General features: G+C 69.3%; 55 protein-coding genes (1 of these 55 only partly in view). 34 read left to right on the forward strand and 21 right to left on the reverse strand.

Annotation, left to right across the window (positions count from 1 at the left end):
- The 3 genes in view from astD to WAE60_RS13250 are tightly spaced (at most 2 nt apart) and all read left to right on the forward strand, a layout consistent with a single transcriptional unit that may run on beyond the window.
- A protein-coding gene (gene astD / locus WAE60_RS13240; RefSeq protein ID WP_337686952.1) for a succinylglutamate-semialdehyde dehydrogenase crosses the window boundary here: on the forward strand, window positions 1–817 show its 3' portion. The gene continues 635 nt to the left of window position 1, outside the view; 817 of the gene's 1,452 nt are visible here — the last part of the coding sequence; its start codon lies off the left edge, out of view; its stop codon occupies window positions 815–817.
- On the forward strand, window positions 814–2,157 hold the full coding sequence (gene astB, locus WAE60_RS13245) for an N-succinylarginine dihydrolase (protein ID WP_337686953.1): 1,344 nt from the start codon (window positions 814–816) through the stop codon (window positions 2,155–2,157). The genes astD and astB overlap by 4 nt, the downstream gene beginning before the upstream one ends.
- Before the next feature lie 2 nt (window positions 2,158–2,159).
- A complete protein-coding gene (locus WAE60_RS13250; protein ID WP_337686954.1) occupies window positions 2,160–2,672 on the forward strand; it encodes a GNAT family N-acetyltransferase in 513 nt (170 codons plus the stop codon).
- Here the strand turns inward: WAE60_RS13250 and WAE60_RS13255 are convergent.
- Window positions 2,669–3,472, reverse strand: a complete 804-nt coding sequence (locus WAE60_RS13255) for a LytTR family DNA-binding domain-containing protein (protein WP_337686955.1) — start codon at window positions 3,470–3,472, stop codon at window positions 2,669–2,671. The genes WAE60_RS13250 and WAE60_RS13255 overlap by 4 nt on opposite strands.
- 183 nt (window positions 3,473–3,655) lie before the next feature.
- On the opposite strand from WAE60_RS13255, the gene WAE60_RS13260 reads away from it, so the two are divergent.
- A complete protein-coding gene (locus WAE60_RS13260; RefSeq protein ID WP_337686957.1) occupies window positions 3,656–4,846 on the forward strand; it encodes an acyltransferase family protein in 1,191 nt (396 codons plus the stop codon).
- Here WAE60_RS13260 and phhA read toward each other — a convergent pair.
- Window positions 4,804–5,685, reverse strand: a complete 882-nt coding sequence (gene phhA / locus WAE60_RS13265; protein WP_337686958.1) for a phenylalanine 4-monooxygenase — start codon at window positions 5,683–5,685, stop codon at window positions 4,804–4,806. The two genes, WAE60_RS13260 and phhA, sit on opposite strands and share 43 nt — an antisense overlap.
- A 183-nt stretch (window positions 5,686–5,868) precedes the next feature.
- Between phhA and WAE60_RS13270 the strand changes: the two genes are divergently transcribed.
- Entirely contained in the window at window positions 5,869–7,794 is a 1,926-nt protein-coding gene (locus WAE60_RS13270; RefSeq protein WP_337686960.1) for a DUF3422 family protein, read from the forward strand.
- Between the two features lie 6 nt (window positions 7,795–7,800).
- Here WAE60_RS13270 and hspQ read toward each other — a convergent pair whose 3' ends face one another.
- Window positions 7,801–8,130 (reverse strand): heat shock protein HspQ, encoded by a 330-nt coding sequence (gene hspQ / locus WAE60_RS13275; RefSeq protein WP_029914740.1) that lies wholly within the window; start codon window positions 8,128–8,130, stop codon window positions 7,801–7,803.
- A gap of 160 nt (window positions 8,131–8,290) precedes the next feature.
- On the opposite strand from hspQ, the gene WAE60_RS13280 reads away from it, so the two are divergent.
- The 7 genes from WAE60_RS13280 (at window position 8,291) to guaA (ending at window position 15,312) form a co-directional block, all read left to right on the forward strand.
- Window positions 8,291–9,418: a Ppx/GppA phosphatase family protein gene (locus WAE60_RS13280; protein ID WP_337686962.1), complete on the forward strand. Its 1,128-nt coding sequence runs from the start codon at window positions 8,291–8,293 to the stop codon at window positions 9,416–9,418.
- A complete protein-coding gene (locus tag WAE60_RS13285; protein WP_029914734.1) occupies window positions 9,415–10,122 on the forward strand; it encodes an RlmE family RNA methyltransferase in 708 nt (235 codons plus the stop codon). Before WAE60_RS13280 ends, WAE60_RS13285 begins: the two co-directional genes overlap by 4 nt.
- A 100-nt stretch (window positions 10,123–10,222) precedes the next feature.
- Window positions 10,223–10,435 carry a hypothetical protein gene (locus tag WAE60_RS13290; RefSeq protein WP_029914733.1) on the forward strand — a complete coding sequence of 71 codons (213 nt, stop codon included), beginning with the start codon at window positions 10,223–10,225 and terminating at the stop codon, window positions 10,433–10,435.
- 100 nt (window positions 10,436–10,535) lie between these two features.
- Window positions 10,536–11,999 (forward strand): IMP dehydrogenase, encoded by a 1,464-nt coding sequence (gene guaB, locus WAE60_RS13295; RefSeq protein WP_029914732.1) that lies wholly within the window; start codon window positions 10,536–10,538, stop codon window positions 11,997–11,999.
- Window positions 12,000–12,002: 3 nt separating this feature from the next.
- Window positions 12,003–12,398 (forward strand): MAPEG family protein, encoded by a 396-nt coding sequence (locus tag WAE60_RS13300; protein ID WP_337686964.1) that lies wholly within the window; start codon window positions 12,003–12,005, stop codon window positions 12,396–12,398.
- A gap of 8 nt (window positions 12,399–12,406) precedes the next feature.
- Window positions 12,407–13,687 carry an RsmB/NOP family class I SAM-dependent RNA methyltransferase gene (locus WAE60_RS13305; RefSeq protein ID WP_337686965.1) on the forward strand — a complete coding sequence of 427 codons (1,281 nt, stop codon included), beginning with the start codon at window positions 12,407–12,409 and terminating at the stop codon, window positions 13,685–13,687.
- 62 nt (window positions 13,688–13,749) lie between these two features.
- Window positions 13,750–15,312 (forward strand): glutamine-hydrolyzing GMP synthase, encoded by a 1,563-nt coding sequence (gene guaA / locus WAE60_RS13310; protein WP_337686967.1) that lies wholly within the window; start codon window positions 13,750–13,752, stop codon window positions 15,310–15,312.
- Between the two features lie 60 nt (window positions 15,313–15,372).
- On the opposite strand, the gene WAE60_RS13315 is transcribed toward guaA, so the two are convergent.
- The 3 genes from WAE60_RS13315 to WAE60_RS13325 form a co-directional block, all read right to left on the reverse strand.
- Window positions 15,373–16,266 (reverse strand): sensor histidine kinase, encoded by an 894-nt coding sequence (locus WAE60_RS13315; protein ID WP_231499501.1) that lies wholly within the window; start codon window positions 16,264–16,266, stop codon window positions 15,373–15,375.
- Between the two features lie 420 nt (window positions 16,267–16,686).
- Complete coding sequence (locus WAE60_RS13320; RefSeq protein WP_337686968.1) at window positions 16,687–17,124, reverse strand: D-Ala-D-Ala carboxypeptidase family metallohydrolase; 438 nt, start codon at window positions 17,122–17,124, stop codon at window positions 16,687–16,689.
- A gap of 74 nt (window positions 17,125–17,198) precedes the next feature.
- The gene (locus WAE60_RS13325) at window positions 17,199–17,789 is read right to left on the reverse strand and encodes a hypothetical protein (RefSeq protein WP_337686970.1); all 591 of its coding nucleotides are present in this window, start codon (window positions 17,787–17,789) and stop codon (window positions 17,199–17,201) included.
- Between the two features lie 98 nt (window positions 17,790–17,887).
- Here WAE60_RS13325 and WAE60_RS13330 point away from each other — a divergent pair, with 98 nt between their 5' ends.
- On the forward strand, window positions 17,888–18,457 hold the full coding sequence (locus WAE60_RS13330) for a 2'-5' RNA ligase family protein (RefSeq protein WP_337686971.1): 570 nt from the start codon (window positions 17,888–17,890) through the stop codon (window positions 18,455–18,457).
- Between the two features lie 119 nt (window positions 18,458–18,576).
- Here WAE60_RS13330 and WAE60_RS13335 read toward each other — a convergent pair whose 3' ends face one another.
- On the reverse strand, window positions 18,577–19,947 hold the full coding sequence (locus WAE60_RS13335; RefSeq protein ID WP_337686973.1) for a PLP-dependent aminotransferase family protein: 1,371 nt from the start codon (window positions 19,945–19,947) through the stop codon (window positions 18,577–18,579).
- Window positions 19,948–20,012: 65 nt separating this feature from the next.
- Here WAE60_RS13335 and WAE60_RS13340 point away from each other — a divergent pair, with 65 nt between their 5' ends.
- Window positions 20,013–20,408 carry a DUF983 domain-containing protein gene (locus WAE60_RS13340; RefSeq protein ID WP_029914720.1) on the forward strand — a complete coding sequence of 132 codons (396 nt, stop codon included), beginning with the start codon at window positions 20,013–20,015 and terminating at the stop codon, window positions 20,406–20,408.
- 112 nt (window positions 20,409–20,520) lie between these two features.
- Here WAE60_RS13340 and manD read toward each other — a convergent pair whose 3' ends face one another.
- Window positions 20,521–21,732: a D-mannonate dehydratase ManD gene (gene manD / locus WAE60_RS13345; RefSeq protein ID WP_029914718.1), complete on the reverse strand. Its 1,212-nt coding sequence runs from the start codon at window positions 21,730–21,732 to the stop codon at window positions 20,521–20,523.
- A gap of 366 nt (window positions 21,733–22,098) precedes the next feature.
- On the opposite strand from manD, the gene WAE60_RS13350 reads away from it, so the two are divergent.
- The 3 genes from WAE60_RS13350 (at window position 22,099) to WAE60_RS13360 (ending at window position 27,176) form a co-directional block, all read left to right on the forward strand.
- Window positions 22,099–24,321: a TonB-dependent receptor gene (locus WAE60_RS13350; protein ID WP_337686975.1), complete on the forward strand. Its 2,223-nt coding sequence runs from the start codon at window positions 22,099–22,101 to the stop codon at window positions 24,319–24,321.
- Window positions 24,322–24,463: 142 nt separating this feature from the next.
- Complete coding sequence (gene uidA / locus WAE60_RS13355) at window positions 24,464–26,410, forward strand: beta-glucuronidase (protein ID WP_337686976.1); 1,947 nt, start codon at window positions 24,464–24,466, stop codon at window positions 26,408–26,410.
- Between the two features lie 7 nt (window positions 26,411–26,417).
- Complete coding sequence (locus WAE60_RS13360; RefSeq protein WP_337686978.1) at window positions 26,418–27,176, forward strand: FadR/GntR family transcriptional regulator; 759 nt, start codon at window positions 26,418–26,420, stop codon at window positions 27,174–27,176.
- Here the strand turns inward: WAE60_RS13360 and WAE60_RS13365 are convergent.
- Both WAE60_RS13365 and WAE60_RS13370 read right to left on the reverse strand, forming a co-directional pair.
- Window positions 27,173–27,412 (reverse strand): hypothetical protein, encoded by a 240-nt coding sequence (locus WAE60_RS13365; RefSeq protein ID WP_337686980.1) that lies wholly within the window; start codon window positions 27,410–27,412, stop codon window positions 27,173–27,175. The two genes, WAE60_RS13360 and WAE60_RS13365, sit on opposite strands and share 4 nt — an antisense overlap.
- Before the next feature lie 9 nt (window positions 27,413–27,421).
- A complete protein-coding gene (locus WAE60_RS13370) occupies window positions 27,422–28,162 on the reverse strand; it encodes a thioredoxin family protein (RefSeq protein ID WP_337686981.1) in 741 nt (246 codons plus the stop codon).
- Between the two features lie 75 nt (window positions 28,163–28,237).
- Here WAE60_RS13370 and WAE60_RS13375 point away from each other — a divergent pair, with 75 nt between their 5' ends.
- From WAE60_RS13375 to der, 14 genes are all read left to right on the forward strand, one after another.
- On the forward strand, window positions 28,238–28,681 hold the full coding sequence (locus tag WAE60_RS13375; protein WP_029914706.1) for a MarR family winged helix-turn-helix transcriptional regulator: 444 nt from the start codon (window positions 28,238–28,240) through the stop codon (window positions 28,679–28,681).
- Between the two features lie 112 nt (window positions 28,682–28,793).
- Window positions 28,794–29,150, forward strand: a complete 357-nt coding sequence (locus tag WAE60_RS13380; RefSeq protein WP_337686983.1) for an ArsC family reductase — start codon at window positions 28,794–28,796, stop codon at window positions 29,148–29,150.
- Entirely contained in the window at window positions 29,151–29,810 is a 660-nt protein-coding gene (locus WAE60_RS13385; protein WP_029914702.1) for an HAD hydrolase-like protein, read from the forward strand.
- A gap of 47 nt (window positions 29,811–29,857) precedes the next feature.
- Complete coding sequence (locus WAE60_RS13390; RefSeq protein ID WP_029914700.1) at window positions 29,858–30,049, forward strand: hypothetical protein; 192 nt, start codon at window positions 29,858–29,860, stop codon at window positions 30,047–30,049.
- Window positions 30,050–30,085: 36 nt separating this feature from the next.
- Window positions 30,086–30,532: a hypothetical protein gene (locus WAE60_RS13395; protein ID WP_337686985.1), complete on the forward strand. Its 447-nt coding sequence runs from the start codon at window positions 30,086–30,088 to the stop codon at window positions 30,530–30,532.
- A complete protein-coding gene (locus WAE60_RS13400; RefSeq protein WP_337686987.1) occupies window positions 30,532–31,047 on the forward strand; it encodes an RNA polymerase sigma factor in 516 nt (171 codons plus the stop codon). Before WAE60_RS13395 ends, WAE60_RS13400 begins: the two co-directional genes overlap by 1 nt.
- The gene (locus tag WAE60_RS13405; protein ID WP_337686988.1) at window positions 31,044–31,361 is read left to right on the forward strand and encodes a hypothetical protein; all 318 of its coding nucleotides are present in this window, start codon (window positions 31,044–31,046) and stop codon (window positions 31,359–31,361) included. The genes WAE60_RS13400 and WAE60_RS13405 overlap by 4 nt, the downstream gene beginning before the upstream one ends.
- Window positions 31,362–31,518: 157 nt before the next feature.
- The gene (locus WAE60_RS13410; protein ID WP_337686989.1) at window positions 31,519–31,914 is read left to right on the forward strand and encodes a DUF6249 domain-containing protein; all 396 of its coding nucleotides are present in this window, start codon (window positions 31,519–31,521) and stop codon (window positions 31,912–31,914) included.
- A 28-nt stretch (window positions 31,915–31,942) separates the two neighbouring features.
- On the forward strand, window positions 31,943–32,530 hold the full coding sequence (locus WAE60_RS13415; protein WP_337686992.1) for an RNA polymerase sigma factor: 588 nt from the start codon (window positions 31,943–31,945) through the stop codon (window positions 32,528–32,530).
- Window positions 32,523–32,888: a hypothetical protein gene (locus tag WAE60_RS13420; protein WP_029914687.1), complete on the forward strand. Its 366-nt coding sequence runs from the start codon at window positions 32,523–32,525 to the stop codon at window positions 32,886–32,888. Before WAE60_RS13415 ends, WAE60_RS13420 begins: the two co-directional genes overlap by 8 nt.
- 103 nt (window positions 32,889–32,991) lie before the next feature.
- Window positions 32,992–33,819, forward strand: a complete 828-nt coding sequence (gene panB, locus WAE60_RS13425; protein ID WP_029914686.1) for a 3-methyl-2-oxobutanoate hydroxymethyltransferase — start codon at window positions 32,992–32,994, stop codon at window positions 33,817–33,819.
- Window positions 33,820–33,985: 166 nt separating this feature from the next.
- A complete protein-coding gene (locus WAE60_RS13430; protein WP_029914684.1) occupies window positions 33,986–34,738 on the forward strand; it encodes a tetratricopeptide repeat protein in 753 nt (250 codons plus the stop codon).
- On the forward strand, window positions 34,735–36,165 hold the full coding sequence (locus WAE60_RS13435; RefSeq protein WP_035018642.1) for a PQQ-like beta-propeller repeat protein: 1,431 nt from the start codon (window positions 34,735–34,737) through the stop codon (window positions 36,163–36,165). The genes WAE60_RS13430 and WAE60_RS13435 overlap by 4 nt, the downstream gene beginning before the upstream one ends.
- A 109-nt stretch (window positions 36,166–36,274) precedes the next feature.
- Window positions 36,275–38,044, forward strand: coding sequence for a ribosome biogenesis GTPase Der (gene der / locus WAE60_RS13440; RefSeq protein WP_029914680.1), 1,770 nt, complete (start codon window positions 36,275–36,277; stop codon window positions 38,042–38,044).
- Here the strand turns inward: der and WAE60_RS13445 are convergent.
- Complete coding sequence (locus tag WAE60_RS13445) at window positions 38,041–38,943, reverse strand: NAD(P)/FAD-dependent oxidoreductase (protein WP_337686995.1); 903 nt, start codon at window positions 38,941–38,943, stop codon at window positions 38,041–38,043. The two genes, der and WAE60_RS13445, sit on opposite strands and share 4 nt — an antisense overlap.
- A gap of 94 nt (window positions 38,944–39,037) precedes the next feature.
- Here WAE60_RS13445 and WAE60_RS13450 point away from each other — a divergent pair, with 94 nt between their 5' ends.
- On the forward strand, window positions 39,038–39,610 hold the full coding sequence (locus tag WAE60_RS13450) for an alpha-ketoglutarate-dependent dioxygenase AlkB (protein ID WP_337686996.1): 573 nt from the start codon (window positions 39,038–39,040) through the stop codon (window positions 39,608–39,610).
- Here WAE60_RS13450 and WAE60_RS13455 read toward each other — a convergent pair.
- The 6 genes from WAE60_RS13455 to radA all read right to left on the reverse strand — a co-directional run bounded on the left by WAE60_RS13455 (window position 39,607) and on the right by radA (window position 46,796).
- The gene (locus tag WAE60_RS13455) at window positions 39,607–41,100 is read right to left on the reverse strand and encodes a methyl-accepting chemotaxis protein (protein ID WP_029914674.1); all 1,494 of its coding nucleotides are present in this window, start codon (window positions 41,098–41,100) and stop codon (window positions 39,607–39,609) included. The genes WAE60_RS13450 and WAE60_RS13455 overlap by 4 nt on opposite strands.
- Window positions 41,101–41,384: 284 nt before the next feature.
- A complete protein-coding gene (locus WAE60_RS13460) occupies window positions 41,385–42,137 on the reverse strand; it encodes an SDR family NAD(P)-dependent oxidoreductase (RefSeq protein ID WP_337686999.1) in 753 nt (250 codons plus the stop codon).
- Window positions 42,138–42,203: 66 nt separating this feature from the next.
- Window positions 42,204–43,187 carry a bile acid:sodium symporter family protein gene (locus WAE60_RS13465; protein WP_337687000.1) on the reverse strand — a complete coding sequence of 328 codons (984 nt, stop codon included), beginning with the start codon at window positions 43,185–43,187 and terminating at the stop codon, window positions 42,204–42,206.
- A gap of 110 nt (window positions 43,188–43,297) precedes the next feature.
- The gene (gene purF, locus WAE60_RS13470; protein WP_029914668.1) at window positions 43,298–44,797 is read right to left on the reverse strand and encodes an amidophosphoribosyltransferase; all 1,500 of its coding nucleotides are present in this window, start codon (window positions 44,795–44,797) and stop codon (window positions 43,298–43,300) included.
- Window positions 44,794–45,417: a CvpA family protein gene (locus tag WAE60_RS13475; protein ID WP_029914666.1), complete on the reverse strand. Its 624-nt coding sequence runs from the start codon at window positions 45,415–45,417 to the stop codon at window positions 44,794–44,796. Before WAE60_RS13475 ends, purF begins: the two co-directional genes overlap by 4 nt.
- Window positions 45,414–46,796, reverse strand: a complete 1,383-nt coding sequence (radA, locus tag WAE60_RS13480) for a DNA repair protein RadA (RefSeq protein WP_029914664.1) — start codon at window positions 46,794–46,796, stop codon at window positions 45,414–45,416. Before radA ends, WAE60_RS13475 begins: the two co-directional genes overlap by 4 nt.
- 172 nt (window positions 46,797–46,968) lie before the next feature.
- Here radA and WAE60_RS13485 point away from each other — a divergent pair, with 172 nt between their 5' ends.
- The gene (locus WAE60_RS13485; RefSeq protein ID WP_337687002.1) at window positions 46,969–48,156 is read left to right on the forward strand and encodes a Yip1 family protein; all 1,188 of its coding nucleotides are present in this window, start codon (window positions 46,969–46,971) and stop codon (window positions 48,154–48,156) included.
- A gap of 9 nt (window positions 48,157–48,165) precedes the next feature.
- On the opposite strand, the gene alr is transcribed toward WAE60_RS13485, so the two are convergent.
- A complete protein-coding gene (alr, locus tag WAE60_RS13490) occupies window positions 48,166–49,260 on the reverse strand; it encodes an alanine racemase (RefSeq protein WP_337687004.1) in 1,095 nt (364 codons plus the stop codon).
- A gap of 131 nt (window positions 49,261–49,391) precedes the next feature.
- Here alr and WAE60_RS13495 point away from each other — a divergent pair, with 131 nt between their 5' ends.
- Window positions 49,392–50,111, forward strand: coding sequence for a hypothetical protein (locus WAE60_RS13495; protein WP_337687005.1), 720 nt, complete (start codon window positions 49,392–49,394; stop codon window positions 50,109–50,111).
- Between the two features lie 4 nt (window positions 50,112–50,115).
- On the opposite strand, the gene WAE60_RS13500 is transcribed toward WAE60_RS13495, so the two are convergent.
- The 3 genes from WAE60_RS13500 to WAE60_RS13510 all read right to left on the reverse strand — a co-directional run bounded on the left by WAE60_RS13500 (window position 50,116) and on the right by WAE60_RS13510 (window position 54,981).
- The gene (locus WAE60_RS13500; protein WP_029914655.1) at window positions 50,116–50,799 is read right to left on the reverse strand and encodes a MarC family protein; all 684 of its coding nucleotides are present in this window, start codon (window positions 50,797–50,799) and stop codon (window positions 50,116–50,118) included.
- Between the two features lie 73 nt (window positions 50,800–50,872).
- Window positions 50,873–52,396, reverse strand: a complete 1,524-nt coding sequence (locus tag WAE60_RS13505) for a replicative DNA helicase (protein ID WP_029914653.1) — start codon at window positions 52,394–52,396, stop codon at window positions 50,873–50,875.
- A 170-nt stretch (window positions 52,397–52,566) separates the two neighbouring features.
- The gene (locus tag WAE60_RS13510) at window positions 52,567–54,981 is read right to left on the reverse strand and encodes a TonB-dependent receptor (protein ID WP_337687007.1); all 2,415 of its coding nucleotides are present in this window, start codon (window positions 54,979–54,981) and stop codon (window positions 52,567–52,569) included.
- Window positions 54,982–55,006 lie beyond the last annotated feature (25 nt).

The following is a 55,006-nucleotide window of genomic DNA, read 5'->3' on the forward strand; positions in this document are numbered from 1 at the left end:
GATCGACGGCCTGTTGTTCACCGGCTCGGCCGCCGCTGGGGCCTTCTTCCGCCGCCACTTCGCCGACCGTCCGGACGTGATCCTCGCGCTCGAGCTGGGCGGCAACAACCCGCTGGTGGTCTGGGACGCGGGCGACGCCGAGGCCGTGGCGGCCCTGGTGGTGCAGTCGGCCTACATCACCACGGGCCAACGCTGCTCGTGCGCCCGCCGGCTGATCGTGCCGGACGACGCGACGGGCCGGGCGGTGATCGACGCCGTGGCCGCCCTGTCGGAGCGGCTGACGGTCGGCCCCTGGAACGGTCGCGAGGAGCCGTTCATGGGGCCGCTGATCTCGGACCGCGCCGCCGCCATGGCCCTGGCCGGCGCGAAGGCCATGCCCGGGCAAACCGTGCGCCCCATGACCGCCGTCGAAGGGTTGAGCGGGGCGTTCGTCTCGCCGGGCCTGCTCGATGTGACGGGCCAGACCGTGCCGGACGAGGAGCTGTTCGCGCCGCTGCTGCAGGTGCGCCGGGTGGGCTCGTTCGACGAGGCGATCGCCGCCGCCAACGCCACGCGCTATGGGCTGTCGGCCGGGCTTGTCTCCAACGAAACAGGACGTTGGAACCACTTCCTCAAGCGCATCCGGGCTGGCGTGGTCAATTGGAACCGGCCGACCACGGGCGCCGCAGGTACCATGCCGTTCGGCGGCCTGGGCAGCTCGGGCAATCACCGGCCCAGCGCCTACTACGCCGCCGACTACTGCGCCTATCCGGTGGCCAGTTTCGAGGCGCAAGCGGTGGCCAATACCCTGGGCGACATCAAGGGCCTGCGCGAATGAGCGCGCGGGCGGTCGAGGCCAATTGCGACGGGCTGGTCGGGCCCACCCACTCGTATGTCGGCCTGTCGCCCGGCAACATCGCCAGCCAGATCAACGCCGGCGAGGTCTCCAACCCGCGCGCCGCGGTGCTGGAGGGCCTGACCAAGATGCGCAAGCTGGCCGACTGGGGCGTGCCGCAGTTCGTGCTGCCGCCGCACGAGCGGCCGGACCTGGCGCTGCTGCGGGCCATCGGCTTCGCCGGAACCGACGCCGAGGTGCTGGGTAAGGCCTGGAAGGATGCGCCGGCCCTGGCCGCCGCCGCCTGTTCCGCCTCACCGATGTGGGCCGCCAACGCCGCCACGGTCACGCCCAGCGCCGACACCGCCGACGGCCGCGTGCATTTCACCCCGGCCAACCTGCTGACCAACCTGCACCGCAGCCTGGAGGGGCCGCAGACCGCCCGCGCCCTGCGCCGGCTGTTCCCGGACATGGCCCGGTTCGCCGTGCACGACCCGCTGTCGGCCCAGTCCCATTTCGCCGACGAGGGCGCGGCCAACCATGTGCGGCTGTGCGCCGACCACGGCGATCCGGGCGTGAACCTGTTCGTCTGGGGCCGCGAGGCGTTCGAGCGCTGGGAAGGCCGCTATCCGGCCCGCCAGACCCTGGAGGCGTTCCAGGCCATCGAGCGCCGCCATGGCGCGGCGCGCGGCGTCTTCGCCCGCCAGGGCCGGGCGGCCATCGACGGCGGGGCGTTCCACAACGACGTGGTCTGCGTCGGCACGCGCGAGTGCCTGCTGTTCCACGAGCGGGCCTTCGAGGACGGCGCGGCGATGCAGGACGGGATCCGCCGCGCGGCCGACGGCCTGTTCGAGCCGGTCTTCGTCGTAGTCTCCGAGGCCGACCTGCCGATGGACGACCTGGTGAAGAGCTATCTCTTCAACTCCCAGCTCCTGGTCCTGCCGGGCGAGGACCGGCTGGTGCTGCTGGCGCCGGGCGAGACGCGGGACAACCCGCGCGCCCATGCGGTCGCCCAAGGTCTGGCCAGCTCGAACGGCCCGATCGAACGGGTCGAGTATGTCGACGTCCGCCAGAGCATGCGCAACGGCGGCGGCCCGGCCTGCCTGCGCCTGCGGGTGGTGCTGACCGACGCCGAGCTGGCGGCGACGAACCCGCGGCAGCGCTTCGACGCGGGCCTGCACGACCGCCTGAACGCCTGGGCCGGGCGCCGCTACCGCAACCGCCTGGCGCCCGCCGACCTGGCCGATCCGGCGCTGATCGTCGAAAGCCGCGAGGCGCTGGACGAACTGACCGCGATCCTCGACCTTGGCGGCGACTTCTATCCGTTCCAGCGAGCCGCCTGACCATGAGCGACTTCACCGTCCGGCCCGCGCGGCCCGAGGACGCGCCGGCCATCCTGGCCCTGCACCGCAAGGTCGCGGCCCAGCCGGGCGGCCTGGCGCGCCGGCCGGACGAGGTGACCGCCGACTATGTCGCCCACGCCATGGCGACGGCCGCCGACGGCGGGGGCAATCTGGTGGCGGTCGACGCCGGCGGCGGGGTTTGCGGCGAACTGCATGTCGAGCGGATGAAGGTGGGCATCTTCACCCATGTGCTGACCGACCTGACCGTGGCCGTCGATCCGGACTGGCAGGGCAGGGGCGTCGGCTCGGCCCTGTTCCGCGTCCTGATCGAGACGGCCCGGACCCTGACCCCGCCGGTCGGCCGCATCGAGCTGTGGACCGGCGCGAGCAATCTCGGCGCCCAGAGGCTGTACGAGCGCCTCGGCTTCAGGATCGAAGGCCGGATGATCGGGCGCGGCCGCTACCCCGACGGCCATGTCGAGGACGACATCGTCATGGGCCTGATGCTGGATTAACGGCGCAGGGCGGCCAGGGCCTGGGGGAAGCGGCGCGACAGCGGCGCCTCCACCGCGCCCAGCTCGATCGCGAAGTCGCCCGAGCCCTCGGGCCGGAGGCCCGTCACGCGGGCCGGATTGACCAGCCACGAACGATGGGTCCGCAGGAAGCCGTGCCGGGCCATGTCGGCCTCGAGCGCGCTCAGCGAGGACCGCATCAGCGGCCGCCGATCGTCGGCGAGCACGAACTCGGCGTAGTTCCCCGCCGAACGCACCGCCAGGATCTCGGACACCGGCACCCGCACCAGCCGGGCGCCGTCGCGGATGTCGAAGGTCGGCGCGGGCGCCGCCGTCTGCGCGTGGTCGGCGGCCTCGCGGGCGCTACGCCTGAGCGACAGGGAATAGATGATCGAGGCCAGGCCGTAGGCCATCAGGTCCTTGCGGAACTCGTAGGGGAACTCGGTCGACAGCGGCCCGAACTGGTAGGGACCGCCCATGAAGGCCAGGTAGGCCAGCTTGCGCAGGGCCACGAAGCCGCTGACGTGGAGGACCGAGTAGAGCACGACCGCCGCCAGGTGGACCGGCGCGGCGCGCCACCAGCGCGGCTTCTTGCGGAACGTCCAGACCGCGACCCCGGCGGGGATCGCGAAGATCAGCATGGTGACGAAGGCGCTGCTGCCCTCCCAGATCGCCGGCCCCAGGATTCCCAGGCGCGGCGCGTCGTGGCGGAGGGTCAGGACGTTGACCACGGCGATGCAGGCGATGAGGCCCACGCCCAGCAGCCAGGCCTGGGCGACGCCCTGGCGCTCTTCGCCGCTCATCCCGAAAAGCGCGCCGCTGGTCCCCGTGGGTTTTCCGTTCGTCCCTGCCGGCGGCCGCCCGTCCCCGGGCCCTTGGCTGCCGGCGGCCGCCCGGGTCACGACGTTCGCATCGTTTTTCAAGCCGGACGCCTCGTCATGCCTTCGCCCGTCATGTCTTCGCCAGTCATGTCTTCGACTGTCTCAATGCCCGATCGCCGCTACGACCTCGACTGGATTCGGGTCGGCGCGTTCTTCCTGCTGATCCTCTACCACGTCGGCATGTTCTATGTGCCCTGGGATTGGCACGTGAAGTCGCCGCATCCGGTGGAAGCGCTGGAACTGGCCATGTTCCTGACCAATCCCTGGCGGCTGACGCTGCTGTTCCTGGTCTCGGGCGCGGCCACCCGGTTCATGGCCGACAAGGTCTCGGTCGGCAAGCTGACCGGGGCGCGGGTGGCGCGCCTGCTGCCGCCGCTGCTGTTCGCCATGGCCGTGATCGTGCCGCCGCAGTCCTACTACCAAGTCGTCGAGTACATCGCGGCCCATCCGGGGACGTCGCTGACCGTCGACCACTTCTGGGTCCGCTACATAACCGCCTCGGGCCACTGGTGCAGCCCGGACGGCTGCCTGATCACCCCGACCTGGAACCACATGTGGTTCGTCGCCTACCTGCTGTTCTACACCCTGGTGCTGGCCGGGCTGCTGCTGGTCTGGCGCCGGCTGGGGGCGCACATCCAGGCGGCGGCCGAGACGGTGCTGCGGGGACCCGGCCTGATCCTGTGGCCGGTGCTCTTCCTGGGCCTGCTGCGCGCCACCCTCTATCCGCGTTTCGGCGAGACCCACGCCCTGGTCGGCGACCACTATGTCCACGCCGTGTCGGGCTCGGCCTTCCTGCTGGGCTTCGGCTTGGCCAAGTCGGACCTGCTGCGCCGGAGGGTGATCGCCGCGCGCTGGCCGGCCCTGGCCCTGGCGGTCGCGGCCTATCTGGGCTGGGCCAGCTACGCCTACGTCTACCGCAACGACACGCCGATCCCGCCCGAGGGCCTGCGGATGGCGATGCGCCTGGTCCATCCGCTCGACGCCTGGTGCTCGATCGTCGCCATCCTGGGCTTCGGCGCCAAGCACCTGAACCGCGGCGGACCGGCCCTGCGCTACCTGACCCTCGGCGTGTTCCCGTTCTACCTGGTCCACCAGACCCTGATCGTGGTGATGGCCCACAACCTGGCCAAGCTGGGCCTGCCCCAGCCGCTGGAGGCCGCGATACTGATCGTCCTGACCTTCGCCGGCTGCTTCGCCACCTACGAGATCGTCCGCCGGGTTCCCGGGGTGAGGATCCTGTTCGGCCTGAAAGGTCAGCCGGCCGCCGAGGCCAGCCGCCCGCCGGCCTTCGCATAGGCCTGGGTGCCGGCGGTGATCACCCGATCGCGGCCGGCGATCTCGGCGATGCCCAGGTCGCTGGCCCCGGCCAGGCGCCCGTAGAGGGCCCCGAAGTCTTGCAGGGTCACCTCCTGCAGGGTCTGGATCGAGGGGATGACGAAATAGACCTGCTGGAAATCATCGATCCGGTAGGGTGTGCGCATCACCCGCTCCAGGTCGAAGCCGATGCGGTTGGGGGAGGGATCGTCGAGGGCGAAGATCGACTCCGTGCGCGAGGAGACGATGCCCGCGCCGTAGATCCGCAGCCCGGCCTTCGTCTCCATCAGGCCGAACTCGACCGTGTACCAGTAGAGCCGCGCCAGGTTGGTCAGCCGTCCCAGCCCCAAGGCCCGCTGGCCGCCCTGGCCGTAGGCCTGCATGTAGTCGGCGAAGGTGGGGTCGGTAAGCATCGGCACGTGGCCGAACACGTCGTGGAAGACGTCGGGCTCCTGCAGGTAGTCCAACTCGTGCGGCTTGCGGATGAACTGGCCGGCCGGGAAGCGTCGGTTGGCCAGGTGGTCGAAGAACACGTCGTCGGGCACCAGGCCCGGCACGGCCACCACGCTCCAGCCGGTGAGGCGCTGGAGTTCCTCGTTGATCCGCTTGAAGTCCGGGATGCCTGAGCGATGCAGGTCCAGGGCGTCCAGGCCGCGCAGGAACTCGTCGCAGGCCCTGCCGGGCAGCAGGGCGGTCTGGCGCTCGTAGAGGGTGATCCAGACGTCGTGCTCGGCCTGGGAATAGGCCTCCCATCCCTGATCGATGGTCCAGCCGGCGGCCGCGCCGGGCGGGGGTTCGGGCAGGATGTGCAGAGCGTCCATGACGACAGTCTAGGCCGCGCCGGAGAGTAAAACCTTCCGACCATGCCTCTTCAGAACGGTGTTTCGAGAAGGGTTTTGCGCGGCCGGCGACGCTGGAAGACGAAAGATGTCGCCTAAGGCGTTGCGCGCGGAGGTAGAGCTGACTAACGTCACCGTAGCACGCAACCTTGGGGGAGGAGCGCGATGCCATACGAGAGTCCGCTGGTCGAGGCGGCGAGGCAGTCCCACCGGCGAGCGCCCAGGCCCTGCGGCGCGCCGGCCGTCACCGCGCACATCGGCTTCTGGCACCGCCTGCCGGCCAGTTCGGGCGAGACGGCGGCCGAGCACATCCGCAACGGCGAAGCCGCCCTGGGCACCGCCTATGCAGACATCACCGAGGCTATCCATCGCTTTCAGCGCCTGCTGGGGATCCCGCCGGAACGCCACAAGCGCTTCGCCGACGGAGAGGGCATCGATCCTCTGGAGCCCTTCATCCCGATCGAATTCGAGTTCGGCGGCCTGATCGGCAGGGCGGTGTTCTCGCGCAACAACGAGACGGTCAGCGCCACCTTCATCGTCGATCTGTCGAAGGCGCCGGGCGACGAGCTGTACGCCTTGCCCGGAGGCTGGGTGAAGCCGGCCGCTGATCGGCTGAAGGCCGCTTTCGCCGACCTGAAGGCCATGCTGCCCGATCCGGACAACCTCGATCTTCTGCGCGGGCATGCCGACTATCTGTACGACGGCTTCTGGAACGAGTTCCTGAGGCACCTGCAAGTCGACGAGACCATCGCCCGCACCGAGGGCGGCTGGCAGAGGTTCGTCGATGTTCGCGGCGTGGTGCTGAACATCGGCGACGAGGACAACCTGCACTGCCTGAAGGACGTGGACCCGCTGCCCTACGACTTCCTCAACGTCGTGCCGCGCTTCGACGGCGCCGAACCGGCCGAGGCGCTGCACCGCGCCTGGCCGTTCGTCAAAGCCTCGCACGCCGAGGCCAGCGACGTCGAATTCGTGATGAGCAAGCTGATCCGCGGACGGGCGATCTTCGTGTCGGCCTTCGGGGACCTCGGCGTCGGCATCGCGCGCCGACGGGCGCCGCCGTCCCGCGCGCCGTCGGGTGTGGTCCGGTATCTGCTGATGACCAACGGACTGGGGGCCACCCGTCTTCGTCCCGGCAGTCGTGTCGACGTGCCGTTCAATCGCTGGCAGATCGGCCGACTGGTCTTCCGGATCCACGACTTGGCGTCGATGCGCATGACCGCGCTGAGGGACCTCCGGCTCATCAAGCAGGCCGGCGATCGGGCGCGGACCCTGGGCGGGCGATTGGACGAGATCTACCGCCACCAGACCCAGGGCGTGAGGGTCACGCGCGAGCAGATCAACGACCTGTTCCAGGCCTTGAACAGCCTGGGATCGGACGCTTCCGGCGGCCTTAGCTATCGGATCAACCGGGCCCGCCTCATGGCGCAGAGCTACAAGCAGGCGCTGACGGACCTGCAGATCGAAGAGATCGAGGGCTGCCAGTCGTACGACGAGTTCGTGCGGCGCCGCGTATTCCGCGAGTTCGATTCCATCGACAGGGTTGGGATCAGGGTCGAGCGCCTGTCGGCCCGGGCGACGACCCTGCTGTCGCTGGTCGACACCACCAACGAGCTGGAGAACGGTCGGAAGATCGCCGAACTGACGGCCGAGGTCGCCAAGGGGCAGGCGGTGATGGTCGACAGTCAGAGGTCGATGCTCGACAGCCAGAACCTGATCGCCGAGAGCGAGCGGAAGATCGAGCATCTTCAGGGCTCAGCCGAAATCTTGGTCTATATCGGCGCCGTCTACTACCTCGGCAGCATCTTCGTGAAGGTCAACGCCTTCGAGTTCTTCGCCACCTACAAGCCCGCCGTATTCGCCTGGATCAGCAGTCTGGCGCTCCTGAAGAACTGGAGCATCGTCGCGGTGCTTAGCCGAAAGGAGAGCGGGGTTTCCGTCTACGACGAGATTGTCAGCTACGCGTTCGCGGGCGTGTGGGTGGCCGGGCTCCTCATGGTGGTCAAGACCCTCCAATGGCTGAAGATGGTCTTGCCGGAGAAGCTGGCTCGGCGAGGACGGGGGCGACGGTCCGCCGCGATCTCCCGCTAGGCGCGCCTAGTGCGAGATCCGCGGCCGCAGCTTGTACGCCCCGTGGTCGAAGCTCTCGAAGATCACCGCCGTCTGGGGGTGGCCCACGGGCTCGCCGGTGTCGTCCGCCAGCAGGTTCTGCTCGGAGACGTAGGCGACGTAGGTGTTGTCGTCGTTCTCGGCCAGCAGGTGGTAGAACGGCTGGTCCTTGGTCGGCCGGATGTCCTCGGGAATGGAGTTCCACCATTCCTCGGTGTTGGCGAACACCGGGTCGACATCGAACACCACGCCCCGGAAGGGGAAGATGCGATGTTTGACCACCTGGCCGATCGCGAATTTGGCGAGTCTCGGGTTCATGTCGCGCAGTTTACACGAGTCTCCTGACTAGAACCTGAACGTAGAGTTCCGTGGCCGGATAACAAGGCGAGGCCTTCCGGTGGGGGAATCCGGCCGCTATGCTCGCTCCCGAAGTGAGGCGGTTCGGCTCGAATCGCCTGCGAGACAAGGTGGAACGACCATGTCGGAGGCGCCGCGAGCGCCCGGCGCGCCTCAGCCTTCGGGCTCGGGCCGGCGCCGGCCGCCAGGCGAGCAGTCGTGCTATGCGGCGCTCGACCTGGGTACGAACAACTGCCGCCTGCTGGTGGCCACGCCTTCGCCGCGCGGCTTCCGCGTCGTCGAGGCCTACTCCCGGATCGTCCGGCTGGGCGAGGGACTTTCCCAGACAGGACAGTTGTCCGACGAGGCCATGGACCGCTCGATGGCGGCCCTGAAGGTCTGCGCCGAGAAGATCCGCCGCCGCAAGGTGGTGCGGGTCAAGGCCGTGGCCACCCAGGCCTGCCGGGGCGCGGCCAATGGTCCTGATTTCGTGCGCCGGGTCGCCGAGGAGACGGGCCTGCGGCTGCAGATCATCACGCCCAAGGAAGAAGCCCAGCTGTCGGTGGCGGGCTGCATGAGCCTGTTCGACCGTGACGCCGAGGCCGCCCTGGTGGTCGATGTCGGGGGCGGCTCGACCGAGCTGTCCTGGGTGGACCTCAAGGGCGAGGGGCTGGACAGCAAACCCCGCCAGTTCGCGACCTGGAAGCTGCCGATCAAGGCCTGGCTGTCGATCCCGATCGGCGTGGTCACCCTGGCCGAGCGCTTCCCCGAGGGCGAGCGGGCGGAGGAGGGCTGGTTCCGGGCCATGGTCGACGCGGTCAAGGCGCGGATCGAAGCCTTCCCGCACGCGGAGCCGATGCGACGGCTTTTCGAGAGCGGCCGGGCCCACATGGTCGGCACCTCGGGCGCCATCACCAGCCTGGCCGGCCTGCACCTGGGCCTGCCGCGCTACGACCGCAACATCGTCGACGGCCTGTGGATGCAGCGCCAGGAATGCGAGGCCGCGGTCGACCGGCTGCTGGCCCTGACCGCGCGGGAGCGGGCCCTCGAGCCCTGCATCGGGGCCGATCGCGCCGACCTGGTGCTGGCCGGCGCGGCGATATTGCAGGCCGTCCAGGAGCTTTGGCCGTGTTCGCGCGTGCGTGTCGCCGACAGGGGGCTTAGAGAGGGGCTCCTGATGTCCTTGATGTCCGATCAGCAGAAGAAGCCGCGCCGGCGTCGGCGAGGCGGCGCCGGTCGGTCGTCCCGCCCCTCGACGGTGAACGCATGAACGACGAACCTCCCCGCAAGCGCATGGTCAAGCCGCCGGCCGGCGGCAACGAAAGCGGCCGCGCCAAGCCGGCGCGCCTGAAGACCGCCTTCGGCCGCACGCCCAGCCAGCAGGCCTGGCTGGAGCGCCAGATCAACGACCCGTTCTCGGCCAAGGCCCGCGCCCTGGGCTATCGCAGCCGCGCGGCGTTCAAGATCAGCGAGATCGACGACAAGTTCCATTTCTTCCGCAAGAACGCGCGGGTGATCGACCTGGGCTGCGCGCCCGGCGGCTGGCTGCAGATCGCCGTCGAGCGCGGCGTGACCCAGCTGGTCGGCGTCGACCTGCTGCCTGTCGACCCGGTGGCCCCGGCCCACATCCTGGAGATGGACTTCACCGACCCGTCCTGTCCGCCCAAGCTGATCGAGCTGCTGGGCGGCGCGCCCGACCTGGTGATGTCGGACATGGCCCCCAACACCGTCGGCCATCGCGAGACCGACCACCTGCGGATCGTCGGCCTGATCGAGATCGGCGCCGAGTTCGCCATCGAGGTGCTCAAGCCCGGCGGCGCCTTCGTGGCCAAGGCCTTCCAGGGCGGCGAGACGGCCGAGGTGATCGCCCGCCTGAAGAAGCACTTCGACAAGGTCGTGCACTTCAAGCCCAAGGCCAGTCGCAGCGACAGCTCCGAGGTCTTCCTGGTCGCGACCGGGTTCAAGGGCCGGTAAGCCCTCCAGGCCCGGCTAGGGTGTTCGACCGATTGCCGGGCGGCGCCGGCGGGCCTGTTCTCTGCGGCGCGCAGTCACGCGCAGTCGTGAGAGTAGCCCGATGTCCAAGTCTTTCAGCCTCGCCGTCGCCCTGGCCTTCGCCCTGTCGGCTTTCGGCTCGTCCGCCCTGGCCGACAAGCAGTGCCGCGACTCCAAGGGCAAGTTCATCAAATGCCCGGCGGCCGCTTCCGCGCCGGCCAAGCCCAAGCAGTGCAAGGACGCCAAGGGCAAGTTCGTCAAATGCGGCTCGCCCGGCGCCAAGCCGGTGAAGTAGGGCGCCTGGCGCTCGCGAACTTTCGTCCCATTTCTGCGGTCGGGCGGGTCGACAGGTCGTCGTCCCGACGCTATACCCGCGCCGCAAAATGGAGACTCCAATGGAGATTCGCGAAGGGCTCACCTTCGACGACGTTTTGCTCGAACCCGGTCCGTCAGACGTCATGCCCACCCAGGTGACGACCGAGACCAAGTTCACGCGTGAAATCAGTCTGAACATCCCGCTCGTGTCCGCCGCCATGGACACGGTCACCGAAAGCCGGCTCGCCATCGCCATGGCCCAGGCCGGCGGCATGGGCATCCTGCACCGCAACCTGACGGTGGAAGAGCAAGCCGACCACGTGCGCGAAGTGAAGCGCTACGAAAGCGGCATGGTCATCAACCCGCTGACCATCAATCCCGAAACCACCCTGGCAGAGATCCGCGAGATCAAGGCCCGGCGCAAGATCTCGGGCTTCCCCGTGGTCGAGGCCAAGAGCGGCAAGCTGGTCGGCATCCTGACCAACCGCGACATGCGGTTCGAGGGCGACGACAAGGTCCCGGCCTCGGCCCTGATGACCCGCGAGAACCTGATCACGGTCTCCGAAGGCATCGATCATCGCGAGGCGCGCGAGCTGCTGCGCAAGCACAAGATCGAGCGCCTGATCGTCGTCGACGACGCCTACCGCGCCGTCGGCTTGATCACCGTCAAGGACATCGAGAAGGCCCAGGCTCACCCCCTGGCCGCCAAGGACGACAAGGGCCGGTTGCTGGTCGGCGCAGCCTCGACCGTCGGCGACGCCGGCTTCGAGCGCTCGATGGGCTTGGTGGAGGCCGGCGTGGACGTCGTCGTCATCGACACCGCCCACGGCCACTCCAGCCAGGTCGCCCAGGCGGTCGCCCGCCTGAAGCGCGAAGCCAACCGCGTGCAGATCGTGGCGGGCAACATCGCCACCTACGACGCCGCCCGCGCCCTGATCGACGCCGGCGCCGACGCGGTGAAGGTCGGCATCGGTCCGGGCAGCATCTGCACCACCCGCATCGTCGCCGGTGTGGGCGTGCCCCAGCTGACCGCCATCGCCGAAGCCGTCCGCGCGGCCCGCGACAGCGGCACGCCGGTGATCGCCGACGGCGGCATCAAGTACTCGGGCGACCTGGCCAAGGCCATCGCGGCCGGGGCCTCGACCGCCATGATGGGCTCGATGTTCGCCGGCACCGAAGAGGCGCCCGGCGAGGTGTTCCTGTACCAGGGCCGCTCGTACAAGAGCTATCGCGGCATGGGTTCGGTGGGCGCCATGGCCCGCGGCTCGGCCGACCGCTACTTCCAGAAGGACATCACCGACAGCTTCAAGCTGGTGCCGGAAGGCATTGAAGGGCAAACGCCTTTCAAGGGCCCGATCGCCCCGGTGCTGCACCAGCTGGTCGGCGGCCTGCGAGCCGCCATGGGCTATGTCGGCGCGCCCGACATCCTCGAATTCCAGCGTCGAGCCCGCTTCGTGCGGATCACCGGCGCCGGCCTGCGTGAGAGCCACGTCCACGACGTGATGATCACCCGGGAAGCGCCGAACTATCCGAGCGCGGTCTAGGCCGTGCGGATGGCCCTCGAACTTCAGATGCTGGGCTGGGCCGTCGTGATCGGCCTGGTCCACCTGCTCTGGGCGGCCGCGGCCGCCCAGCCGCAGCGCGGCCTGAAGTGGAACGTGGGCCCCCGCGACACGCCGGTGGTGCTGACGGGAATGGCGGGGCGCCTGGAACGCGCCTTCGCCAATTTCCGCGAGACCTTCCCGTTCTTCGCCGCCGCCGTGCTGGTCGCCTATCTGGGCGGACGCCTCGGCATGCTCTCGGCCCATGGAGCGGTGCTCTATGTCGGGGCGCGGGCGGTCTACATCTTCCTCTACGCCTTCGGCGTGCCGGTCGTCCGGTCGCTGGTTTGGCTGGCTTCCCTGATCGGCATCGGCCTGATCCTGGCGGCCTTGGTGATCTGAAAGCAAAAATGCGCGACGGCGGCAGACTAGCAGCGGCGATCGAGGTCCTTACCGAGATCGAGACGCGTCATTTCCCCGTACGGATGGCGCTGAAGCGCTGGGGCGAGAGCGCCCGGTACGCCGGCTCCAAGGACCGCGCCTTCGTGTCGGGCCTGGCGCTGGACGCCCTGCGCCGCAAGCGCTCGCTGGGCTGGATGATGGGCGACGACAGCCCGCGCGGCGTGGTGCTGGGCGTGCTGGCCCACGACTGGAAATGGCCGGTCGACCGCATCGCCGAGGCGGCCGGCGAGGAGCACGGCCCCGGCGCCCTGACCGACGCCGAGCGCGAACGCGTCGCCTCGCCGCGCGCGCTGGACGACGCGCCGCCCGCCGTGGCCGGCGACTATTCCGACTGGATGGACGCCTCGCTGGCGCGGGGCCTGGGCGAGAACCGGGCCGCCGAGATGGCCGCCCTGTCGGAGCGCGCCCCGGTCGACCTGCGCATCAACCTGCTGAAGACCGACGTCGAGCGCGGCGCCAAGGCCGTGGCCCTGATCGGCGCCGAACCGGCCGGGGTGCTGGACACCGCCTTCCGCATCCCCGCGCCCCAGGCCGCCGACCGCACGCCGTCGGTCGAGGCCGTGCCGGCCTTCTCCAAGGGCTGGTTCGAGGTCCAGGACCTGGGCTCGCAGATCGCCGCCGCCGTGGCGGGCGACGTCAAGGGCAAGCAGGTGCTGGACTTCTGCGCCGGGGGCGGGGGCAAGACCCTGGCCCTGGCCGCCGCCATGGACAATCGCGGCCAGATCTACGCCCACGACAGCGACGCCCGCCGCCTGGCCGACACCATCCGTCGCGGCCAGAGGGCAGGGGTCCGCAACCTGCAGATCCGTTCGCCGATCGAGGGCGCGCCGCTGAAGGGCCTGGAAGGCAAGCTGGACCTGGTGTTCGTCGACGCGCCCTGCACCGGCTCGGGCACCTGGCGCCGCCACCCCGACGCCAAGTGGCGCCTGTCGCCCGACCAGCTGGCCAAGCGCCAGATCGAGCAGGACGCCGTGCTGGCCGACGCCTCGGACTTCGTGAAGCCCGGCGGCCGCCTGATCTATGTCACCTGCTCGCTGCTGGCCGAGGAGAACGAGGACCGCGTGGCGGCCTTCGTCGAGCGCCATCCGGGCTTCTCGGTGAAGCCCATCACCCTGGCCGGCGTCGAGCAGCACCTGACGCCGGAAGGCTATCTGCGCCTGAGCCCGCATCGCGCCGGCACGGACGGCTTCTTCGCCGCCGTGATCGAGCGCGGGTCCTACGCGCCCTGAACCTGGATTGCTCCCGCAGGGGAGACCGAACCGAAACGACGAACGCTGGAGAGCCTGACCCTATGACCGCCGAACCCCATCACCAGCGCGTCCTGATCGTCGACTTCGGCAGCCAGGTGACCCAGCTGATCGCGCGCCGGGTGCGCGAGGCCGGCGTCTATTGCGAAATCCATCCGTTCGACAAGGCCGAGGCCCTGGTCGACGACTACAAGCCCTCGGCGATCATCCTGTCGGGCGGCCCCGCCAGCGTGCTGGAGGCCGACAGCCCGCGCATCGGGACCAAGCTGTTCGACCTGGGCGTGCCGATGCTGTGCGTCTGCTACGGCGAGCAGCTGCTGTGCGACGTGCTGGGCGGCAAGGTCGAGGGCGGTCACGCCGGCGAATTCGGCCGCGCCGAGCTGACCATCGGCAAGCAAAGCCCGCTGTTCCAGGGCCTGGCCGAGGTCGGCGGACTGGAAACCGTGTGGATGAGCCACGGCGACCGCGTCACCGCCATCCCGGAAGGCTTCGAGGTGATCGCCACCTCGACGGGCGCGCCCTTCGCCGCCATCGCCAAAGACGCCCGCAAGATCTACGGCGTACAGTTCCACCCCGAGGTGGTCCACACCGTCAACGGCGCCAAGATCTACAAGAACTTCCTGTTCAACATCGCCGGCCTGAAGGGCGATTGGACCATGGCGGCCTTCCGCCAGGAGATGGTCCAGAAGATCCGCGACCAGGTCGGCGACGGCAAGGTGATCTGCGGCCTGTCGGGCGGCGTCGACAGCTCGGTGGCCGCCGTCCTGATCCACGAGGCGATCGGCGCCCAGCTGACCTGCGTCTTCGTCGACACCGGCCTGCTGCGCAAGAACGAAGCCGAGCAGGTCGTCACCCTGTTCCGCGACCACTACAACATCCCGCTGATCCACGTGGACGCCGGCGACCTGTTCCTGGGCGAACTGGCGGGCGTCTCCGACCCCGAGACCAAGCGCAAGACGATCGGCAAGCTGTTCATCGACGTCTTCGACAAGGAAGCCGCCAAGATCGAGGGCGCGGCGTTCCTGGCCCAGGGCACGCTCTATCCGGACGTGGTCGAGAGCGTCTCGGCGCGCGGCGGCCCCTCGGCGGTGATCAAGAGCCATCACAATGTCGGCGGCCTGCCGGACTACATGAAGCTGAAGCTGGTCGAGCCGCTGCGCGAGCTGTTCAAGGACGAGGTCCGCGCCCTGGGCGTCGAGCTGGGCCTGGCCCCGGCCTTCGTCGGCCGCCACCCGTTCCCCGGCCCGGGCCTGGCCATCCGCATTCCCGGCGACATCACGCCCGAGAAGGTCAAGGTCCTGCAGGACGCCGACGCCATCTATCTGGAAGAGATCCGCAACGCCGGCCTCTACGACAAGATCTGGCAGGCCTTCGCCGTACTCCTTCCCGTGAAGACGGTCGGGGTGATGGGCGACGCCCGTACCTACGAGAACGTCCTGGCCCTGCGCGCGGTCACCTCGACCGACGGCATGACCGCCGACTTCTTCGAATTCCCGTGGGACGTGCTGGGCAAGACCGCCACCCGGATCATCAACGAGGTCCGCGGCGTCAACCGCGTGGTCTACGACGTGACCTCCAAGCCGCCCGGCACGATCGAGTGGGAGTAGGCTTCCGGCCTTGACGCGCTTTCTTCACGCGAACCGGTTCCCACTTCGCTCGAAAGCGCTCTAGCCGGCCGCCTTCGGCTGGAACGGCGCCCAGGCCTCCACCAGCAGGCCTGGGACCGCGTTGTTCAGCGAGATGTGGCCGTTCACGAACTCCAGCCTCAGGCGCATGCCGGCCAGGCCGACGCCGGCCGTCGCCTGGGTGTTTTCGGGCAGGCCGACGCCGTAGTCGCGGATCGACAGCAGCACCATCTCGCCCGCCTGGCGCAGGCCGATGGTCGCGCGGGGGCTGCCGGCGTGGCGATGCACGTTGGCCAGGGCTTCCTGGGCGACGCGATAGAGCGCCACCTCGATCGACCGGGCCATCTTGGGGAAGTCGTCGGCGATATCGATCTGCAGGGCCAGGCCGGTGCGGCGGGCGAAGCCTTCCGCCATCTGCCGGATGGCCGGCCCCAACCCCATCTCCTCCAGGCCCGGGGGATGCAGCACGTAGGACAGGCTGCGGATCTCCTCCAGCGCGTTGGCGAGCAGGGCTTCGACCTCGACGCGGGTCTTCTCGGCGCGGCCTTCGGCCTTCATCGCGCCCAACATGAGCTTGGCGCCGGTCAGGTATTGGGCCGTGCCGTCGTGGAGTTCGCGCGCGATCCGCCGGCGCTCGTCGTCCTCGGCGTGGAGCAGGGCGGCGGTGGCGCGTCCCAGCGCGGCCTGGGTGTGGCGTTGGACCGTGATGTCCTCGTGCGCCAGGACGATCAGGGTCCGATCGTCGCGGGAAATCCGCGTCGCGGTCAGCCGAGTCCACAGCGGGCCGTTGTCCAGGAAGATCTGGTATTCAAAACGCAGGGGACCAGGCTCGCCGGCAAGCAGATCGCGCAGACCCTGTCTGGCTTCCGCTGCGTCAGGCGCGTCGAGGCTCTCGCAGAACGAGATATAGTCGAGGCCTAGTCCATAGTTTTCCACAGGCAATTCGTGAAACTCGGCGAACTGCATCCAGGCGTCATTAACCGCGATGATTTCGCCCTGGTCGTTCAGGATCGCAACATTCGCGGCAACGGCGTCGAGTATGGATTCGTGCAAGCTAAACGCGGACCATTCGCTCATCTCGTGAGCCGTATGCATTTCGGTATTTAGCCCTGTGTTTTGATTGTTCGTCTCACGCAAGCCACTGTGCAGGATTCGCGCGACGAGGCACGCGAAGAGAACGCATATATTTCATCGCCGCGCATCCGGAGTTTCGGATTTATATTTCAACCGGCGCGATCAGACGTGTGCGGAACACCCGTCGCGAAATGCGGGCGAAAGCCATCGGTTCCTGAAACGCCCGGAAGCGAAGGTTCGCCCCGCCGCGTACGGGAAATACCGGCGCGTGAGATCGGAAGCCTAGGGTTCCAGGCCGTTATAGACCGTCGAGCCGGGACCGCCGGGCTGGCGCAACACCTGCTGGCGCAGCCTGGGATCGAAGCTGATGTGCACGCAGCGGCTCTTCTCGTAGATCAGCTGGTCGAACTTCAGCCCGCTGTCGCGGATGGTCTTGGCGGCTTCCAGGTCGGTGAGGCCGTCGACATGGAAGTCGGCGGCGTGGCCCAGGGCGTGTGCCGAGTTGGGCACGCCCCCGACCGCGGCGTTCACCTGGGGATTGCGATAGGCGCTGGTGATCTCGATCGGCCGGTTGAACAGCGCCCGGACCCCCTCCATCCGCTCGGCCAGCCGCTTGAGGTTCTCCAGATGCGCGGGCGTCGGGTCGTTCTTCACGCCCATCGACAGGGCCTTGCTGGAGATCGTGAATTCCTCGAGCGAGAAATGCGCGCTGAGTTTCATGAGCGCCCCTCCTGGTGCCGTCAGAGGTTAGCGTTTACGCGACACAATCCAAGCGGGAATTTCTGAAGGGGCGCCTACTGAATGTGGCCGTAGTGGCGGGCGACATAGATCACGAAATAGATCAGGGCGCCGCCGGCGAAGAGCGTGTGGAAGCGCAGGTTGCGGATGAAGCAGCCGGCCAGGCTGAGCCCGACCATCAGGGCGATGCGGATCGGATATTCCGGGCTGAGACTCAGGAAGTGCGCCACGCCCTTCAGCAGGGTGTCCAGGACGTCCATCAACAGGCTGGCGATCAGCAGGCCGAAGAACCAGGCCCGCCGCGACATGAAGTAGTCGCCGTAGCCGTCGTACTCGCTGATCTCGGTGGGGAAGATCACGCTGCACAGCAGGAAGATCATCGCCGCTTCCGAGATCAGGAAGAGATAGGTCTCGAAGGTGAGGGCCCGCAGTTCGGTCAGCTGGAACTGCCACCACCAGAAGGCGGTGATCGAGACCATCATGTAGAGCACCCAGCACAGGTGGGGCCACCACAGGTGCTCCTTCTTGGGGTGCTGGATCAGGCCGGCGACGCCGTTCAGCAGCCGCGCCAGGCTGAGGCCCATGATGATGCTGATCATCGTGCGGGCGTGGACCAGGAGATCGTGGGTGGGCGGGGCGACCTGCATGCCGCAAGATGACCACTCGGCGCGGTTGTGCGCTAGCCCCTGGTTTCGCGTGTTGGGAGGTCGTGGCGCCGGTCCCGGAATCCGGGCAGGGTGCGGGGGTGTCCGACCAGTTCTCCCTCTTCGACGCGCCGCCGGCCACCGACCGGCTGTTCTTCGCGATCTTTCCCGACCCGGCGACGGCGGCCGACATCGCCCGGCGGGCCGATGCGCTGCGCGCGGCGCACCGGCTGAGCGGCCGGCCGCTGGCGGCCGAGCGCTTCCACATCACGCTGCACCATCTGGGCGACCATGCCGGCGTGCGACGCGACATCGTGGCCATGGCCGGCGAGGCGGCCCAGGCGATCGCGACCTCGCCCTTCGAGGTGACCTTCCACCGCGCCGCCAGCTTCCACAACGGCGGCAACAATCCCTTCGTCCTGCAGGGCGGCGACGGGCTGGAGGCGCTGAAGGCCTTCCAGCGCGACCTGGGCGTGGCGATGGCGAGAGCCGGCGGCGGCAAGTGGGTGGACAAGACCTTCACCCCGCACGTGACGATGCTCTACGACCGGCAGCTGATCGGCGAGCAGGCGATCGAGCCCGTCAGATGGACCGTGGGCGGCTTCACCCTGATCCACAGCCTGCTGGGGCGGACCGAGCACATTCCGCTGGCGCGGTGGGCGCTGGGCTGAGCCCGCGAAGGAAATTCGCGCCCAAGCTGAACCAATCGCCGTTTCGCGCATTGTCCAGCTGTATCCCCCCTTGATTTGAACTGACCCCGGCGCCGTCAGGCTCCGGGGTTTTTGTTGGTTCAGACGATCGCGGTCGGCTTCAGCAGGGCCGCGACATTGCCCAAGGCCTCGCGCAGCTGCGCCGCTTTGGCCGGACCGCCCAGCGAAATGCGCAGGCCGCCGGGGGCGTCGGGCGTCGCGGCGAAGGCGTCGGCCGTGACCAGGGCCAGGCCGCGCGCCGCCGCCAGGGCGCGAAGCCCGGCCGGGTCGACGCCGGCGGGCAGGTCCAGCCAGACGTGGAGGCTCTCGGCGTCGCCGCGCGCCGCGGGCAGGACCTCGGCGGCGATGGCGCGGCGGGCGCGGGCCTCCAGCCGCACGCCCGCCAGGATGCGGTCGGCGAGACCGTCGCGGATCCAGCGGACGGCGACGGCCGTGGTCAGGGGCGAGCCCATCAGGGCGGTGGCGTGCAGCGCCTCGGCGACCCGCGCGGCCATCGGGCCGGGCGGCGCCGCCAGGAACGCGGTCCGCAGGCCGGGCGTCAGGGTCTTCGACAGGGTGGCGATGTGCAGGGTGTGTTCGGGCGCCAGGGCGGCCAGGGCGGGCAGAGGGCTATCGAACAGCCGGCTGTAGGGATCGTCCTCGATCAGCCAGGCGTCGCTGGCCCCGACGATGGCCGCGATCGCCCGGCGCCGCGCCAGGCCCATGGTCGTGGCGACCGGATTGCGGGTGGTCGGGACCAGATAGATGGCGGCCGGCCGCTCCTCGGCGCAGAGCCGCTCCAGCGCCTCGGGCAGGAATCCTTCGTCGTCGACCGGGCAGGGGACGAGCTTCACGCCCAGGCGCTCGGCCAGGGCGATGATCCCGGGATAGGTCAGGGGCTCGACAACGATGCGGTCGCCGGGCTTGGCGAGGGTGGTCAGGACGGCGGTCAAGGCCGACTGGGCGCCGGGGCAGACCACGATCCGCTCGGGGCCGATCTCGCCCAGCACCGGCGCCAGCCAGGCCGCGCCGGCGGCCCGCTGGCCCGGCGCGCCGGCCCCGGCGTGATAGGCCATCAGGGTCGCGACGTCGGTGCGCTCGAGGACCGCGGCGGTCGTCTCCTTGAGCAGGGCGGCCAGCGACACCCCCTGGGGCGGGGGCGGCAGGTTCATGCTCAGGTCGACCAGGCCGGCCTCGTCGTCCACGGCGCGGCGACGCACGAAGGTGCCACGCCCTACCGCGCCCTCGACCAGTCCGCGCGCCCGGGCGGCGCCGTAGGCGCGGGTCACCGTGGTGAAATCGACGCCCAGCTGGTCGGCCACGGCGCGCTGGGGCGGCAACTGGTCGCCGGGCTGCAGCTCGCCCTCGCGGACGGCGGTTTCCAGGGCCTCGACCAGGGCCAGGTAGATCGGTCGGCCGCCGCCCGTGGCGACGTGCCTCAGCCAGCCAGCCGTGGGCCGGTCGCGGGTCATGGTTGCTTTTCCATGGCGCGATACATACATTCTATTGGTAATGTATGCAACAAGGCGCGCATTGTATGGACCGGCCCCTTCTCACCCACTATGACAACCCCACCAGCCTGCAGGCGGGGCTGACGTGCCGCTGCCCCCGCTGCGGCGAAGGCAAGCTGTTCGCGGGCTTCCTGCGGCTGGCCAAGCGTTGTGACCGCTGCGGCCAGGACTTCAGCTTTGCCGATCCGGCCGACGGCCCGGCCTTCTTCGTCATGACCGGCGTCGGCATCGTGGTGATCGCGATCTGGGCCTGGGCGGTCGTCGCCTGGAACCCGCCGCTGTGGGTGCAGTTCGCGACCGTGTTCCCGGCCCTGCTGGCCGGCTGCCTGGGCACGCTGCGCCCCGTGAAGGCCTGGCTGGTGGCCGAGCAGTACATCCACAAGGCCAGCGAGGGCGGCGCCTCCAGCGTCGAGCAACGCTAGGAACGGCAAGGGGAGGGGACGCCCGCGGCGGGGGCGGTGCGGACATCCCCTCGGTCGCGCCGCGCGAAGGCGGCGCGCGATCCCGTCCGGCAGGCGGACGGGACATGCGGGATCACCAGTTGAACAGGGTGCCGTCCTCGAGACGGTTCACCGGCAGGCTGGCGGGGCGGTAGGGGAACTGAGCGGCCAGGTCCTCGTCGATGTCCACGCCATGGCCGGGCGCTTCGCCGGGGTGCAGCTCGCCGTCCTTGAAGGTGTAGGCGTGCGGGAATACCCGGTCGGTATCGGCGGTGTGGCGCATGTATTCCTGGATGCCGAAGTTCGGGACCCACAGGTCGAAGTGCAGGGCCGCGCCCATGCACACCGGCGACAGGTCCGTGGCGCCGTGGAAGCCGGTGCGCACATTGTTGATCTCGGCCAGGCCGGCGATGCGCTTCAGGTGCGAGATCCCGCCGGCGTGGACAATCGTCGTGCGGATGTAGTCGATCAGCTGCTCGTCGATCAACTGCTTGCAATCCCAGATCGAGCTGAACACCTCGCCCACAGCCAGGGGCGTGGTGGTGTGCTGGCGGATCAGGCGGAAGCTGGCCTGGTTCTCGGCCGGGGTGACGTCCTCCAGCCAGAACGGACGATAGGGCTCCAGGTCCTTGCCCAGGCGGCCGGCCTCGATGGGCGTGAGGCGGTGATGGCTGTCGTGCAGCAGGTGCACTTCCTCGCCAAGCGCCTTGCGCGCCGCCTCGAACAGCTTGGGCACGGTGGGCAGGTACTTGCTGGTCGACCAGACGTTCTCGGTGGGCAGGGCCGCGTCGGCCGGCTCGTAGAACAGCTTGTCGCCCGAGACGCCGTAGGTGCTGGCCAGGCCCGGCACGCCGGTCTGCAGGCGGATCGCCTTGTAGCCCATGGCCTTGTAGTTCAGCGCCTCGTTGATCGTGTCCTCGATCGTCGCGCCGTTGGCGTGGCCGTAGACCATCACGCCGGTGCGGCTGGCGCCGCCCAGCAGCTGGTACAGCGGCAGGCCCGCGACCTTGGCCTTGATGTCCCACAGCGCCACGTCGACGGCGGCGACGGCCGACATCGTCACCGGCCCGCGCCGCCAGTAGGCGCCGCGATACAGGAACTGCCAGATGTCCTCGATCTGGTGAGCGTCGCGGCCGATCAGGCAGGGGATGACATGGTCGGTCAGATAGCTGGCCACGGCCAGTTCGCGCCCGTTCAGGGTGGCGTCGCCGATGCCGTACACGCCGTCGGAGGTCGTGATCTTCAGGGTGACGAAGTTGCGTCCCGGGCAGGTGACGATGACCTTGGCGTCGATGATCTTCAGCATGCGGGCCTTCCGTAAATCCTGACTGGCGCGCGCTGCGTGCAGGGCCGCGCCGCGCTCCCGCGAGCCCCCGAGGATTCGCGAAAGAGTTCAAAAGTGGCCTGGCCAATTGCGTCGTTTCCACCCCTGGTGTCAAGCGAGCGCCGCCCGACGCGTCTTGAATCCCCGCACCTCTCGAACACTTTCCTCCGCGAAATCATCAAATATAACGGTCACATGGCCGGAATCGCGAAAATTTCGGAAACCGGTGTCATCGAATTTGGAGGAGAGGCCAGGGGAATATCTTGAAAGTGTCCTGGCCACTTGTTAGGTTCCCGACCATCGACACGGCGAACAAGCCACCAAACGAGTCGAGAAGAGGGGAAATCCATGAAGCGGCTGCTCTGCTGCGCGTCCACGCCCGCGCTCCTGCTGGCCATGTCCACCACGGCCTTCGCCCAGGCCGCGCCCGACGCCATCGCGCTGGACGAGGTGGTCGTCACCGCCCAGAAGCGCGCCGAGAACGTCCAGAACGTGCCCTTGGCCGTTTCGGTCGTCACCGCCCGTCAGCTGGAAAGCGCCGGCGTCAAGGAATTCACCGACGTCTCGCGTGTCGCCCCGTCCCTGACCATCCGCCAGGCCGACCAGCCGATCAACGCCTCGGTGGCGCTGCGCGGCATCGGCACCTTCGCCTACGGCATCGGCGTCGAGCCCAGCGTCGCGGTCCAGCTGGACGACGTGCCGGTCTCGTTCCAGGCCCGGGCCTTCTCCGACCTGACCGACGTCGAGCGCGTGGAAGTGCTGCGCGGCCCGCAGAGCACCCTCTACGGCAAGAGCGCCTCGGCCGGCCTGATCAACATCACCACCCGCGACCCGACCCCGCAGTTCAGCGTCCTGGCCAACGCCCTGGCCACCGACGACCACGAATATCGCGGCGCGGTCAGCCTGTCGGGCCCGATCGGCGAGACCCTGGGCTTCCGCCTGAGCGCCAGCCGCAGCGAATACGACGGCAACGTCAAGAACCTGTACGACGGCAAGAAGGTCAACGGCCGCGACGAGACCTCGGTCCGCGGCAAGCTGGTCTGGCGGCCCATCGAGGACCTGAAGGTCACGCTGGGCGCCAGCTATATCGATGGCGTCGCCACCTCGAACGCGACGATGCGGGTCTATACGCCGGGCGCCACCCTGCGCGGCACGCCGGGCCTGACCGCGAACGTGACCATGCCTGGCGTCGTGCCAGGCGAGGAGAACCTGACGGTCAGCAACGACACGCCGCCCTATGCGAAGAGCGAGGGCCTCGGCCAGTCGCTGAAGGTCGAGTACGACCTGCCCCAGGACTTCACCCTGGTCTCGATCACCTCGCACGACCAGTTCCGCCTGGACGACCAGCTGGACTCCGACCGGACGTCCTATGCCGGGATCAAGAACTCCCAGGGCGGTTACTTCAAGGCCAAGGCCAACACCCAGGAGTTCCGCCTGCTGTCGCCGGGCGACGGGCCGTTCCGCTACACCCTGGGCCTGTTCTACGGCGACAACGACCTGCGCCGCAGCTTCAAGCGGGGCCCGGTCTTCTCGCTGGCCCAGTGGTACGCCATGGCCACTTCGGAGAACAAGGCGGCGTTCGGCCAGGCTGAATGGACCTTCCTGCCCAAGACCACGGCGATCGTCGGCCTGCGCTACCAGAAGGAAGACATCGGCTACTATTTCAACGACATCCAGAACGGCAACGCCAAGTTCTCGGGCGGCGACAGCGACAAGTCGGCGACCTATCGCCTGGGCCTGCGCCACCAGCTGACCGACGACGTCATGCTGTTCGGTTCGTACGCCACGGGCCATAAGGGCCAGACCTACGACCTGACGACCGGCTTCAACCAGGCCCGCGCCGACGTCGGTCCGATCGCGCCCGAGGAGTCCAAGTCGTTCGAGATCGGGCTGAAGAGCCAGCTGCTCGATCACCGGGTGATGCTGAACGCCACCGCCTTCCACGTGAAGTACGACGACTACCAGGCCCAGGGCATCGACACGATCGGCGGCACCCAGAACTTCCGTCTGACCAACGTCGGCAAGGTGCTGACCAAGGGCGTGGAGGTCGAGGCGACGGCGATCGTCACCCGCGAGCTGCGATTCAACGCCTCGGCCGCCTATGTCGACGCCAAGATCACCTCGTTCCCGAAGGCGGCCTGCTGGCCGGGCCAGACCGCGGCCCAGGGCTGCGTCGCCGGCTCGCCCTCGTTCCAGGACCTGAAGGGCGCGACCCTGCCCAACGCGCCCAAGTGGAAGCTGAACGCCGGCATGGACTTCACCCAGCCGCTCGGCAGCTACGAAATGCTGTTCTCGGCGGCCTACGCTTATCAGACCAAGGTCAACTTCTCGCTGAACACCGACCCGGGCACGGTCCAGAAGGCCTACGGCGTGGTCAACGTCTCGGGCGGCTTCCGCAAGCCGGACGACGGCTGGCAGGTCGTGGCTTTCGTCAACAACGTGTTCGACAAGAGCTACGGCGTGAACGGCGCCAACCAGTACGGCAACTTCGGCAGCCAGACGGTCACCGAACTGCAGCCGGCGCGCGACTTCCACCGCTATGCGGGCGTGCGCCTTTCTCTGAATTACTAGGGGCGCTGAACTACTAGGACTTTCTCCCGGGGTCCTCGAGCGGCGGGCTTCGGCCCGCCGCCTTTCTTCTTTCTGGTCCTGGCGGCGGGATTCGCCGCTAGGTTCGACTTCAAAAGACGTTTCAACAGGCGAGGGCGTACGGATGGCTGACAATTCGGGCAAAGACGGCGGCGAGGCCCCGCGGGGTCAGGTCACCCGCAGGAGCATGGTCGGCGTGTCGGGCGGCATGGTGCTGGCCGGCGTGGCGGCCGGCGCCACCCAGGCCCAGGCGCGGGCGGCCAAGCCGGGTCCGGCCGTGGGCGCCCCCGGCATCCTCTATCCCCACGAAAGCGCCACGCGCTCGACCAAGAGCCTGGCGGCCACCTGGCGCTTCCGCACCGATCCCAAGGACGTCGGCGAGGCCGAGGGTTGGCAGAAGGGGCTGAAGGACTTCCGCCTGATCCCGGTCCCGGCCAGTTGGAACGACATCTTCGACGACGTGCGCAACTATGTCGGCTCGGCCTGGTACGAGACCAACTTCCGCGTCGACAAGGGCTGGGCCGGCCAGCGCATCCACCTACGCTTCGGCTCCGTGAACTACACCGCCAAGGTCTGGCTGAACGGCAAGCCGCTGGGCGGCCACGTCGGCGGCCACCTGCCGTTCGCCTTCGACATCACGGACGCGGTGTCGCTGGACGGCGAGAACGTGCTGACCGTGCTGGTCGAGAACAAGATCCAGCTGGATCGCGTGCCCGCCACGCCCGACCGCGCGCGCTGGCACATGCACACTGTCCACTTCCCGCAGACGGCCTACGACTTCTTCCCCTATTCGGGCATCCACCGTCCGGTGCTGCTGTTCACGACGCCCGACGTCCACCTGAAGGACGTGACGGTGAAGACCGCCCTGGACGGCAAGGTCTCGATCGACCTGGAGACCAGCGCCCCGTGGTCGGGCAAGGCCAGCGTGACGATCTCCGACGACAAGGGCGAACAGAAGGGCTCGGTCGCGCTCGGCGGCGGTAAGGGCTCGACCGTCGTGTCGCTGAAGAACCCGCGCCTCTGGAGCCCGGAGGACCCGCACCTCTACACCCTGACGATCCGCCTGGAGAACGGCGCGGCGTCCGACGAATACGCCTTCAAGATCGGCGTGCGCACCATCGAGGCCAAGGGCGACAAGCTGCTGCTGAACGGCAAGCCGGTGTTCCTGCGCGGCTTCGGCAAGCACGAGGACTTCCCGATCCACGGCCGCGGCCTGGACGTGCCCTCGATCATCCGCGACTTCGAGCTGCTGAAATGGATCGGCGGCAACAGCTTCCGCACCTCGCACTATCCCTACAGCGAGGAAGCGATGATGCTGGCCGACGAGCACGGCCTGCTGGTCATCGACGAGACCCCCGCCGTCAGCCTGGTGTTCGCCGATCCGCCGGAGATCCAGGAGGCGCGGTCCAAGCAGCTTCGGCAGGACATCGTCGATCTGGTCCGTCGCGACAAGAACCACCCCTGCGTGATCATATGGTCGCTGGCCAACGAGCCGCTGGTGAAACCCTTCCACACGACCGATCCCGAGCCGCCCGGCGGCAACGAGACCGGCCTGAAGTTCTTCTCGCCGCTGTTTGACCTGACCCGCCAGCTGGACTCCACCCGGCCGGTGACCATCGTCAGCGTCCAGGGCGGCTCGACCGACTGGCAGGCCCTGGGCGACGTGATCTGCACCAACTCCTACCAGGGCTGGTACTCGCTGTCGGGCCAGCTGGACCTGGCCGAGGAGGCGCTGAAGAACGACGTCGCCAAGCTGCGCGCCCGCCACCCGAACAAGCCGATCATGTTCACGGAGTTCGGCGCCGACGCGGTGGCCGGCATGCACGCCCATCCGCCCGAGATGTGGACCGAGGAATACCAGGCCGACATGGTCGAGATGTATATCCGGGTGTTGGGCGAATACCCGTTCATCTTCGGCACCCACCCCTGGGCCTTCGCCGATTTCCGCACATCGCAGAGCATCATGCGGATCGGGGCGCTGAACCACAAAGGCTTCTTCACCCGCGAGCGGAAGCCCAAGCTGGTGGCCCATCGCGCCCGCGCGCTGTGGAGCAAGCCGGCCAAGGTCTGATCCCGCCGTGGCCGAGCCCGTCGCCGACTCGCGGAAGCTGCGCCAGCACATCGCCAACCTGATCGCGGCCTCGATCCGCGACGGGCGCTGGGCGACGGGCGAGCGGCTTCCGTCCGAGCGCGACCTGGCCGACGACCACAAGGTCAGCCGGCCGACCATCCGCGAGGCGATGATCATCCTGGAGGCGCGGGGCCTGGTCGAGGCGCGGCACGGGGCGGGGGTCTATGTGGCCGACGCCCCGCGGCCCGAGGTGTCCGCGCCCCGGCTCGAGGTCAGCGCCTTCGAGCTGGTCGAGGCCCGGCGGCTGATCGAGGGCGACGCCTGCGCCCTGGCGGCGGCGGTGATGACCGATGACCAGCTCGACGAGCTGACGGTCATCCTGCACGACATGGCCGAGGAGCATGACTTCGGGGCGCTGGCCGACCTGGCGGACCGGCGCTTCCACGTCGCCATCGCCAAGGCCAGCCGCAACGGCGTGCTGGTGGCCATGGTCGAGAACCTGTGGGACCTGCGCTACCAGCCGGCCTGCCGCGACCTGCTGGAGCGGGCGGGAAGGATGCGGGCCCAGCCCCTGGTCAACGACCACCAGGAGATTCTCGACGCCCTGAAGGCCCGCGATCCGGTCGCGGCCCGCACGGCGATGCGCGAGCATCTGGGGCGGCTGATCGACAACCTGATGGCCGTGGTCGAGGCCGACGCGCTGGAGGAGGCGAGGGCGCGGATCCGCGCCCGCCGCAGCGAGGTGGCGCGCCGGGCCGGCGTCTAGCGGAAGCGGGGCGGCCCAGAGCAGAGCGGCGCGGCGACGATCTCGGCCAACACCGTGCGGTCGTGGGCCAGGGCCCGCTGGCGATAGTGCTCGAGGTGCTGCGGGACTAGGACGGCCAGGGCCGTGGCGGCGCCGCCGGCGACGATCGCCATCGGCCACGCGCCCAGCAGGGCCCGCAGGCCGCGCGCCGAGGCCCCGGTCAGAACGGCCAGCAGTCCCAGCGCGCAGCACAGCATGGCGGACGCCTAGGCCGGGATCGCTTCGGCGTGGCAGGCCTTGGCGGGTTCGGCGTCCTCGTACTCGTCATGGCGACGCATCCAGTCGCCCATGTTGCCGGACTCGTTGCGGCCCAAGGGCGCGCGATCAAGGATCATGTAGGTCCCGATCAGCTCCTCGCCGCCGCGGCCGTAGCTGGAATAGGTGTGGAACACCTGGCCGGTCTCGTCCTTGAAGAACGAGCTCATGCCCGGGGCTTCGCCCGAATCCGGGCTGGCGGGCTCGAAGTTGTAGGTGGCGCCGGCCGCGATGGTCTCCGGCGTGAAGGAGAGGCCGAAGTCGTAGTTGAACTCGCCGCCGAACGACGAGACCCAGGGGAATTTCCAGCCCATCCGCGCCTTGTAGGCGGCGACCTTGTCCAGCGGCGCGCGCGACACGGCGATCAGGGTCACGTCGTGATGGTTCAGGTGGGGCAGGGTCCCGTCCAGATGGTCGACCAGGAACGAGCAGCCGGGACAGCCGGCCTCCCATTCGGGCGGCAGCATGAAGTGGTAGACCACCAGCTGGCTGCGCCCGTCGAACAGCTGGTCCAGGGTCTTGCGGCCGGTCGGGGTGTCGAACGTGTAGGTCTTGTCGATCTTGACCCAGGGCAGGGCCAGGCGCTCGGCGGCGTTGCGGTCGCGCAGCCGCGTCTCTTCCTTTTCATGGACCAGCAGCGCCTTGCGCGCTTCCAGCCATTCCTCTCGCGACGCGACCTTCGGGTTCGCCATTGTCCTTCTCCCTGTTCGTGAGCCCGCCCGGCCTCCGGCCTTGACAGATAACGTTGATATCAACATAATTAGACCGTGTCAAAGCCCCTGCAGGTCCCGTACGCCGCCACCCTCCACGTGAAGGACACCTGTTTGTGCCTGCACGCCCAGCGCGCGGCGCGGGCCCTGGCGCGGCGCTTCGACGACGCCTTGCGCCCGTTCGAGCTGACCAGCGGCCAGTTCTCGCTGCTGATGTCGCTGAACCGGCCCGAGCCCCCGACCATCGGTTCGGTGGCCGGCCTGCTGGCCATGGACCGCACCACCCTGACCGCCAATCTCAAGCCGCTGGAGCGACGCGGCCTGCTGACGGTGGCCATCGACCCCAAGGACCGCCGCAACCGCCGGCTGGCCCTGACTCCAGCGGGCATGTCGGTGCTGGCGCGCGCCTTGCCGGTCTGGACCTCGACCCACGCCGAGGTCGAGGCGGGACTGCCGCAAGGCGGCGACGCCCTGCGCGCGGGGCTTCTGGCCCTGGCCTGACCCGGATCGGGACGCCCGGGGTGTTCACCCAGGTCTTTTTCCGTTTTGCCCGATGGCGCGCGAACTCTAGGCTGTCAGACTCGAGAATCTGACGCGCACGGAGCAATCAGGCGTGACGACCACGATCTACGGCATCAAGGCCTGCGACACGATGAAGAAGGCGCGGGACTGGCTGGACGGTCACGGCGTGGCCTACGCCTTCCATGACTACAAGACCGTCGGGATCGACCGTCCGCGCCTGGAAATCTGGAGCAAGGCCGTGGGCTGGGAAACCCTGCTCAACAAGGCCGGCACCACCTTCCGCAAGCTGCCGGACGCCGACAAGCAGGGCATCGATCAGGCCAAGGCCATCGACCTGATGCTGGCCCATCCGTCGATGATCAAGCGGCCGGTTCTTGCGACGGGCGATCAACTGCTGGTCGGATTCAAGCCAGACGTGTATGGTCGCGCCATGGGTTCGGGGGGCTGAATGGACGCCCAGATCGATCTGGTCATCTTCGATTTCGACGGCACGCTGGCCGACAGCACGGCCTGGGCCATCCGCGCCGTACGGCCGCTCGCCGAGCGCTTCAAGTTCAAGGCGGTCACCGAGGACGAGATCGCCATGCTCCGCGGCCGCACCAGCCGGGAGATCATGGCCTATCTGGGCCTGCCGCTGTGGAAGGTCCCGCTGGTCGCGGCCCACGGCAAGAAGATGATGGCCGCCGAAGCCCACGCCATCCCGCTGTTCTCCGGCACCGGCGACCTGCTGCGCGCCCTGTCGGCCGCCGGGCTGCGGCTGGCGATCGTCAGCTCCAATTCCGAGACCACGATCCGCTCGATCCTGGGCGCCGAGCTGGCGGGCCTGGTCGACCACTACGGCTGCGGGGCCGCGATCTTCGGCAAGGCCGCCAAGTTCAAGGCCGTGGTCAAGGCCGCGCGCATCCCCAAGGACCGGGTGCTGTGCATCGGCGACGAGACGCGCGACATCGAGGCCGCGCGCGAAGCGGGCCTGGCCTGCGGGGCCGTCGAATGGGGCTACGCCACGCGTCGCGCCCTGGCCGACCACGGCCCGACCATGATGTTCTCGGCCATGGACGAAATTATTTCGCGGGTCGCCGCATCCAATCAGCAGGTCGGCGCCGACTAGTCTTCAGAAAAGGCGCGAAGGGTCGCGTCGATCTGGAGATGAGACCGATGGAAGAGCTGTTCCGCTCTTATTGGTGGCTGGTGTTCCCCTTGAGCTGGATCGCGTTCGGGGCCTTCCAAAGCTGGCTGGCCTATCGCGCGCGCCGCGACACCATGGCCCTGCTGAAATCCTACGCCGAGGCCGGCCGGGAGCCGCCCGCCGAGCTGGTGGCGCGCCTGCGCGTCCGCGGCGCCTGCTGAACCTGAAGGCGTCCGGGACGCCTGGAGACCAAGACCATGGAAGAACTCTTTCGATCCTACTGGTGGCTGATCTTTCCGCTGAGCTGGTTCGTGTTCGGCGCCTATCAGAGCTGGCTGTCCTACAAGGCCAACCGCGACACGCTGGACCTGATCAAGACCTACGCCCAGTCGGGACGCGAGCCGCCGCCGGAACTTCTGGCCAAGCTCAGCAAGCGCTGGAACGACGGCAACGGGCTGGGCGAAGCGGACGACGACAACGACGATCGCGGGCATCGCCGCTACCACCGTCGCCGCTACCGCCGCTATCACGGATGGTCCCGTGTGGCGCTCTTCGGTTGCCTCTGCGCCGGCTTCACCTTCGCGTCGTTGACTGGCTTCTACGGGGAGGCGGGCCCGGCCTTCATCATCGTCGCCTTCGTGATGGGCGCCCTGGCCGTGTCGTCGGTGGTGTCGATCCTGGTGGATCGAGGGCCGCGCGTCTGATGGACGCGCCGCTGGTCCGGGCCGCGCGGGGCGGGTCGCAATCCGCCTTCGCCCGCCTGGTGGCGGCGCACGAGCGATCCTTGCGCGGCTTCCTGCGCAAGAGCGGCTTCGGCGACGCCGACGACATCGCCCAGGAGGCCTTCCTGGCGGCCTGGTCCGGGCTCAACCGGCTGCGCGACGACGAGGGCTTCCGGGCCTGGCTGTTCGGCATCGCCTGGCGCAAGGCCCTGGACCACAGCCGCTCGGTCCGCCGCGCCGCCCGCCGCGACGAGGCCTGGCGCGGGGACCAGGTCGAGGAGGCCCCACGACAGGCCGATCCGGCCGACCGCATGGCCCTGGAGGCGGCCCTGGCCGACCTGCCGCCGGATCAAAGGGCCTGCGTCACCCTGTGCCTGGGCCAGGGCTGGTCGCACGGCGAGGCGGCCGAGGTGCTGAACCTGCCCCTGGGCACGGTGAAGTCGCATGTGAACCGAGGACGTGAGAGACTGTTGTCAGTACTGGGAGACGCGTCATGACCCCCGACGAACGCCTGGCCGCCTTTTTGTCCGAGGAGGCCGCTCCGGCCCAATCCGGTTCGGCGCGCCCATCGGTCGACGCGATGTTCGTCGCCGAGGTGATGCAGGCCGTGGGCCGGCGCGAGCTGCGGATCAAGCTGGCCTCGGCCGCCGTGACCGCCGTGGCCGCCGGCGCGGTGCTGTGGGCCTGCGCCCCGGTCCTGGACCTGGCGGTCCAGATCCTGGCGCCCGTCCTGCTTCCGGTCGCCGGGATCCTGACCGTGGCGGCGGCGGTCGTCGTCGCCCTGGGCGGCCAGGGCCTGGCGCGCCGCTAGACGCTGGATTTCCCCGGGAATCGGCCGAAACCTTCGAAAGGCGCAGCCTTACGAAAGTTTCATCCGACCCGGCGCCTCCAATCGGCATGGCCCAGGTCTCTTACCTACAGAAGGCGAGGGCAGACGCTCCCGCCACACATTCGAGGGGACTTAGGTCATGGACCTTGGAATTCTGATCCCGCTGGCGCCGTTCCTGATGGTCGCGGCCATCGTGATCGTGCCGGCCTGGCTGCGGACGCGCGAGCGCCGCGAGATGCAGGCGACCGTCCGGGCCGCCATCGAGAAGGGGCAGCCGCTGCCTCCGGAACTGGTCGAGGCCCTTTCCAAGGACGTTCGTCCGCGGATCGTCTCGTCGGCGCACCGCGACATGCGGATCGGCGTGATCCTGCTGTTCGTCGCCGGCGGCGTCGCCCTGACCGCCCTGGCGCTGGGCCAGATCAACGACTACGCGATGTACGGCACGCTGGCCGGCTCGGCCATTCCCGGCACCATCGGCTTGGCCTTCGTGATCCTCAGCTTCTTCAACCCCAACAAGCGTCCGCCGCAAGACTGACGATCGCGGGGAAGAGGGGACCAAACCAATGGGCACTGAACGCCCACCCACCGGCCACGACGTCGAACTGGCCGCCCTGGCGGCGGCCGGCGACCGGCGGGCCTTCGGCGAGCTGGTGCGCCGCCACGGCTCGGCCGTGCGGGGCCTGCTGCGCCGGCTGGGGGCCGATCCGGCCACGGCCGACGACGTCGCCCAGGACGCGTTCCTGGTCGGCTACGAGCAGATCGCCGAATATCGCGGGGAGGGGGCCTTCGCGGGCTGGATCAAGAAGATCGCCGCGCGGCTCTATCTGCGGAAGGTCAAGCGCGAGGCCCGCCTGGTGCTGACCGAGACTCCCGAGGAGGAGGCTCCGATTGGGCCCGACGGCTCCGCCGCGACGGCCGACCGCCTCGATCTGGACGAAGCCCTCAAGTCGTTGTCGAAGGCCGAGCGGCTCTGCGTTTCCCTCTGCTACGGGGCCGACTGGTCGCACGCCGAGGCTGCCGAGGTCTTGAACATCCCCCTTGGGACGGTCAAATCCCATGTCAAACGTGGTTTGGATAAACTCAGGGCCCGGATGGCCGCGCCGTCCGGGAGCGCATCGAACGACTCCGCCAGGAGAGAAAGCCATGGCTGACCTGGATTTCGAAACCCAGCTGGCGCGCCTCTACGGCCAGGCTCCGGCGTTCCGCGACGCCGACCTGTTCGCGCAGCAGGTCACCGACCGGCTGGATCGGGGCTGGGCGCTGCGCCGCGTGCTGATCGGCGCCACCGGCGTCGTGGCCGGCGTGGCGGCGGCCGCGCAGCTGGTCAGCGCGCGATTCTCCACCGAGTTCTCGGAAATGTCGCACGAGGGCGCGCAGCAGCTGGGCAAGCTGACCCAGCGCTACGACCAGCTGTTCACCCTGGGCGGATCGGAGACCCTGTGGCTGGCGGTCGCCCTGGCCGGCCTGGCCCTGGCGTTCGCCGTCACCCGGCTGATGGACGAGGTCTAAGCCCCGCTTCCGGCGCGGTTTCGGTCAAGTTTTCAACGATCATGTTGCGGCGCCGAACATTCTGGCGGAAAACGGCACGCTTTTTTCCGCTGGAGTGCCCGTCCTGTCCGCCCACCGTGAAGAGAAGGTCCGTCGCTTGGCGGCGCCCGACATCGCCGCGCGCAAGGGCGGCGAGCCCATCGTCTGCCTGACGGCCTACACCGCGCCGATCGCCGCGGCGCTGGACGAGTCGTGCGACCTGCTGCTGGTCGGCGACTCGCTGGGCATGGTGGTCCACGGCCTGCCCAACACCGTGGGCGTGACCATGGAGATGATGATCCTGCACGGCCAGGCGGTGATGCGCGGCTCGCGCAAGGCGATGGTGGTGGTCGACATGCCGTTCGGCTCGTACGAGGGCGCGCCCGAGGAGGCCTACGCCAACGCCGTGCGGATCATGAAGGAGACCGGCTGCCAGGCGGTGAAGGTCGAGAGCGGCTCCACCGTGCCCGCCACGATCGCCTATCTGGTCCAGCGCGGCATCCCGGTGATGGGCCATATCGGCCTGCGCCCCCAGGCGGTGCTGGTGGACGGCGGCTTCAAGGCCAAGGGCAAGGACGAGGCCGGCCGGCTGAAGGTGCTGGAGGAGGCCCGCGCCACGGCCGAGGCCGGCTGCTTCGCGATCGTGGTCGAGGGCGTGGCCGAGGGCCTGGCCCGCGAAGTGACCGCCGCCGTCTCGGTTCCGACCATCGGCATCGGCGCCTCGGCCGGCTGCGACGGCCAGGTGCTGGTGGTCGATGACATGCTGGGCCTGTTCGACTGGACCCCCAAGTTCGTGCGCCGCTACGCCGACCTGAAGGGCGAGATCGAGCGGGCCGCCGCCGACTACGCCCGCGACGTCAGGGCCCGCACCTTCCCGGGCGAGGCCGAGACCTACTACGCGAAGAAGACCTAGGCAGCTCGCGCGCCGGTTCCGCCCCGTTGCGGCTGGCGTGGACACGCTATAGGTTCGCCGCCTCGGTGGGTTTCGCCCGCCATGGTTTTCATTTCGCGTGTTGATTCCGGAGCGATCCGGCGTCGACGCCTCAGGGCGCAGTTTCGCCCCTACCGGAGCCTCGTTCGTGGTCGATGTGTTTGACGAGGTCGAAGAGCAGCTGCGCTCCGACCGCTACAAGTCCCTCGCGCTGAAGTCGCTGCCTTGGGTGGGCGCGCTGGCCGCGGTGGCGATTCTGGGCACGGGCGGCTGGCTGGGCTGGACCAACTACCAGCAGAACCAGACCAACAAGGCCACGGAAGCCTATCAGGCGGCCCTGACCACCGGCCAGAAGCAGGGTCCGGTCGCGGCCTTCCCGGCGTTCGAGGCGATCTCCAAGACCGGCACGCCGGCCTATAAGACCCTGGCCCTCCTGCAGATGGGCGGCGTGCGCCTGGAACAGAACAAAACGGCCGAAGCGGTGGCTTATTTCGACCAAGCGGCCAAGCTTGCGCCCAATCCGGTGCTCGGCGACCTCGCCGGCCTCAATTCCGCCTTGGCGCTCCTCGACACGGCTTCCTACAAGGACGTCGAGGCGAGGCTGACCCCGTTGATGGGCGAGAAGAGTCCATATCGTGTGCAGGCCAAGGAAGCCCTGGCCTTCGCCAAGCTGCGGGCCGGCGACCTGGCCGGCGCGCGCGCCGACTTCCTGGTGCTGTCCAACTCGCTCGACAACTCCTCGGACGAGATCCGCGAGCGGGCGCAAGGCGCCATGGCCATGATCGATTCCGGCTCGGCCAAGGACCTGCCGGCCATCGCCAAGGCCGCCGCGGCCCTGCCGCCTCTCTCCGCCCCGCCGCCCGGCGCGCCCATCGACGTCGCCCCCGCTACCGCCCAATGAGCCGCCGCCCCATGACGACCAAGCGCTATCTGCTTCTCACCGCGATGATGACCGCCGCGGTGTCGGTGGCCGGGTGTTCGACGATCTCGAAGATCAATCCCTTCGACAAGAAGGAAGCCAACAAGACCCTGGCCACCCAGGGCCAGCGGATTTCGGTCATCGCCTTCGACCAGAAGGTCGAGGCGTCCGAAGCCCTGAAGGGCTCCGACTTCTTCCTGCCCGAGCCGGCGCCCCAGGCCGACTGGCCGCTGCCGGGCGGCAACGCCGAGCAGTCGGTCGAGCACGTGGCCGCCGCCGCCAACTTCGACATCGCCTGGCGCAAGGGCTTCGGCCAGAAGGCCAACCGCAAGTACCACGTCACCGCACCGCCCGTGGCCGCCGACGGCAAGATCTTCGTCATGGACGGCGAGGCCACCGTCGTCGCCATCGACGCCCGCAGCGGCTCGACCGTCTGGAAGAAGGACCTGCGTCCGGCCAAGGCTCCCGGCAAGAAGCACGGCTTCATGGGCCTGGGCGGCAGCGCCGGCGACCGGACCGGCTTCGGCGGCGGCGTCGCCTACGCCAACGGCAAGCTCTACGTCTCGTCGGGCTTCCGCTTCGTGGCCCAGCTCGACGCGGCCACCGGCGCCGAGGCCTGGCGCCAGCAGACCAGCACGCCCATCCACGCCGCGCCGACCGTCGCCGACGGCCGGGTGTTCGTGATCTCGACCGACAACGAACTGCTGACCTTCAACGCCGCCGACGGCGCGCCGGGCTGGACCTATCAGGCCCTGATCGAGCCGGCCCGCATCCTGGCGGCCACCAGCCCCGCGATCAGCGGCGACACGGTGGTGGCCGGCTTCGCCTCGGGCGAACTGGTGGCCCTGCGCGCCACCAACGGCAACGACCTGTGGAGCGAGGCCCTCAGCCGGGCCAGCCGCACCAACGCCCTGTCGGAAATCCGCGACATCGCCGGCCGGCCGGTGATCTTCAAGGGCGACGTCTTCGCCGTGAGCCACTCGGGCGTGTTCGCCGCCACCGACCTGCGCACGGGCCAGGCCCGCTGGAGCCTGCCAGTGACCGCCATCACCAGCCCGTGGGCGGCCGGCGACGTGGTCTATGTGGTCGACAAGAGCGGCCAGGTGATCTGCGTGTCGCGCGAGGCCGGTCAGGTCTACTGGATCCGCGACCTCAACAACACCGAACAGCTGAGCAAGAAGCAGAAGAAGAAGCGCGCCAAGCACCCGCTGCTGTGGTCGTCGCCGATCCTGGCTTCGGGCCGCCTGATCACCGTGTCGAGCGAAGGCCAGGCCGTCGCCCTGAACCCCAAGACCGGCGAGACCCTGAAGACCTTGAAGATCGGCCAGCGCACGCTGCTGGGCCCGATCGCCATGGGCGACACGGTCTATGTGGCCACCGACGAGGCGGACCTGATCGCCATCCGCTAGGCGTCCCCGAGCCTCGCTCGGACCCACAATCCAAGCCATGCGAACCCGGGCCAGCCTTAGCTGGTCCGGGTTTGTCGCTTTTGTCCCCGAAATCGACTAATCACAGCCCATGCCTTTGAAACTCGCCATCGTCGGTCGCCCCAATGTGGGCAAGTCGACCCTGTTCAACCGTCTGGCCGGCCGCAAGTTGGCCCTGGTCGACGACCAGCCCGGCGTCACCCGCGACCGCCGCTTCGCCCACGGCCGCCTCGGCGACCTGGACCTGGAGCTGATCGACACCGCCGGCTTCGAGGACGTCACCGACGAGAGCCTGGAAGCGCGCATGCGCGCCCAGACCGAGCTGGCGATCGAGGAGGCGGATGTCAGCCTGCTGGTCTACGACGCCCGCGAGGGCCTGACGCCGCTCGACAAGATCTTCGCCGAGATCCTGCGCCGCCGGAACAAGCCGGTGCTGGTGGCGGCCAACAAGTCCGAAGGCAAGGCGGGCGACCACGGCGCGGCCGAGGGCAACGTCCTGGGCCTGGGCGAGCCGATCCAGATCAGCGGCGAGCACGGCGAAGGCATGGCCGAGCTGTACGCCGCCCTGCTGGCCGTCGCGCCCGAGGAGCTGCAGAGCGACCACGACGAGCTCGACGACGAGAACCCGATCAAGATCGCCATCGTCGGCCGCCCCAACGCCGGCAAGTCGACCCTGATCAACCGCCTGATCGGCGAGCAGCGCCTGCTGACCGGCCCCGAGGCCGGCATCACCCGCGACTCCATCTCGGTCGACTGGGACTGGGGCGGGCGCAAGGTCCGGCTGGTCGACACCGCCGGCCTGCGCAAGAAGGCCAAGGTCAACGAGAAGCTGGAGAAGCTCTCGACCCAGGACACCATCCGCTCGCTGACCTTCGCCGAGGTCGTGCTGCTGGTGATGGACGCCACCCATCCGTTCGAGACCCAGGACCTGCAGATCGCCGACCTGGCCGAGCGGGAAGGGCGCTGCGTGGTCTTCGTCCTGGCCAAGTGGGACCTGATCGAGGACCCCGGCCAGATCCTCAAGGAGTTCAACGAGCACGCCGAGCGCATGCTGCCCCAGCTGCGCGGCGCGCCGGTGGTGGCGCTGTCGGGCGAAACCGGCCGGGGCGTCGAACGCCTGATGCCCGCGGTGCTGAAGAGCCACAAGGACTGGTCGACCAAGGTCAAGACCCGCGACCTGAACGACTGGCTGCAGATGGCCATGCAGCGCCACCCGCCGCCCAGCGTCGGGGGCAAGCGCATCAAGCCCAAGTACATGGCCCAGACCAAGGCCCGTCCGCCGACCTTCGTGCTGTTCTCCAGCCGCGCCGACCAGATGCCCGAGCAGTACCGGCGCTACCTGATCAACAGCCTGCGCGAGAGCTTCGACCTGCCGGGCGTGCCGTTGCGCATCACCCTGAAGTCGGGCGCCAACCCCTATGCCGAGGGCGAGGCCAAGGGCCACTCGGGCAAGGGCAAGCGGGAGTTCGAGCGCAAGGAGCGCGAGAAGGAGCGGATCCGGGCCTCGCGCAACACCGTCAAGAAGTCGGTGCGCGTGGCCGAGGCGGCCGCGGCCGCCGCGGCCGAAGCCGCTGGCCTGCCCCCGCCGGCCAAGAGCGCCGGCAAGCCCGCCTCGAAGGCCTCCAAGGCGCCCAAGCCGGCCGAGATCGCCGCCGCTCCGGCGGTCGAGCCCGGCAAGGCGGCGGTGAAGTCGGTCAAGAAGCAGGGCCCCAAGGTCCAGAAGAAGTCGGCCACGCCCAGCTACAAGGTCGGCTTCAAGGCCGCCGGCGGCAAGGCGGCGGGCTCCAGGACCGCCGTCCGCCGCCCCGTGGCCGGGGCCCGCACCGTGCGCGGCAACAAGGCGCCGCCGAAGGGGCGCTAGCCGCCCTTGAGCCGATTGTGCATGGCCGTCGCGGCGATCGCCGCTTCCCCCTGCGCCGTGGTGATCTGGTTGAGGCCGCGCACCATGTCGCCGGCCGCGTAGAGACCCGGGATCGAAGTCTGCTGGTGGTCGTCGACCACCAGGCGTCCCTGGTCGTCATGGCGCGCGCCGGCCGCCAGGGCCAAACCCGTCCGGGGCGTCACGCCCAGGGCGCTGTAGAGCGCGTCGAATTCGACGCGGCCCGCACCCGAGAAGCACAGGGCGCGAGGCCGGTCGGGCTGAAGCTCGACGTCCTCGATCGGCGCCTCGATCACGGCCACCCCGGCCTGGGCCAGCAGGGCCCGTTCCTCGGCGGGCAGGGCTTCGGGCGCGGCGATGTGGATCAGCGTCAGCCGGTCGGCATAGGTCCGCAGGAACAGCGCCTCCCGCGCCCCCAGCGCCCCGTGGCCGATCACTCCGACCCGTTGGCCCGTGACCTCGAAGCCGTCGCAGATGGGACAGATGCGCAGCAGGGTCCGGCGCACGGACTCGTCGACCTGGGGCAGGTCCGGCGCGTTGTCCTCCACGCCGCAGGCCAGCAGGACGGTGGGCGCTCGCAGGGGCCGGCCGTCCAGCGCCAGCTCGAAACCGTCGTCCACGACCGTCAGGCCTTCGACAGCGCCCTGTTGGATGACCGCGCCGTAGCGCAGCGCGTGGTCCCTCTGCAGCGCCAGCAGCGCCGTTCCGGCCACGCCGTCCGGAAAGCCCGGATGGTTGTGGGTGATGGGAATCCAGGCGGCCCGGCTGTCGCCGCCGTCGACGACCAGGACCCGTCGCCGGAAGCGGCCCAGATAGAGGGCGGCGGTCAGGCCGGCGGGACCGGCCCCGACGACGATCGCGTCCAGGCGTTCAGGGTTCATGATCGGCCATCAGGCGCCTCCGCCGGCCATAGACGCGCCAGACCGCCAACGGTTGCACTGGAACGCGGGGCCGACCGACGCCATTTGCCGTGGCATGGACGCGCGCCAAGCCAGCCTGTTCGACGATCCGGCGCCGGGACCGCCGGGTTTCGCCTATCGACCCGACGCGATCACGCGGGCGGAGGAGGCGGCCCTGGCCGAGGCGGCCGGCCGGCTGGACCTGCGCGCCTTCGAGATGCGCGGCTACAGCGCCCGCCGCCGCGTGGCCTATTTCGGCCGCCGCTACGACGACGGCGCGCGCGGACTGACCGACGGCCCGCCGATCCCGGATTTCCTGCAGGCCTTGCGAGAGAAGGCCGCCGACCTGGCGGGCGTGGCACCGGACGCCCTGGTCCACGCGCTGATCAACGAATACCCGCCCGGCGCGCCGATCGGCTGGCATCGCGACCGGCCGGCGTTCGGCCAGGTGGTCGGCTTCTCGCTGCTGTCGCCGGCCGTGATGCGCTTTCGCCGGGCGGGGGAGGGCGGCGGCTGGGAGCGGCGGTCCGTGACGCTGGAGCCCCGCTCAGCCTACGGACTGGCTGGAGAGGCCCGCTCGGTCTGGGAGCACAGCATCCCGCCGGTGGCGGCGCTGCGCTACTCGATCACCTTCCGGACCCTGGCCTAGAACTCTTCCCACTCCGGCGCGACCGCGGCGTTCGAGCCCGGACGCATCTGGGGCACGGGGCGCGCCGCGGGACGAGGCGTTTCGGCGGCCGCGCGCGGACGAGCAGCCGGCGCGGCGCGACGGTGCACAGCCTCGCCGGTGTGGAAGCGCGACACCAGCTCGGCCAGGCCGACGGATTCGGTCCGCAGGTTGGCGGCGGCGGCGGTGGCCTGCTCGACCATGGCCGCGTTCTGCTGGGTGACCTGGTCCATCTGGTTGATCGCCGAATTCACCTGGTTCAGGCCCGTGGCCTGTTCCTGCGAGGACTGGGCGATCTCGGAGATCAGGGTGTCGATCTCGGCGACCTTGCCGACGATGCCGCTCAGCGCCTGGCCGGTGTCGCCGACCAGCTGCACGCCGCGCGCCACCTGCGAGGTCGAGTTGGCGATCAGGGTCTTGATCTCCTTGGCCGCTTCGGCCGAACGCTGGGCCAGGGCCCGGACTTCCTGGGCGACGACCGCGAAGCCGCGACCCGCGTCGCCGGCCCGGGCGGCCTCGACGCCGGCGTTCAGGGCCAGGAGGTTGGTCTGGAAGGCGATCTCGTCGATGACGCCGATGATCTGGGTGATCTGCCCGGAGCTCTGCTCGATCTCGCCCATGGCGGCGACGGCGTCGCGCACGACCTCGCCCGATCGCGCCGCCTCTTGCCGGGCCCCGGACGCGGCGTCGGACGCTTCCTTGGCGCCGACGGCGCTGCGGCGGACGGTGGCGGTGATCTCGTCCAGGGCGGCGGCGGTCTCCTCGAGGCTGGCGGCCTGCTGCTCGGTGCGGCGCGACAGGTCGTCGGAGGCGGCCGAGATCTCGTCGGCGCCGCCGCGCAGGCCATCGGTCGAATCGACGATCTGGCCGATGGCCGCGCGCAGGGCGTCCACGGCGGCGTTGTAGTCTTCCTTGATCGGCAGGAAGCGGCCTTCGAAGGTCTCGGTGATCCGGGCGGTCAGGTCGCCGCCGGCCAGGCGCTTCAGGTAGCCGGCCAGCGAGCAGACGACGGCGCTCTGCTCTTCCTCGGCCTTGCGGCGCTTCTCGTTCTCGATGCGCTCGTGCTCGACCCCGGTGATGTCGACCGCGAACTTGATGACCTTGGAGGGCTTTCCGGCGGCGTCGAAGATCGGGTTGTAGTTGCCCTGGATCCAGACGTCCTTGCCCCCCTTGCCGACCCGCTGGAACTTGTCGGAGAAGAACTCGCCGCGGCCCAGATTGGCCCAGAAGGCCTTGTAGTCGGCGCTGGCGCCGTAGGTCGGATCGACGAACATGCTGTGGTGGCGGCCGACGATCTCGTCCAGCCTGTAGCCCACGGTGTCCAGGAAATTCTTGTTGGCGGTGATGATCGTGCCGTCCAGCTTGAACTCGATCATCGCCTGCGAACGGTCGATGGCGGCGACGGTGGCCTCAAGGTCCGCGAGGCGTTCAGTCGCCTTCGGGTCCGGACGTTTGGGCGAAAAAAGCGACATTAATGAACTCCCCCGCGCGCGACCGCACCGGGGGTCGCACCACACGGCAAGCGTGCGTCGCCTGGGTTGAGGAGGCGTTAACGCTGACGCCGAACGCAGCCTTCCTCGGCGCGACAGTTTGGCGCAACGCCTCGTGATCCGATGGAATTATCGAATTCCAAGAGGTTGAATTCGTTAGATTTGTCGACTCATCGACTTTCGACGCTCCGGCTGACCGCCAAAAGGAAGCGCCGCCAGGGGCGCTGCCTACGGGTTAACGGCGATCACTGATCGCTCACGACCGTTCAACCGATGCTGGCTGATTCCTGGCCGCGGTCCTTGAACTTCACGACGCCCTTGGGCGGCTCGCGGTCGGGGCGGGCCAGGTCGACGATCAGCGGGACGATGGTGTCCGGCGCGGGCACGGTCTGCGGATCCTCGCCCGGGAAGGCGCCGGCCCGCATGCGGGTGCGCATGGCGCCGGGATCGACGCAGACGGCGCGCACGGACGTGTTCTCCATCTCGTCGTCATAGCAGGCGACGATCGCCTCCAGCCCGGCCTTGGAGGCCGCGTAGCCGCCCCAGAAGGCGCGGTGGGTCTTGGCGACGCTGCTGGTCAGGAAGACGGCCCGGCCGGCCTCCGAACGGCGCAGCAGCGGGTCCATGGCCCGGATCAGGCGCCAGTTGGCCGTCAGGTTGGTGGCCATGATCATGTCCCAGCCCTTGGGGTCCAGGTGGCCCACCGGGGTCAGGGCGCCCAGCACGCCGGCCGCGCCCACCAGGATGTCCAGCTTGCCGAACCGCTCGTAGAGGGCCGCGCCCAGCTGGTCCAGGCCGTCGGGCTCGCGCAGGTCCAGCGGGACCAGGGTGGCGTGCTCGCCGGTGGCGCCGAAGATCGCGTCGTCCAGGGCCTCCAGCGCCCCCTGGGTGCGGCCCAGGGCGATGACGTGGGCGCCCGCCTGGGCCAGGCCCAGGGCGATGGCTTCGCCGATGCCGCGGGTGGCGCCGGTGACGAGGGCGATGCGGCCGGCCAGCGGCTTTTCGGAGTCGGAAGTCATGGGCGGGTTCTAGTGGCTAAGCCGCCAAATGGGAACCGGAACCGCCCCTTAAGCAGCCCGGTCGCGTCAGGCCTCGTCGGCCGGCCGCGCGCCGTAGCGCTGGGCGATCACCGAGCAGGCCATCAACTGGATCTGGTGGAACAGCATCAGCGGCAGGACCAGGATGCCGGCCGTCGCGCCGGGGAACAGGATGCCGGCCATCGGCACGCCGGTGGCCAGGCTCTTCTTGGAGCCGCAGAACACGATGGCCACCTCGTCGGGCTTGGAGAAGCCCAGGGCGCGGGCGCCGAACACGGTGGCCAGCATCACCACGGCCAGCAGGACGCAGCAGACCGCCAGCAGCAGGAAGAGCTCGGGGATCGAGACGATCTTCCAGATGCCGCCGACCACGGCGGCGCTGAACGCCGAATAGACCACCAGCAGGATCGAGCCGCGATCGACCTGGCCGACCAGGGCCTTGTGCTTCTCGATCCAGCCCTTGACCCACGGGCGGACGATCTGGCCGGCCACGAACGGGACCAGCAGCTGCACGACGATCGACTGGATCGAATCCCAGCCCCCCACGTCGCCGTGGGCGTGCATCAGCAGGCCCACCAGCACCGGCGTCAGGAAGATGCCCAGCAGGTTCGAGGCCGAGGCCGCGCAGACGGCGGCGGCGATGTTGCCCCGGCCGATCGAGGTGAAGGCGATCGACGACTGCACGGTCGAGGGCAGGCAGCACAGGAACAGCATGCCGGCCGACAGGGTGGGGGACAGCACGCCCGACTTGCTGATCGCCAGGCCCAGGGCCGGGAACAGCACGAAGGTGAAAGCCAGGATCGTCAGGTGCAGCCGCCAGTGGGTCAGGCCCGCGACCACGGCCTCGCGCGACAGCTTGGCGCCGTGCAGGAAGAACAGCACCGCGATGGCGATCTTGACCACCCAGCCGACGATGGTCGCCGCCTCGCCGCGCACCGGCAGGATCGAGGCCAGCACCACCATGCCGAACAGGGCCAGGATGTAGCCGTCGATCTTCAGCTTGGCGAGCAGGGCGGAAACGGGATTGGCCAAGGCGCAACTCTCTCGAACGTCGTCGCCCTCGGGCGACCCGGGCGGCGGACCGGGTTAGCCCAGCTTGGGGTCCCCGAACAAGTCGGGGACGACGATGGCGGGCGGGTAGCCTAGGCGCTGAGCAGCGACAGCTGCTTCTCGGCCTGGTCGTTGCGGCCCTCGGCGATCTCGCGATCGGTCAGGCGCGTGGGATAATCGCCGGTGAAGTAGTGGTCGGTGAACTGCGGCTGGGCCGGATCGCGCGGACCGGCTTCCAGAGCCTGGTACAGGCCGTCGACGGACAGGAAGCCCAGGCTGTCGACCTCCAGAAACCGCGCCATCTCCTCCAGCGACTTGTTGGCCGCCAGCAGTTGGTCGCGCTCGGGCATGTCGATGCCGTAGAAGTCGGGCCACTTGATCGGCGGGCTGGCCGAGCGGAGGTGGACCTCCTTGGCTCCGGCCTCGCGGACCATGCGGACGATCTTCAGCGAGGTGGTGCCGCGCACGATCGAGTCGTCGATCAGGATGACGCGCTTGCCTTCCAGCACGGCGCGGTTGGGGCTGTGCTTCATGCGCACGCCCAGTTCGCGCACGCCCTGGGTGGGCTGGATGAAGGTGCGGCCCACATAGTGGTTGCGGATGATGCCCAGGTCGAAGGGCAGGCCGCTCTGCTGGGCGAAGCCGATGGCGGCCGGCACGCCGCTGTCGGGCACCGGCACCACGACGTCGGCCTCGACGCCGGTCTCGATGGCCAGGCGCTGGCCCATGCGCTTGCGCACGTCATAGACCGAGCGGCCGTTCACGACGCTGTCGGGGCGGGCGAAGTAGACGTATTCGAACACGCAGGGGCGCGCGGCGACGTTCTGGAACGGACGCAGCGACTTCACGCCGGTCTCCGAGATCACCACCATCTCGCCGTGCTCGACGTCGCGCACGAAGCGGGCGCCGATCATGTCCAGGGCGCAGGTTTCCGACGCCAGGATCGGCTGGCCGTCCAGGTCGCCCAGCACCAGCGGGCGGATGCCCAGCGGATCGCGCAGGCCGATCATCTTCTTGTTGGTGATGGCCACGATGGCGTAGCCGCCCTCGATCTGGCCGACGGCGTCGATGAAGCGGTCGACGATGCGGGCCTTCCGCGAGCGGGCGATCAGGTGGAGGATCACCTCGCTGTCGCTGGTCGACTGGAAGATCGCGCCTTCCTGCACCAGCCGCTCGCGCAGGGTCAGGAAGTTGGTCAGGTTGCCGTTGTGGGCGATGGCCACGCCGCCGGTCTCGAGGTCGGCGAACATCGGCTGGACGTTGCGGATGCCGCTGCCGCCGGCCGTGGAATAGCGGGTGTGGCCGATGGCCATGTTGCCGGGCAGGCGCTGGACCAGGTCGTTGCCGGTGAAGGCGTCGCCGACATGGCCCATGTGGCGTTCGGTGTGGAAGCGCTGGCCGTCGAAGGCGGCGATGCCGCAGGCTTCCTGGCCGCGGTGCTGCAGGGCGTGCAGGCCCAGGGCGGTGACCGCGGCGGCGTCGCGCACGCCGTAGACGCCGAAGACGCCGCATTCGAGGCGCAGGGTGTCGTCTTCCGGATCACGCCAAGGCTTGGACGAGAAGCGGTCGGTCGACTGGCCGAAGGACGTCATCGCGATTTCTCCACCAGCTCGTCGACGGAGCGACGCTGGTCCTTATCATAACCCGGATCGCCCGACTTGCGTTCGGACGGTTTGTCGCTGGCGCCGTCATGGACGGCGTCCTCGATGGCGGGGGCCAGCTTGCCGGCCAGGCCCGCGCCCTTGGGGGCGAACACCTTCAGCACCCGGCCGGCGGCGTTGGACAGCGGATACAGCGCCGACTTCGACATCCAGTGCGGGACGCGGTCGGGCGGGGTGGCCATGTGGAACACCAGGCTGAACACGCCCAGCACGACCAGGCCACGCAGCAGGCCGAACGCCAGGCCCATCAGGCGGTCCAGCGTGCCCAGGGCGCCGTCGGCGTGCAGGGTCTTGGTGATCTGGGCGCCCACCAGGCGCAGCAGCACGAAGATGATGACGAAGCCGACCAGGATGGCGGCCGCCGTGGCCGCCCAGTCCGGATCCATCATGCCCCGGAACAGCGGGCCGGTGAATCGCAAGGCCAGCAGGGCCAGCAGAGCGGCGACGATGAAGGCCAAGGCCGAGGTCAGTTCCCGCGACGCGCCGCGCGCGAAGCCGACGACGCACGAAACCAGGAGGATCACGCCGAAGATGATGTCGAAAGGCGTCACGTCAGCTGGCCCCAGATCTCGTCGCCGATGCGGCGCACCGCGTCGGCCAGCCGGGCCACGCCGGCGACGGGCAGGGCTCCGCCGCCTTCGGGAAGGCCCGACAGCGGTCCCAGAGCTCGACCAAAGCCGAGTTTCGCGGCCTCTTTCAAACGTGTCTCCATACGGCTCACGGGCCGCACTTCACCGGACAGGCTGACCTCGCCGAAGACGACGCAGTCCTGAGGCAGGGCGATGTCGAGGGCCGAGGAGGCCAGAGCCGCCGCCGCAGCCAAGTCCGCCGCCGGCTCGGTGATCCGCAGGCCGCCAGCGACGTTCAGATAGACGTCCTTGTTGCCAAAACCAAGGCCGCAGCGTGATTCCAGCACAGCCAAAACCATGGCCAGCCGCCCGGAGTCCCATCCGACCACGGCCCGCCGGGGCGTTCCGTACGCGGACGGGGCGACCAGGGCCTGGAACTCGACCAGGACGGGTCGCGAGCCCTCGATGCCGGCGAACACCGCCGCGCCGGCCGCCCGCTCGCCGCCCTCGTTGAGGAACAGGGCCGAGGGGTTTTTGACCTCGCGCAGGCCAGCGTCGCCCATCTCGAACACCCCGATCTCGTCGGTGGCCCCGAAACGGTTCTTGGCCCCGCGCAGCACGCGGAACGGATAGCCGCGCTCGCCCTCGAAGCTGAGCACGGCGTCGACCAGGTGCTCGACCACCCGCGGGCCGGCGATCTGGCCGTCCTTGGTGACGTGGCCGACCATCAGGATGGCCACGCCCTGCTTCTTGGCCAGGCGCACCAGCTCGCTGGCGCAGGCGCGCACCTGGGTGACCGTGCCGGGGCCGGCCTCGTGGGCGTCGCTCCACAGGGTCTGGATCGAATCGATGACCACCAGGTCGAACTTCTCGCGCTTCAGCCCGTCCAGGATGTCGCGCAGGCTGCTTTCGGCGGCCAGTTTCACAGGGGCCTGGGCGAAGCCCATGCGGTCGGCCCGGCCGCGGATCTGGGCCACGGCCTCTTCGCCCGAGATGTAGGCGCAGTTCACGCCGGCCAGGCTGGCCTTGGCCATCACCTCCAGCAGCAGGGTCGATTTGCCCACGCCCGGGTCGCCGCCGATCAGGATGGCCGAGCCGGGCACCACGCCGCCGCCGCAGACCCGGTCGAACTCGTCGACGCCGGTGATGATGCGGGGCGGGGCGGGGGTGTCGCTCTCCAGGCCCGTGAACTGCAGCCCGCGCACGCGTGTGGCCTTGGTGCTGGACAGGGCGCCGGGCGCGCGGGTCCCGACCTCCTCGACCAGGCTGTTCCAGCTCTGGCAGGCCGAGCACTGCCCCGACCACTTGGTCGAGACCGCGCCGCAGGACTGGCAAGCGTAGACGGCGCCGTCGCGGGCCATGGGAACTCCTGATTCGAGCGTGACTGGAGACTACAGCCTGGGCGCCGGGTGCGCCAAAGCCGGACGCATCGTCGCCGCGCCTTCGTCAAGGAACGCTGTTCTCAATGTCACGAAGCCGTGGCAGACAACTCACCGCGCCGGGGGGTGTTCAGGATTCGCCAGAGGAGGGCGCATGACTGTCATCGAACCCGGGTCCACGTCGTCCGATCTCGTCGGCCGCGTCAAACGCCTGTTGCTGTCCCCGTCGGCCGAGTGGGAGCGCATCGACGCCGAGCCGGCGACGATCAAGGGCCTCTATGTCGGCTATGTCTGCATTCTGGCCGCCATCCCGCCGCTGGCCGGCCTGATCGGCGGCCAGGTGTTCGGCGTCGGGGCGCTCGGCTTCTCGTTCAAGCCGTCGCTGGTGTCTGCGCTTGTCACCGCCGTCGTCAGCTATGGGCTGAACCTGCTGTCGGTGTTCCTGGTCGCCCTGATCATCGACGCCCTGGCGCCCAGCTTCGACGGCCAGAAGGACCGCGTTCAGGCCTTCAAGGTCGCCGCCTACAGCTACACCGCCGCATGGGTCTTCGGGATCTTGGGAATCTTCCCGCCGCTGGGCGCGATCGCCGCCCTGATCAGCCTCTACGGCTTCTATCTGCTGTATCTGGGCCTGCCGCGGCTGATGAAGGCCCCGAAGGAGAAGGCGGTGGGCTACACCGTCGTCACGGTCATCTGCGCCATCGTCCTGTCGATCATCATCGGCGCCGTCACCGGCGCGATCGCGGGCGCGGCGATGTTCGGGGCGGCCAACCGCGTCGCCGGCGCCGGTCACGCCTCGGGCACGATGGAGATCAACGGCGCCAAGGTCGACATGGGCAAGCTGGAAGCGGCCAGCAGGCAGATGGAGGCCGCCTCCAAGCAGATGAATTCGGGCAAACCGGTTCCCACCGTGCCGGCCGACACCCTGAAGGGCCTGCTGCCGGGCGGCGTGGCGGGCTACTCGCGCATCAGCCTGGAAAGCCAGTCGGGCGGCGCGGCGGGCATGTCGATGAGCTCGGCGCGCGGCGAGTACACCAAGGGCGACGCCAACTTCACCCTGGCGGTCACGGACCTGGGCGCGATGGCGGGCATGGCCGCCATGGCCGGCGCGGTGGACGCCCAGTCCTCCGAAGAGACCGCCCACGGCTACAAGAAGGTCGGCAAGGTCGGCGGCCGGATGACCACCGAGGAGTGGGACCGTGAAAGCAAGTACGGCCAATACAGCGTGCTGGTGGGCGACCGCTTCACGGTCGAGGCCAACGGCACGGCCGACAGCATCGACTCGCTGAAGCAGGCGGTGGCCGCGGTCGACATGGGCCGGCTGGAAGGCCTGGCCCGCTAGTCGGCGGCGTCAGCCGCCCGTGACGGTCCGTCGGGCGCGGGGCGCGATGCGGGTCAGGAGCTCGTAGGCCGTCGTGCCGGCCGCCGCCGCCGCGTCGTCGACGGGCAGGTCCGGGCCGATGATCTGCATCATCGCGCCCGGGCGGGCGGCGTCGCAGTCGGTGATGTCGACGGCGATCAGGTCCATCGACACCCGGCCCAGGATCGGCCGCCGGGCGCCGTCGAACCACACCGCCCCACGCGGATGGGCCGCGCGCGGCACGCCGTCGGCGTAGCCCGCCGCCAGGATGGCGACGCGGGTGGTGTCCTCCGCCGTGAAGGCCGCGCCGTAGCCGATGCTCTCGCCCCGCGGCACCACCCGGGCCTGGAGGATCGGAGCTTCCAGCGTGGCCACGGCCTTGATCCGCGCGTCGGGCACGTCGCGCGGGCCGCCGCCATAGAGGCTGATGCCCGGCCGGCACTGGTCGAAATGGTAGTCGCCGCCCAGGAAGATCCCGCCCGAATTGGCCAGGCTGCGGCGCGCATTCGGGAACAGGGCGGCGGCCTCGGTGAAGCGGGCCAGCTGGCGGGCGTTCAGCGGGTGGCCCGGCTCGCCGGCGCAGGCCAGGTGGCTGATCACCAGGCCGATGTTCAGGAACTTCAGCCGGTCCATGGCCCCGGTCAGGACCACGGCCTCCTCGGGACGCAGGCCCAGGCGGTTCATGCCGGTGTCGATGTGCAGGGCGGCGTCCAGCACCCGGCCGCGGGCGTGGCTGTTCCAGGCCTCGATCTGCGGCAGGCTGTTGAGCACCGGCGTCAGCCGGGCCGCCTCGATGGCGGGCGCCGAGCCGGGGGTCACGCCGTCCAGCAGGTAGATCGTCGCCTTGCGGTCGCCCAGGGCCCGACGCAGGGCGAGGCCTTCCGACAGCCGGGCCACGTAGAAGGCGCGCGCGCCGTCGTCCCACAGGAAACCGGCCACCAGGGCCGCGCCCAGGCCATAGCCGTCGGCCTTGACGGCCGGCGCGATCTCGCCGCCGGCTTCGCCGGTTTTGGAGGCGGCCTTGAGCACGGCGTGGTTGGACGCCAGGGCGTCGAGGTCGAGGGTGAGGAGGCTGGCTTCGGTCACGGGGCGGCTCTAGCACCCTTGCGACCTTCGGGAGAAGTGTGTTTGCCGTGCAGGACTCGTCCTTCACCTGAGGTTGCGCTAGCCATGACGCAGCCGACTCATCTCGAGCCGGCGGGTATCGGGGCTGTCGGATGAAGAAGTTGCTGGGCTTGGCCGTGGCGTGGAGCGTCGCGGGCACGGGGGTCGCTTCGGCCCAGCAAGGCGCGCCGCCCCTCTGGTCCGGCGCCTCCGGGACGGAAGTCGTGGCGGGGTCGGCGCAGAACAAGCTGGGACTGATCCAGCCGGGCGAGGTCTTCGCCCGCCAAGTCCGCCAACCGATCCGCAGAGGCGTTCTCGCCAAGGATTTCCCGTTCGGCCAGGGCAAATACGCCGGCGTGGTCAAGGCCGGCGCACCGCTCTATGGCGAGGTGTTCCTGACCATTCCGCGCGTCGGGGAGGACCTGCCGCCCCGCCGCAAGGACGATCTGGTCTGGTGCGTGGCGGGCGCCGCGCCGGTCCTGTGCTTCCGCTGGAACGGTCCCAACGACACGGAATATGCCGGCGTGATCGGCGGCTTGATGTTCGATCGGGCGCCCTTCGGCAATTGGCACGCGGCGCCGGGCCTCGAGATCCGCGAAGACCCCGCGCCCCTGAATCCGCCCTATGAGGAACTGATGGTCCTGAAGGTGGTCGGCGAGACCGGCTTCGTGGTCAGTAAGGTCGAGCAGATGGGCGACCGGAAGCATGTCACCGACGAGACCCACTACTGGGACGACCCCGTCGAACGCGACGCCAGGTTCAAGCTGCGCTTCAGCCCGGTGAAAAACGCCAAGGGCGAGGTCGTCGCGGCGAGGGCGACGCCCGCGCCCTGACGCCTCAGCGCCCGGCCAGGAACTGGGCGACCAGGGCCTCCACGCCGCTGGCGACGATCTGCACCCCGATGCACATCAGCAGGAACGCCATCAGCCGCGACATCACCCGCGCGCCGTTGACGCCCAGGAAGGCCAGCACCTTGTCCGAGGCGCGGTAGAAGCCCCAGACCATCAGGGCGATGACCACCACGGCCAGGCTGGCGCCCAGGAAGAACGGGATCACCGAGTGGCCCTGGGCGGGCCGCTGGGAGGAGAGGGCGATGGCCACCGAGATCGCGCCGGGCCCGGTCGTGAACGGCATGGTCAGCGGGAAGAAGGCCATGTCCTCGGCCCGGCTCTTCAGCGGCGCCGCTTGGTCGGCCTTGCGGTCCTCGTGCTCTTCCGGGGTCATCAGCAGGGCCCAGGCCCGGATGGCCACCACCAGGCCGCCGGCCACGCGCAGGGCGCCCAGGCTGACGCCGAAGAAGTTCAGCACGTAGCCGCCCAGCAGCAGCGAGCCCAGCAGGATGAAGAAGGCGTAGAGCGCGATCGTCGGGGCCAGCCGCCTGCGGGTCTCGGCCGGGTGGTCGACCAGCATCTGGTGGAAGATCAGCGCCGCCCCCACCGGATTGACGATCGAGAACAGGGCCGGGAAGGCCAGCAGGAAGGCGCCGACCAGGGTCGACACCGGCAGGGGGCTGAACTCCATCGAGCGGTCTCTTGCGGCGGGCGGGGAAGGGCACCCTGGCCCGATCCGTCCGCCCGCGTCAAACCGAAGGCGGCTACTCGTCGTCGCCGCTGCGCATCTGGTGGAAGTAGTGGTCGCGGGCCAGGTTGCCGAAGCGCGTGGTGTCGCTGTTGAACGACAGGCGCACCGTGCCGATGGGACCGTGACGCTGCTTGGCGATGATCACCTCGGCCAGGCCCTGCAGGCGGTCCATGTCCTCCTGCCACTGCAGGTGCTCGGGCGTGCCTTCGCGCGGCTCGGAGCGGCCGACATAGTAGCTTTCGCGATAGACGAACCAGACCATGTCGGCGTCCTGCTCGATCGAGCCGGATTCGCGAAGGTCGGACAGCTGCGGACGCTTGTCCTCGCGCTGTTCGACCTGACGCGACAGCTGCGACAGGGCGATGACCGGGCAGGCCAGTTCCTTGGCCAGGGCCTTCAGGCCCATGGTGATCTGCGAGACTTCCTGCACGCGGCTGGCGTTGGACGACAGGTCCGAGCCCGTGACCAGCTGCAGGTAGTCGACCACGATCAGGTCCAGCCCGACCTGGCGCTTCAGACGGCGTGCCCGGGCGGTCAGCTTGGCGATGGAGATGCCGCCGGTGGCGTCGATGTAGAGCGGGGCTTCCTGCAGCTCGATGGCCGCGTCGCGCACCCGGCCGAACTCCGAAGCGTCGATCTCGCCCTTACGGAGCTTGTCGCCCGACACGCCCGAGGCGTCGGCCAGCATACGCAGGGCCAGCTGCTCGGCGCTCATTTCCAGCGAGTAGAAGGCCACCACGCCGCCGCTGACGGTCTTCTTGGTGCCGTCCGGCTGGGGCTCCCAGGCGTACTTCTTGGCGATGTTGAAGGCGATGTTGGTGGCCAGCGCCGTCTTGCCCATCGACGGACGGCCGGCGAGCACGATCAAGTCCGACGGGTGCAGGCCGCCGATCTTGGTGTCCAGGTCGATCAGGTCGGTCGAGACGCCCGACATGCCGCCGTCGCGGCTGTAGGCTTCGGCGGTCATCTCCACGGCGCCGCGCAGGGCGTCGCCGAAGCTGACGAAGCCGGACGACGCGGTGCCGCTTTCGGCCAGGGTGTAGAGCTGCTGTTCGGCCGCCTCGATCTGGTCGCGGGCCGGCAGCTTGACGTCGTCCTTGCCGGTCCCGCCATGGGCGGTGGCGGCGATCTCGCCGCCGATGCGGATCAGGTCGCGGCGCAGGGCCAGGTCGAAGACGGCCCGGGCGTAGTCGCCGACATTGGCGGCGGGCGGGGCGCGGTCGACCAGGTCGGCCAGGTAGCGCAGGCCGCCCAGCTCGTCGAAGGCCGGATCGTGCTTGAACTCGTCGGCCAGCAGGATCGGCTCGGCCAGCTGGCCCTTGCGGATGTGGGTCTCGATCGAGCCGAACAGCCGCTGGTGGAAGGGCTCGTAGAAGTGGCGGCCCTGCAGGCTGTCGGTCAGGCGCTCATAGGCCGCGTTGTCGTACAGCAGCACGCCCAGCAGGGCCTGTTCGGCCTCCAGGTTGTGGGGCGCGACGGCGACGACGATTTCGCCCGAAGACGGCGGGCGGAGGTCTAGAGCAGGAACGAGGGACATCGGCGGAAGTTAACGCGAACGGTTGTTGGGCGCGACCGGCCCCGCTTCAGATGAACGGGGATGTTTTGTGTATGTTCTATAGGATCACGACCCGTCAAAAGCGGACGTAGGAAGGGCGCGGCGATCGCTCGCCGCGCCCCCGGAACGCTTAGTCGAAGCCGGTCAAGGACTTACCAGCTGTAGCTCAGACGCGTGTAGAGGAAGCGCCCGTTGAAGCCGAACGGCGAGTAGCTGGGGAAGCCCACCACGCCGGTCGTGTTGACCGGGGCCGGCGCCTGGTTGGGATACTCGTCGAACAGGTTGTTCACGCCCACGGCCCAGGTGATGTCCTTCAGGAACGTGTAGCGCGCCTCGGCGTCCCAGACGGTCTTGGCGCCCGACTTGTAGTCCAGCGCCGGGGTGGCGTTGGGGATCAGCACCGAGCCGTAGGCCGTGCCCCGCAGGGTGGCGCCCCACGGGCCGTTGCTCCAGTCGCCGCTGGCCACGAACTTGTGGTCGGGCGTGCCTTGCTCGTAGGTCAGGACGTTGACCCGGGCGAACAGGGGCGGGGGCACGGGCAGGCCGGACAGGGTGCTGGTGGTCGGCACCTTGTTGACGTCGGTCTGATTGTAGTTGGCCGCCAGGGTCAGGTCGAAGCGACCGGCCGCGTCGGCGTCCAGGCGATAGCGCGCCACCACGTCGACGCCCTTGCTGGTGGTGTCCACGCCGTTGACGAAGAACCGCGCCGTGGTCACGCCGAACGGCTGCAGCAGGTTGTAGATCGCCTGCTGGGTGGGCGTGCCGCCGTTCACGCCCTGGATGTTCTCCGAGAGCACGATGCGGTTGTCGATGTCGATCTGGTAGGCGTCGACCGTCAGCTCGAACGGGCCCTTGTGATAGACCGCGCCCAGCGAATAGTTCTTCGACTTCTCGGGCTCCAGCGGCTTGGCGCCCAGGGCGGCGGCCGTAGCGCTGGTGGCCGGGAAGGTGCCCACGTCCACCGCCGCGCCGCCGGCGATGATGTTGATCGAAGTGGTGGTGAAGTACTGCTGCTGCAGGGCCGGGGCCCGGAAGCCGCTGGAGAAGGCGCCGCGCAGGGCGAAGCTGTCCGTGAAGTCGTAGCGCGCCGCGATCTTGCCGGTCGTGGTCGAGCCGAAGTCGGAATAGTCCTCGTAGCGGGCGGCCAGGTCGACATCCAGCTTGTCGGTGATCTGGTTGTCCAGGTCGACATAGAGGCTGGTGGCGTTGCGGCTGACGTCGACCTCGTTGGCGGGGCGGAAGCCCGGGAAGCCCTGGGCGCCGGCGCCCTTGCCGTTGCCGCCGTTGACCCACGAGGCGGTCTCGCCGGCTTTGATCCTGTAGCTCTCGTCGCGGTACTCGATCCCGAACGCCAGGGTGCTGGGCTTGGCGAAGCCGAACAGCTCCAGCGGCCGGTTGACGTCGATGGCCGCCACCGTCTGCTCGTAGCGCATCGAGCCGTCCTTGAAGCGGGTCGGCGAGCTCGGGCCCAGCGAGGCGTTCAGCGAGTTGATCGTGCCGTACTCGACCTTGTTGGCGCCGTTGGTGACGCTGGCGTCGACATTGAAGCCGGCGATCACGCCCTTGGCGCCGAAGGCCAGGTTGTAGTCGTCGATGTCGGTGGTGATCCGCGGCACGTAGCCGGTCGGATAGACGCTGACATAGTTGTTGGCGTTGTCGGCCAGGCGCGGGAAGGCCGAGCTCTCGCCCTTGCGGTTCTGATAGCCGGCCAGGCCGTACAGGCTCCAGTCCTCGTTCAGCGGCAGGCCGAAGTTGGCGTAGATCGTCTTGGTCTCGACCTGCGGGTCGCCGTAGACGCCGGTCACCTTGCTGGGCGTGACGCGGGGATCGTAGTCGGCGCGGTTGGTCGGGTTGCGGAACGAATATTCGCCGGTGACGGTCAGGTAGCCGTCGTTGGGCAGGGCGAAGCCTTGCCACAGCGAGGCGCTGTAGGTCGGGCCGTCGTGCGCCGTGCGGCCGTCCTGGTTCCGCGTGGTCTTCACGTCGGTGTTGTAGATCCCGTAGGTGGCGCTGGCGCCGCCGCCGTGGCTGGCCTGGCGCAGGCGCAGGTTGATCACCCCGGCGATGGCGTCCGAGCCGTACTGGGCGGCCGCGCCTTCACGCAGGATCTCGACGGTCTCGAGGGCCGCGGTCGGGATGGTGTTGAGGTCGAACGGGGCCGAGCCGCGGCCGATCGAGCCGTTGATGTTGACCAGGGCGGCGGTGTGGGCGCGGTGCCCGTTCAGCAGCACCAGGGTCTGGTCGGGCGACAGGCCGCGCAGGGTGGCCGGACGCACCGAGTCGGTGCCGTCGGTGACCGCCGGGCGGGGAAAGTCGATCGACGGCGCCAGATTGGCCAGGGCCTGGGCCAGTTCCGGCGTGCCTTGGCGGCTCAGGGCCTTGTTGTCGACGACGTCGACCGGCGAGACCGTGTCGAGCCGCGAACGGGCGACCCGGGTGCCGGTGACCACGACCTGGTCGACCGCGGTCGACTCGTCGGCGGCGGGCGCGGCGGCGTCCTGGGCATGGGCGACGCCGGCCACGGCCACGATCGACGTGGCGGCCAGCAGGAAGTTTCTGAAGCGCATAGCGAATCCCCTCGCTTGGCTTCCG

The sequence above is a fragment of the Caulobacter sp. CCG-8 genome (assembly GCF_037402475.1).
Taxonomy (GTDB): domain Bacteria; phylum Pseudomonadota; class Alphaproteobacteria; order Caulobacterales; family Caulobacteraceae; genus Caulobacter.

Excerpts from the sequence above, each read along its gene's own strand:
- WAE60_RS13255 (WP_337686955.1), bottom strand. The coding sequence starts at position 3,472 with ATGAGCGGCGAAGAGCGCCAGGGCGTCGCCCAGGCCTGGCTGCTGGGC.
- radA (WP_029914664.1), bottom strand. The coding sequence starts at position 46,796 with ATGGCCCGCGACGGCGCCGTCTACGCTTGCCAGTCCTGCGGCGCGGTC.
- WAE60_RS13340 (WP_029914720.1), top strand. The coding sequence starts at position 20,013 with ATGGACCGGCCCCTTCTCACCCACTATGACAACCCCACCAGCCTGCAG.
- WAE60_RS13335 (WP_337686973.1), bottom strand. The coding sequence starts at position 19,947 with ATGACCCGCGACCGGCCCACGGCTGGCTGGCTGAGGCACGTCGCCACG.
- WAE60_RS13370 (WP_337686981.1), bottom strand. The coding sequence starts at position 28,162 with ATGGCGAACCCGAAGGTCGCGTCGCGAGAGGAATGGCTGGAAGCGCGC.
- WAE60_RS13400 (WP_337686987.1), top strand. The coding sequence starts at position 30,532 with ATGGACGCGCCGCTGGTCCGGGCCGCGCGGGGCGGGTCGCAATCCGCC.
- WAE60_RS13415 (WP_337686992.1), top strand. The coding sequence starts at position 31,943 with ATGGGCACTGAACGCCCACCCACCGGCCACGACGTCGAACTGGCCGCC.
- WAE60_RS13445 (WP_337686995.1), bottom strand. The coding sequence starts at position 38,943 with ATGAACCCTGAACGCCTGGACGCGATCGTCGTCGGGGCCGGTCCCGCC.
- hspQ (WP_029914740.1), bottom strand. The coding sequence starts at position 8,130 with ATGAACCCGAGACTCGCCAAATTCGCGATCGGCCAGGTGGTCAAACAT.
- WAE60_RS13405 (WP_337686988.1), top strand. The coding sequence starts at position 31,044 with ATGACCCCCGACGAACGCCTGGCCGCCTTTTTGTCCGAGGAGGCCGCT.
- WAE60_RS13395 (WP_337686985.1), top strand. The coding sequence starts at position 30,086 with ATGGAAGAACTCTTTCGATCCTACTGGTGGCTGATCTTTCCGCTGAGC.
- WAE60_RS13285 (WP_029914734.1), top strand. The coding sequence starts at position 9,415 with ATGAACGACGAACCTCCCCGCAAGCGCATGGTCAAGCCGCCGGCCGGC.
- WAE60_RS13505 (WP_029914653.1), bottom strand. The coding sequence starts at position 52,396 with ATGTCCCTCGTTCCTGCTCTAGACCTCCGCCCGCCGTCTTCGGGCGAA.
- WAE60_RS13455 (WP_029914674.1), bottom strand. The coding sequence starts at position 41,100 with ATGTCGCTTTTTTCGCCCAAACGTCCGGACCCGAAGGCGACTGAACGC.
- phhA (WP_337686958.1), bottom strand. The coding sequence starts at position 5,685 with ATGGACGCTCTGCACATCCTGCCCGAACCCCCGCCCGGCGCGGCCGCC.
- WAE60_RS13350 (WP_337686975.1), top strand. The coding sequence starts at position 22,099 with ATGAAGCGGCTGCTCTGCTGCGCGTCCACGCCCGCGCTCCTGCTGGCC.
- guaA (WP_337686967.1), top strand. The coding sequence starts at position 13,750 with ATGACCGCCGAACCCCATCACCAGCGCGTCCTGATCGTCGACTTCGGC.
- WAE60_RS13325 (WP_337686970.1), bottom strand. The coding sequence starts at position 17,789 with ATGCAGGTCGCCCCGCCCACCCACGATCTCCTGGTCCACGCCCGCACG.
- WAE60_RS13260 (WP_337686957.1), top strand. The coding sequence starts at position 3,656 with ATGCCCGATCGCCGCTACGACCTCGACTGGATTCGGGTCGGCGCGTTC.
- WAE60_RS13290 (WP_029914733.1), top strand. The coding sequence starts at position 10,223 with ATGTCCAAGTCTTTCAGCCTCGCCGTCGCCCTGGCCTTCGCCCTGTCG.
- WAE60_RS13250 (WP_337686954.1), top strand. The coding sequence starts at position 2,160 with ATGAGCGACTTCACCGTCCGGCCCGCGCGGCCCGAGGACGCGCCGGCC.
- WAE60_RS13410 (WP_337686989.1), top strand. The coding sequence starts at position 31,519 with ATGGACCTTGGAATTCTGATCCCGCTGGCGCCGTTCCTGATGGTCGCG.
- WAE60_RS13460 (WP_337686999.1), bottom strand. The coding sequence starts at position 42,137 with ATGACTTCCGACTCCGAAAAGCCGCTGGCCGGCCGCATCGCCCTCGTC.
- WAE60_RS13320 (WP_337686968.1), bottom strand. The coding sequence starts at position 17,124 with ATGAAACTCAGCGCGCATTTCTCGCTCGAGGAATTCACGATCTCCAGC.
- WAE60_RS13305 (WP_337686965.1), top strand. The coding sequence starts at position 12,407 with ATGCGCGACGGCGGCAGACTAGCAGCGGCGATCGAGGTCCTTACCGAG.
- uidA (WP_337686976.1), top strand. The coding sequence starts at position 24,464 with ATGGCTGACAATTCGGGCAAAGACGGCGGCGAGGCCCCGCGGGGTCAG.
- manD (WP_029914718.1), bottom strand. The coding sequence starts at position 21,732 with ATGCTGAAGATCATCGACGCCAAGGTCATCGTCACCTGCCCGGGACGC.
- WAE60_RS13420 (WP_029914687.1), top strand. The coding sequence starts at position 32,523 with ATGGCTGACCTGGATTTCGAAACCCAGCTGGCGCGCCTCTACGGCCAG.
- WAE60_RS13390 (WP_029914700.1), top strand. The coding sequence starts at position 29,858 with ATGGAAGAGCTGTTCCGCTCTTATTGGTGGCTGGTGTTCCCCTTGAGC.
- WAE60_RS13385 (WP_029914702.1), top strand. The coding sequence starts at position 29,151 with ATGGACGCCCAGATCGATCTGGTCATCTTCGATTTCGACGGCACGCTG.
- WAE60_RS13270 (WP_337686960.1), top strand. The coding sequence starts at position 5,869 with ATGCCATACGAGAGTCCGCTGGTCGAGGCGGCGAGGCAGTCCCACCGG.
- WAE60_RS13495 (WP_337687005.1), top strand. The coding sequence starts at position 49,392 with ATGAAGAAGTTGCTGGGCTTGGCCGTGGCGTGGAGCGTCGCGGGCACG.
- WAE60_RS13450 (WP_337686996.1), top strand. The coding sequence starts at position 39,038 with ATGGACGCGCGCCAAGCCAGCCTGTTCGACGATCCGGCGCCGGGACCG.
- WAE60_RS13435 (WP_035018642.1), top strand. The coding sequence starts at position 34,735 with ATGAGCCGCCGCCCCATGACGACCAAGCGCTATCTGCTTCTCACCGCG.
- purF (WP_029914668.1), bottom strand. The coding sequence starts at position 44,797 with ATGACGTCCTTCGGCCAGTCGACCGACCGCTTCTCGTCCAAGCCTTGG.
- WAE60_RS13510 (WP_337687007.1), bottom strand. The coding sequence starts at position 54,981 with ATGCGCTTCAGAAACTTCCTGCTGGCCGCCACGTCGATCGTGGCCGTG.
- WAE60_RS13365 (WP_337686980.1), bottom strand. The coding sequence starts at position 27,412 with ATGCTGTGCTGCGCGCTGGGACTGCTGGCCGTTCTGACCGGGGCCTCG.
- WAE60_RS13485 (WP_337687002.1), top strand. The coding sequence starts at position 46,969 with ATGACTGTCATCGAACCCGGGTCCACGTCGTCCGATCTCGTCGGCCGC.
- WAE60_RS13500 (WP_029914655.1), bottom strand. The coding sequence starts at position 50,799 with ATGGAGTTCAGCCCCCTGCCGGTGTCGACCCTGGTCGGCGCCTTCCTG.
- WAE60_RS13280 (WP_337686962.1), top strand. The coding sequence starts at position 8,291 with ATGTCGGAGGCGCCGCGAGCGCCCGGCGCGCCTCAGCCTTCGGGCTCG.
- guaB (WP_029914732.1), top strand. The coding sequence starts at position 10,536 with ATGGAGATTCGCGAAGGGCTCACCTTCGACGACGTTTTGCTCGAACCC.
- astB (WP_337686953.1), top strand. The coding sequence starts at position 814 with ATGAGCGCGCGGGCGGTCGAGGCCAATTGCGACGGGCTGGTCGGGCCC.
- der (WP_029914680.1), top strand. The coding sequence starts at position 36,275 with ATGCCTTTGAAACTCGCCATCGTCGGTCGCCCCAATGTGGGCAAGTCG.